64 protein-coding genes are annotated in these 57,671 nt (G+C 41.1%); all 64 read right to left on the bottom strand.

Annotated elements, in window-relative coordinates; genetic code table 11:
• Positions 1-80: 80 nt before the first annotated feature.
• The 64 genes from rseP to ftsY all read right to left on the bottom strand — a co-directional run bounded on the left by rseP (position 81) and on the right by ftsY (position 57,442).
• Positions 81-1,340: an RIP metalloprotease RseP gene (rseP, locus tag WFH04_RS02630; protein WP_336822503.1), complete on the bottom strand. Its 1,260-nt coding sequence runs from the start codon at positions 1,338-1,340 to the stop codon at positions 81-83.
• A gap of 45 nt (positions 1,341-1,385) precedes the next feature.
• A complete protein-coding gene (locus WFH04_RS02625; protein WP_336822502.1) occupies positions 1,386-2,534 on the bottom strand; it encodes a 1-deoxy-D-xylulose-5-phosphate reductoisomerase in 1,149 nt (382 codons plus the stop codon).
• 172 nt (positions 2,535-2,706) lie between these two features.
• On the bottom strand, positions 2,707-3,501 hold the full coding sequence (locus tag WFH04_RS02620) for a phosphatidate cytidylyltransferase (protein WP_336822501.1): 795 nt from the start codon (positions 3,499-3,501) through the stop codon (positions 2,707-2,709).
• Entirely contained in the window at positions 3,501-4,292 is a 792-nt protein-coding gene (gene uppS, locus WFH04_RS02615; RefSeq protein WP_336822500.1) for an undecaprenyl pyrophosphate synthase, read from the bottom strand. The genes WFH04_RS02620 and uppS overlap by 1 nt, the downstream gene beginning before the upstream one ends.
• Positions 4,293-4,557: 265 nt before the next feature.
• Positions 4,558-5,115: a ribosome recycling factor gene (gene frr, locus WFH04_RS02610; protein WP_336822499.1), complete on the bottom strand. Its 558-nt coding sequence runs from the start codon at positions 5,113-5,115 to the stop codon at positions 4,558-4,560.
• Positions 5,116-5,841 carry a UMP kinase gene (gene pyrH / locus WFH04_RS02605; RefSeq protein ID WP_336822498.1) on the bottom strand — a complete coding sequence of 242 codons (726 nt, stop codon included), beginning with the start codon at positions 5,839-5,841 and terminating at the stop codon, positions 5,116-5,118. It lies immediately after the preceding gene.
• Between the two features lie 85 nt (positions 5,842-5,926).
• Positions 5,927-6,811, bottom strand: a complete 885-nt coding sequence (gene tsf, locus WFH04_RS02600) for a translation elongation factor Ts (RefSeq protein WP_336822497.1) — start codon at positions 6,809-6,811, stop codon at positions 5,927-5,929.
• A 90-nt stretch (positions 6,812-6,901) separates the two neighbouring features.
• Positions 6,902-7,633, bottom strand: coding sequence for a 30S ribosomal protein S2 (gene rpsB, locus WFH04_RS02595; protein WP_336822496.1), 732 nt, complete (start codon positions 7,631-7,633; stop codon positions 6,902-6,904).
• A 142-nt stretch (positions 7,634-7,775) separates the two neighbouring features.
• Positions 7,776-8,330, bottom strand: coding sequence for a hypothetical protein (locus tag WFH04_RS02590; protein WP_336822495.1), 555 nt, complete (start codon positions 8,328-8,330; stop codon positions 7,776-7,778).
• Between the two features lie 4 nt (positions 8,331-8,334).
• Complete coding sequence (locus WFH04_RS02585; RefSeq protein WP_336822494.1) at positions 8,335-8,637, bottom strand: RNA polymerase subunit sigma; 303 nt, start codon at positions 8,635-8,637, stop codon at positions 8,335-8,337.
• Positions 8,634-9,416 carry a FliA/WhiG family RNA polymerase sigma factor gene (locus WFH04_RS02580; protein WP_336822493.1) on the bottom strand — a complete coding sequence of 261 codons (783 nt, stop codon included), beginning with the start codon at positions 9,414-9,416 and terminating at the stop codon, positions 8,634-8,636. Before WFH04_RS02580 ends, WFH04_RS02585 begins: the two co-directional genes overlap by 4 nt.
• Before the next feature lie 202 nt (positions 9,417-9,618).
• Entirely contained in the window at positions 9,619-10,113 is a 495-nt protein-coding gene (locus tag WFH04_RS02575) for a chemotaxis protein CheD (protein WP_336822492.1), read from the bottom strand.
• Between the two features lies 1 nt (position 10,114).
• Complete coding sequence (locus tag WFH04_RS02570; RefSeq protein ID WP_336822491.1) at positions 10,115-10,747, bottom strand: chemotaxis protein CheC; 633 nt, start codon at positions 10,745-10,747, stop codon at positions 10,115-10,117.
• Entirely contained in the window at positions 10,737-11,213 is a 477-nt protein-coding gene (locus tag WFH04_RS02565; RefSeq protein ID WP_336822490.1) for a chemotaxis protein CheW, read from the bottom strand. The genes WFH04_RS02570 and WFH04_RS02565 overlap by 11 nt, the downstream gene beginning before the upstream one ends.
• A 15-nt stretch (positions 11,214-11,228) precedes the next feature.
• Positions 11,229-13,301 carry a chemotaxis protein CheW gene (locus WFH04_RS02560; protein ID WP_336822489.1) on the bottom strand — a complete coding sequence of 691 codons (2,073 nt, stop codon included), beginning with the start codon at positions 13,299-13,301 and terminating at the stop codon, positions 11,229-11,231.
• 15 nt (positions 13,302-13,316) lie between these two features.
• Positions 13,317-14,396: a protein-glutamate methylesterase/protein-glutamine glutaminase gene (locus WFH04_RS02555; RefSeq protein ID WP_381479822.1), complete on the bottom strand. Its 1,080-nt coding sequence runs from the start codon at positions 14,394-14,396 to the stop codon at positions 13,317-13,319.
• A gap of 52 nt (positions 14,397-14,448) precedes the next feature.
• Complete coding sequence (locus WFH04_RS02550) at positions 14,449-15,315, bottom strand: MinD/ParA family protein (RefSeq protein ID WP_336822487.1); 867 nt, start codon at positions 15,313-15,315, stop codon at positions 14,449-14,451.
• A complete protein-coding gene (flhF, locus tag WFH04_RS02545) occupies positions 15,308-16,432 on the bottom strand; it encodes a flagellar biosynthesis GTPase FlhF (RefSeq protein WP_336822486.1) in 1,125 nt (374 codons plus the stop codon). Before flhF ends, WFH04_RS02550 begins: the two co-directional genes overlap by 8 nt.
• On the bottom strand, positions 16,432-18,462 hold the full coding sequence (gene flhA, locus WFH04_RS02540) for a flagellar biosynthesis protein FlhA (RefSeq protein WP_336822485.1): 2,031 nt from the start codon (positions 18,460-18,462) through the stop codon (positions 16,432-16,434). Before flhA ends, flhF begins: the two co-directional genes overlap by 1 nt.
• A gap of 26 nt (positions 18,463-18,488) precedes the next feature.
• Entirely contained in the window at positions 18,489-19,568 is a 1,080-nt protein-coding gene (flhB, locus tag WFH04_RS02535) for a flagellar biosynthesis protein FlhB (protein ID WP_336822484.1), read from the bottom strand.
• Positions 19,569-19,571: 3 nt separating this feature from the next.
• Positions 19,572-20,348, bottom strand: a complete 777-nt coding sequence (gene fliR, locus WFH04_RS02530) for a flagellar biosynthetic protein FliR (protein ID WP_336822483.1) — start codon at positions 20,346-20,348, stop codon at positions 19,572-19,574.
• 4 nt (positions 20,349-20,352) lie between these two features.
• Positions 20,353-20,622 (bottom strand): flagellar biosynthesis protein FliQ, encoded by a 270-nt coding sequence (gene fliQ, locus WFH04_RS02525; protein ID WP_336822482.1) that lies wholly within the window; start codon positions 20,620-20,622, stop codon positions 20,353-20,355.
• Positions 20,623-20,666: 44 nt separating this feature from the next.
• Complete coding sequence (gene fliP, locus WFH04_RS02520; RefSeq protein WP_336822481.1) at positions 20,667-21,332, bottom strand: flagellar type III secretion system pore protein FliP; 666 nt, start codon at positions 21,330-21,332, stop codon at positions 20,667-20,669.
• A complete protein-coding gene (gene fliO, locus WFH04_RS02515) occupies positions 21,325-22,017 on the bottom strand; it encodes a flagellar biosynthetic protein FliO (protein WP_336822480.1) in 693 nt (230 codons plus the stop codon). The genes fliP and fliO overlap by 8 nt, the downstream gene beginning before the upstream one ends.
• A gap of 3 nt (positions 22,018-22,020) precedes the next feature.
• On the bottom strand, positions 22,021-22,383 hold the full coding sequence (locus tag WFH04_RS02510; RefSeq protein WP_336822479.1) for a response regulator: 363 nt from the start codon (positions 22,381-22,383) through the stop codon (positions 22,021-22,023).
• A gap of 20 nt (positions 22,384-22,403) precedes the next feature.
• Positions 22,404-23,606, bottom strand: coding sequence for a flagellar motor switch phosphatase FliY (gene fliY, locus WFH04_RS02505; protein ID WP_336822478.1), 1,203 nt, complete (start codon positions 23,604-23,606; stop codon positions 22,404-22,406).
• A complete protein-coding gene (gene fliM / locus WFH04_RS02500) occupies positions 23,599-24,597 on the bottom strand; it encodes a flagellar motor switch protein FliM (RefSeq protein ID WP_336822477.1) in 999 nt (332 codons plus the stop codon). The genes fliY and fliM overlap by 8 nt, the downstream gene beginning before the upstream one ends.
• A gap of 33 nt (positions 24,598-24,630) precedes the next feature.
• Complete coding sequence (gene fliL / locus WFH04_RS02495; RefSeq protein ID WP_336822476.1) at positions 24,631-25,056, bottom strand: flagellar basal body-associated protein FliL; 426 nt, start codon at positions 25,054-25,056, stop codon at positions 24,631-24,633.
• Positions 25,046-25,267, bottom strand: a complete 222-nt coding sequence (locus WFH04_RS02490) for a flagellar FlbD family protein (protein WP_336822475.1) — start codon at positions 25,265-25,267, stop codon at positions 25,046-25,048. Before WFH04_RS02490 ends, fliL begins: the two co-directional genes overlap by 11 nt.
• Positions 25,268-25,522: 255 nt before the next feature.
• Complete coding sequence (locus tag WFH04_RS02485; protein WP_336822474.1) at positions 25,523-26,599, bottom strand: flagellar hook-basal body complex protein; 1,077 nt, start codon at positions 26,597-26,599, stop codon at positions 25,523-25,525.
• An 87-nt stretch (positions 26,600-26,686) separates the two neighbouring features.
• Entirely contained in the window at positions 26,687-27,067 is a 381-nt protein-coding gene (locus WFH04_RS02480) for a TIGR02530 family flagellar biosynthesis protein (RefSeq protein ID WP_336822473.1), read from the bottom strand.
• Positions 27,068-27,087: 20 nt separating this feature from the next.
• Positions 27,088-27,732, bottom strand: coding sequence for a flagellar hook assembly protein FlgD (gene flgD / locus WFH04_RS02475; protein ID WP_336822472.1), 645 nt, complete (start codon positions 27,730-27,732; stop codon positions 27,088-27,090).
• Between the two features lie 5 nt (positions 27,733-27,737).
• A complete protein-coding gene (locus WFH04_RS02470) occupies positions 27,738-29,045 on the bottom strand; it encodes a flagellar hook-length control protein FliK (protein WP_336822471.1) in 1,308 nt (435 codons plus the stop codon).
• Between the two features lie 42 nt (positions 29,046-29,087).
• Entirely contained in the window at positions 29,088-29,690 is a 603-nt protein-coding gene (locus WFH04_RS02465; protein WP_336822470.1) for a MotE family protein, read from the bottom strand.
• Between the two features lies 1 nt (position 29,691).
• Positions 29,692-30,144 carry a flagellar export protein FliJ gene (fliJ, locus tag WFH04_RS02460; protein ID WP_336822469.1) on the bottom strand — a complete coding sequence of 151 codons (453 nt, stop codon included), beginning with the start codon at positions 30,142-30,144 and terminating at the stop codon, positions 29,692-29,694.
• A complete protein-coding gene (gene fliI / locus WFH04_RS02455; protein WP_336822468.1) occupies positions 30,144-31,475 on the bottom strand; it encodes a flagellar protein export ATPase FliI in 1,332 nt (443 codons plus the stop codon). The genes fliJ and fliI overlap by 1 nt, the downstream gene beginning before the upstream one ends.
• 3 nt (positions 31,476-31,478) lie before the next feature.
• Entirely contained in the window at positions 31,479-32,249 is a 771-nt protein-coding gene (fliH, locus tag WFH04_RS02450) for a flagellar assembly protein FliH (protein WP_336822467.1), read from the bottom strand.
• Complete coding sequence (gene fliG / locus WFH04_RS02445) at positions 32,242-33,255, bottom strand: flagellar motor switch protein FliG (protein ID WP_336822466.1); 1,014 nt, start codon at positions 33,253-33,255, stop codon at positions 32,242-32,244. The genes fliH and fliG overlap by 8 nt, the downstream gene beginning before the upstream one ends.
• Before the next feature lie 13 nt (positions 33,256-33,268).
• Positions 33,269-34,849 carry a flagellar basal-body MS-ring/collar protein FliF gene (gene fliF, locus WFH04_RS02440; protein WP_336822465.1) on the bottom strand — a complete coding sequence of 527 codons (1,581 nt, stop codon included), beginning with the start codon at positions 34,847-34,849 and terminating at the stop codon, positions 33,269-33,271.
• A 134-nt stretch (positions 34,850-34,983) separates the two neighbouring features.
• Positions 34,984-35,274: a flagellar hook-basal body complex protein FliE gene (fliE, locus tag WFH04_RS02435; RefSeq protein ID WP_336822577.1), complete on the bottom strand. Its 291-nt coding sequence runs from the start codon at positions 35,272-35,274 to the stop codon at positions 34,984-34,986.
• 49 nt (positions 35,275-35,323) lie between these two features.
• Positions 35,324-35,785 carry a flagellar basal body rod protein FlgC gene (flgC, locus tag WFH04_RS02430; RefSeq protein WP_336822464.1) on the bottom strand — a complete coding sequence of 154 codons (462 nt, stop codon included), beginning with the start codon at positions 35,783-35,785 and terminating at the stop codon, positions 35,324-35,326.
• A gap of 2 nt (positions 35,786-35,787) precedes the next feature.
• Positions 35,788-36,180 carry a flagellar basal body rod protein FlgB gene (gene flgB / locus WFH04_RS02425; RefSeq protein WP_336822463.1) on the bottom strand — a complete coding sequence of 131 codons (393 nt, stop codon included), beginning with the start codon at positions 36,178-36,180 and terminating at the stop codon, positions 35,788-35,790.
• A gap of 290 nt (positions 36,181-36,470) precedes the next feature.
• On the bottom strand, positions 36,471-37,247 hold the full coding sequence (gene codY / locus WFH04_RS02420) for a GTP-sensing pleiotropic transcriptional regulator CodY (RefSeq protein WP_336822462.1): 777 nt from the start codon (positions 37,245-37,247) through the stop codon (positions 36,471-36,473).
• Between the two features lie 85 nt (positions 37,248-37,332).
• Positions 37,333-38,739 (bottom strand): ATP-dependent protease ATPase subunit HslU, encoded by a 1,407-nt coding sequence (gene hslU, locus WFH04_RS02415; protein ID WP_336822461.1) that lies wholly within the window; start codon positions 38,737-38,739, stop codon positions 37,333-37,335.
• Positions 38,736-39,281: an ATP-dependent protease subunit HslV gene (hslV, locus tag WFH04_RS02410; protein WP_336822576.1), complete on the bottom strand. Its 546-nt coding sequence runs from the start codon at positions 39,279-39,281 to the stop codon at positions 38,736-38,738. Before hslV ends, hslU begins: the two co-directional genes overlap by 4 nt.
• Positions 39,282-39,290: 9 nt before the next feature.
• Entirely contained in the window at positions 39,291-40,181 is an 891-nt protein-coding gene (gene xerC / locus WFH04_RS02405) for a tyrosine recombinase XerC (protein WP_336822575.1), read from the bottom strand.
• A gap of 315 nt (positions 40,182-40,496) precedes the next feature.
• Positions 40,497-41,816 (bottom strand): FADH(2)-oxidizing methylenetetrahydrofolate--tRNA-(uracil(54)-C(5))-methyltransferase TrmFO, encoded by a 1,320-nt coding sequence (gene trmFO / locus WFH04_RS02400; RefSeq protein WP_336822460.1) that lies wholly within the window; start codon positions 41,814-41,816, stop codon positions 40,497-40,499.
• Positions 41,817-41,839: 23 nt separating this feature from the next.
• Positions 41,840-43,915, bottom strand: a complete 2,076-nt coding sequence (gene topA, locus WFH04_RS02395) for a type I DNA topoisomerase (RefSeq protein ID WP_336822459.1) — start codon at positions 43,913-43,915, stop codon at positions 41,840-41,842.
• A 164-nt stretch (positions 43,916-44,079) separates the two neighbouring features.
• Positions 44,080-44,958, bottom strand: coding sequence for a DNA-processing protein DprA (gene dprA / locus WFH04_RS02390; protein WP_336822458.1), 879 nt, complete (start codon positions 44,956-44,958; stop codon positions 44,080-44,082).
• A gap of 91 nt (positions 44,959-45,049) precedes the next feature.
• On the bottom strand, positions 45,050-45,952 hold the full coding sequence (sucD, locus tag WFH04_RS02385) for a succinate--CoA ligase subunit alpha (protein ID WP_336822457.1): 903 nt from the start codon (positions 45,950-45,952) through the stop codon (positions 45,050-45,052).
• Between the two features lie 18 nt (positions 45,953-45,970).
• On the bottom strand, positions 45,971-47,131 hold the full coding sequence (gene sucC / locus WFH04_RS02380; RefSeq protein WP_336822456.1) for an ADP-forming succinate--CoA ligase subunit beta: 1,161 nt from the start codon (positions 47,129-47,131) through the stop codon (positions 45,971-45,973).
• A gap of 108 nt (positions 47,132-47,239) precedes the next feature.
• Positions 47,240-47,548, bottom strand: coding sequence for an EscU/YscU/HrcU family type III secretion system export apparatus switch protein (locus tag WFH04_RS02375; protein ID WP_336822455.1), 309 nt, complete (start codon positions 47,546-47,548; stop codon positions 47,240-47,242).
• Positions 47,545-49,512: a hypothetical protein gene (locus WFH04_RS02370; RefSeq protein WP_336822454.1), complete on the bottom strand. Its 1,968-nt coding sequence runs from the start codon at positions 49,510-49,512 to the stop codon at positions 47,545-47,547. Before WFH04_RS02370 ends, WFH04_RS02375 begins: the two co-directional genes overlap by 4 nt.
• Positions 49,463-50,293: a ribonuclease HII gene (locus WFH04_RS02365; protein WP_408020158.1), complete on the bottom strand. Its 831-nt coding sequence runs from the start codon at positions 50,291-50,293 to the stop codon at positions 49,463-49,465. The genes WFH04_RS02370 and WFH04_RS02365 overlap by 50 nt, the downstream gene beginning before the upstream one ends.
• 112 nt (positions 50,294-50,405) lie before the next feature.
• On the bottom strand, positions 50,406-51,284 hold the full coding sequence (gene ylqF, locus WFH04_RS02360) for a ribosome biogenesis GTPase YlqF (protein WP_336822452.1): 879 nt from the start codon (positions 51,282-51,284) through the stop codon (positions 50,406-50,408).
• Between the two features lie 18 nt (positions 51,285-51,302).
• On the bottom strand, positions 51,303-51,860 hold the full coding sequence (gene lepB, locus WFH04_RS02355; protein ID WP_336822451.1) for a signal peptidase I: 558 nt from the start codon (positions 51,858-51,860) through the stop codon (positions 51,303-51,305).
• Between the two features lie 155 nt (positions 51,861-52,015).
• Positions 52,016-52,360 carry a 50S ribosomal protein L19 gene (gene rplS / locus WFH04_RS02350; protein ID WP_336822450.1) on the bottom strand — a complete coding sequence of 115 codons (345 nt, stop codon included), beginning with the start codon at positions 52,358-52,360 and terminating at the stop codon, positions 52,016-52,018.
• Between the two features lie 128 nt (positions 52,361-52,488).
• Positions 52,489-53,226, bottom strand: a complete 738-nt coding sequence (gene trmD, locus WFH04_RS02345; RefSeq protein ID WP_336822574.1) for a tRNA (guanosine(37)-N1)-methyltransferase TrmD — start codon at positions 53,224-53,226, stop codon at positions 52,489-52,491.
• Positions 53,226-53,741 (bottom strand): ribosome maturation factor RimM, encoded by a 516-nt coding sequence (rimM, locus tag WFH04_RS02340; protein ID WP_336822449.1) that lies wholly within the window; start codon positions 53,739-53,741, stop codon positions 53,226-53,228. Before rimM ends, trmD begins: the two co-directional genes overlap by 1 nt.
• Positions 53,742-53,826: 85 nt before the next feature.
• Entirely contained in the window at positions 53,827-54,060 is a 234-nt protein-coding gene (locus WFH04_RS02335) for a KH domain-containing protein (protein ID WP_336822448.1), read from the bottom strand.
• 115 nt (positions 54,061-54,175) lie between these two features.
• Positions 54,176-54,448 (bottom strand): 30S ribosomal protein S16, encoded by a 273-nt coding sequence (rpsP, locus tag WFH04_RS02330; protein ID WP_060209070.1) that lies wholly within the window; start codon positions 54,446-54,448, stop codon positions 54,176-54,178.
• Between the two features lie 197 nt (positions 54,449-54,645).
• On the bottom strand, positions 54,646-56,001 hold the full coding sequence (gene ffh / locus WFH04_RS02325; protein WP_336822447.1) for a signal recognition particle protein: 1,356 nt from the start codon (positions 55,999-56,001) through the stop codon (positions 54,646-54,648).
• 13 nt (positions 56,002-56,014) lie between these two features.
• Positions 56,015-56,350 carry a putative DNA-binding protein gene (locus tag WFH04_RS02320; protein WP_336822446.1) on the bottom strand — a complete coding sequence of 112 codons (336 nt, stop codon included), beginning with the start codon at positions 56,348-56,350 and terminating at the stop codon, positions 56,015-56,017.
• 96 nt (positions 56,351-56,446) lie between these two features.
• Entirely contained in the window at positions 56,447-57,442 is a 996-nt protein-coding gene (ftsY, locus tag WFH04_RS02315; RefSeq protein ID WP_336822445.1) for a signal recognition particle-docking protein FtsY, read from the bottom strand.
• Positions 57,443-57,671 lie beyond the last annotated feature (229 nt).

Raw genomic sequence — 57,671 nt, 5'->3', positions numbered from 1 at the left:
CACATTTTCTCTACTGAAAATGAGAATGGCACCATGAATCTTTTCGTCCGATAAGAAGTCAGGTGCCATTCCATATTGTGCTAAAAGAAAAATCTTTGGATGTCATTCCAAGTTACAACAACCATTAGCACCATTAATAACATAATGCCGACAAAGTGAATCATGCCTTCTTTCTGCTTATCGACCGGTTTCCCTCGGATTGCTTCAAAGAGGAAGAAGAGTAACCTACCGCCGTCTAATGCAGGCAAAGGAAGTAAATTCATAATCCCTAAGTTGATGCTAAGCATTGCTGCCCAATTCATTAGTGTAAAGATGCCAAATTGTGCAACTTCCTCAGTTGCTTTGTAAATACCGACCGGTCCACTTAATGCATCGATTGTAAATTGACCGGTTACAAGCATTCCCAATAATTCGAAGATCCTCTTGATCCACGTATACGTCTCTTGTGCCCCGAATACGACAGCTTTCAACGCATTTTTTTCCACCGGGCTCGTATATTCTACTCCAATTTGACCATACTTGTGCCCCGCTTCTTTAAGCGTGTCGGGTGTGACAAGCAATGTTACAAGCTCTCCGTCACGCTCCACTTTCATTTGAAGCTGTTCACCGGGGTGATCTTTAATTATGTCAGAGAACTCGGTCCAAGACTCGATTGACTCGCCATCCACTTCCTTAACAAAATCGCCGTTTTCCATTCCAGCCTCATAAGCCGGCCGATCATCCAATACCTTAGTAATGATTGGCTCGTTTGTAGGCACTCCATGTAACAGGCCGATCGCCAGGAAAATGAAAAATGCTAAGATGAAGTTGAATAAAGGTCCCGCAAAAATCGTCATCGCACGGCTGCCCAACGGTTTCGAATCAAATTGCCGGTCATAAGGAGCAATTAATGTTTCCTGCCCCTTCTCATTGACGATCGCATCCCTAGCGATATTGAAGCGAACGATCTTTCCTTCTTCATCATAGCCTTCAATAAAGAGCTTTCTGCTCAAATCCGCTTTCTCCACTTCCAAGAATAAGACATTCGGATTGTTCACATTGCGGTTTAAGTAGATTTTCTCCACTTCATCTTCCTCGTTCAGTATGATACCGACGCGATAGCCAGGTTGCAGCTCAACTGTATCAAAATCCTCTCCTGCCATTCGGACGTAACCGCCTAAAGGCAAAATACGGATTGTGTATAAAGTTTCCCCTTTTCGGAGAGATAAAATTTTCGGTCCGAATCCAATTGCGAATTCCCTCACTAAGATACCAGCCTTTTTCGCGAATAAGAAATGCCCTAATTCATGAAAAAAGACAAGAGAACCGAAAATGATAATAAACGCGATAACGGTTTCCATCAAAAACCACCTCAACTGGCCAACTTAGCCGTTTTATCAAATAATTTATTTTACCATATCATATACCTTTTGACGAGTATTCGAATCCGCTTCCAAAACCGCTTCCAAAGTCGGCGCATTAATCGACTGGTGTTCATTCATCATTCGCTCGACAATTTCTTCGATTTGCAGAAACGGGATGGCACCTTTCATAAACAAATGCACGGCTATTTCATTTGCCGCATTCATCACTGCAGGCATCGTTCCGCCCTCTTTTCCTGCTTCATAAGCTAATGATAACGCTTTATAACGATCAAAATCCATCTTTTCAAAATGCAATGCCCCTATTTCCTCCAAGCGAAGAGGCTTCGGTTGCTGCATTGGAATTCTATCTGGATAAGTCATTGCATATTGAATTGGCACTCGCATATCGGGTGAGCCTAATTGAGCCATTACACTCGTGTCCTCAAACTCAACCATCGAATGAATAATGCTTTCCTTATGAAGGACACAGTCAATTTTATCAAAAGGCATTTGAAATAGATGATGCGCTTCAATCACTTCAAGCCCTTTGTTCATCATTGTTGCAGAATCGATGGTCAATTTATTGCCCATCGACCAATTCGGATGAGCCAATGCCTGTTCGACCGTTACATTGTTTAATTCACTCCTCGTTAAATGACGGAAACTTCCGCCTGAAGCAGTGAGTAGCAAGCGCGAAATTCTTTTCGGGTTTTCCCCGTTCAACGCCTGAAACAAAGCGGAGTGTTCACTATCGACAGGTACTATTGGCACTTCATGGTGTCGGGCTTCCTGCATAACAATTTCACCTGCCGCCACCAACGTTTCCTTATTGGCAATTGCGATCGGAATACCTGCTCGGATAGCATGCAATGTCGGCTCTAGTCCAACGCTGCCAATAACAGCATTAATGAGTAGATCAGCACCTGCATGGGCAGCTACTTCAATTAGCCCTTCCTTGCCATAATAAAATTGAGTGGCTGGAAATTCAGTCGACAATACTTGAGCATCAGATTGGTTCATTACCGATACGATTAATGGATGATGATGAGTGATAATTTTTCTGATAGCATCAATATTTGTACCTGCAGAGCAAGCGATCAATTTGAATCGTTCTGGATTTGATTGAAGTATATCCAATGTCTGGGTGCCAATCGAGCCTGTGGCACCTAACAGACTTATTTTCTTTGTCATATATCCATTGACTTCCTTTCAACCTTTCCTATACTTCGTAAGGCTTGGCCAATTGTCATCCTACTTGTACAGGAGGCTTTAAATAAATTCTGCAAGGATTTAACCCCCGGTTTGATCCGAGAATTTTTTTGCATTCATACTACAGCATATCAAAGAGTGGACAAAAGTTACATCATCCTACAAATTGCAGAAAATGAAGGAGTGGCAACACAAATAGAAGGCTATCAAAGCGGTCTAAAATGCCGCCATGTCCTGGCAGTAATGTTCCGGAGTCTTTTACGTCAAAATGCCTTTTTAGAGCCGATTCAACTAAGTCTCCAAGCTGCCCGACAATCGATGCGATGATTGTTACGACAAATAGCAGCCAAATGGACGAAGCAACCGGATAAAAGAGTTGGAACACAATCGCAAATACGACAGCATAAAGAATTCCCCCGACAAAACCTTCAACCGTTTTGTTCGGAGAAATTTCAGGCCATAATTTCCTCTTTCCGATCTTTCTGCCTGTAAAATAGGCTCCAGAATCAGTTGCCCATATGACAAGCAATGCATAAAACACATATTCAAAACCATAAATACGGGTCTCTATGAAGTAATAGAAGCCGATGCCGACATATAATGCGCTAAGTGCCATGAAGGCAGCATGCTCAAATGTAAATTGATTTTTAGAGATGACAGTATAAATTAATAAGATCAATATAAGTGCAAACGCCATTTCAATTTTCGAAAAATGAATCGCTTCCTCAACTGTCGTTGCCCATTTGGCAGGCAAGAGCAATACGATTAGTGCAATCCAAGTGATGATCCCTTCTACAGAAAAGAGGGATATGTTTTTCATTCGTAATAATTCATATAATCCTACTGATGCAATTGCATAAATAGCTATTGTGAACGGCAATCCGCCAATGATGACTAACGGGAAAAAGATTGCCAATGCTACGACTGCTGTAATGATTCTCTGTTTCACTATAGTTTTTCTCCTTCTACATTACCGAAGCGCCGGCTACGCATCTGAAACTCTTCAATCGCCCCTACCATGCAATCTTCATCGAAATCTGGCCATAATACATCAACAAACGAAAACTCTGTATAGGCGAGCTGCCAAAGCATAAAGTTCGACAATCGCACTTCTCCGCTCGTTCGTATGAGTAAGTCTGGTTCTGGTAAATGAGCAGTCATCAAATGTGCTTCAATCATAGACTCATCAATATCTTCTATCGAAATTTTCTTCTCAACCGCTAATTTAGCAATTTCTTTTACAGTGTTGACGATTTCGAGGCGGCTGCCGTAATTCATGGCGAAGTTCAAAATGAGGCCGTCATTTCGGGATGTCGCTTCTACAGCTTTTTGTATTGATTCCTTCGTGTGTTCCGGTAACGCATCATAATTTCCGATCATTTCCACTTTTACATTCCGCTCGATCAATTCGGGCAAATACGTGCTTAGAAATTCTCCGGGCAGTTTCATGAGGAAATCGATTTCCATTTTTGGTCTTTTCCAATTTTCCGTTGAGAACGCGTATAGTGTCAGTACTTTTATGCCAAGATCGTTTGCAATCCTCGTTATTTTCCGGACTGTTTTCATGCCTTCATGATGTCCCGCAATTCGTGGCAAGCTTCTCTGCCTTGCCCATCTACCATTCCCATCCATAATAATGGCGACGTGTGAAGGTACTTGTTTGCTTTTGACAGATTGTACTCTGTCAGAAAGTGATGTTTCTGTCTCTGCAGTTTTTTTCCTTAACAGTTTTTCTAACATTCGGTTTCCTCCACTCGCCTGCTTTTTTGAGCAAGTACCTAATCTATCGTATCAAATCGTTCAATAAATTTCATTCAAAATAACTGTGCTTTTGCATGTTCTCTTCTAAACTATGCTGTGGCAAAATAAATATTATCCATTTATCCGTTTGAATTCATTAGCCTCAACGGATTATATCGTGTTCATGCCTATTTATTACCGTTTTTTATTCGATAAAAAAAGCGTCCTGAAAGTAGGACGCTCGCTCATATGAAAAGTTCTTCAATCAGATTTCCATAATTTCATTTTCTTTTTCTTTTGCGACTTCATCAATTTTTTCAATGAAAGAATCCGTTAATTTTTGGATTTCTTCTCCTCCACGACGCAATTCATCTTCTGTGATTTCACTGTTTTTTTCAAGTTTCTTCAATTCATCATTTGCATCACGGCGTATGTTGCGGATAGCGACCTTTGAATCTTCAGCTTCCTTTTTCACTTGTTTCACAAGCTCTTTACGACGCTCTTCTGTCAACGCAGGAACTGCCAGACGAATGACAGACCCATCATTTGAAGGTGTAATTCCGATATCTGATTTCAATATCGCTTTTTCGATATCGCCTAATGTTGTTTTGTCATAAGGTTGCACAACTAACAACCGTGGTTCAGGAACCGAAATTCCTGCCATTTGGTTTAACGGCGTAGGCGCTCCGTAATAAAGGACGGAAATTCTATCCAACAAAGAAGCATTCGCACGTCCTGCGCGAATTGAAGCCAACTCTCTCGTTAACGCTCCAACCGCTTTCTCCATTTTGTCTTTTGTTTGATCCAATACTGCTTTCGGCATTTACCCATTCCTCCTGACAACCGTACCAATCGGTTCTCCTAATACGGCTTTCTTAATATTTCCTTTATCCATAATCGAGAATACTACGAGAGGGATGTCATTGTCCATACATAGGGTTGAAGCAGTTGAATCCATAACCTCAAGTCCTTGGCTGATCACATCGATATAAGTGAGTTCAGTATATTTCACTGCAGATTCATCTTTCATTGGATCTGCTGAATATACACCATCAACGTTGTTTTTCGCCATTAAGATGACGTCTGCCTCAATTTCAGCTGCACGTAAAGCGGCAGTCGTATCTGTAGAGAAGTACGGATTCCCCGTTCCAGCAGCAAAAATGACAACGCGTTTCTTTTCAAGATGCCTGATCGCCTTACGACGGATATAAGGTTCTGCAACTTGACGCATATCAATTGAAGAGGAAACCCGCGTTTCGACTTCCAATTTTTCAAGTGCGTCTTGCAGTGCCAATGAATTCATAACAGTGGCAAGCATACCCATATAATCCGCAGTTGTTCGATCCATGCCCATCTCACTACCGATTTTTCCTCGCCAAATGTTACCGCCACCGACAACGACAGCGACTTCTACACCTAAATCTGTCACTTCTTTAATTTGAGCTGCCACAGATTTAATAATTTCTGGTGATAAGCCAAATCCTTTATCGCCGGCAAGTGCTTCACCACTAAGTTTCAAAACGATTCTTTCATATTTTGGGACGCTCATATGTACCCTCCATCCACTATTTTCTCGAAAAATAGGGAACACAATGCTGTGTCCCCTACTTTTTTATTATCTCTTATAGTTGAAATTAGTTGCCTTTAACTTGGCTCATAACTTCATCCGCAAAGTTATCTTCGCGCTTTTCAATTCCTTCTCCGACTTCGTAGCGCACAAAATCTTTCAAAGTGCCGCCAGTTGATTTAACGAAATCACGAACTTTTTGATCGGAGTTTTTAACGAATGCTTGGTCAAGTACACAGATTTCCTCAAAATATTTTCCAAGGCGTCCTTCAACCATTTTCGCAACGATATTTTCTGGCTTGCCTTCATTTAAAGCTTGCTCAGTCAATACGCGGCGCTCATGTTCTACTTCTTCAGCTGAAACTTGGTCGCGTGAAATGTATTTAGGGTTCAAAGCTGCGATGTGCATTGCCACGTCTTTAGCAGCGTCTGCATCTGTTGTTCCTTCAAGGACAGTTAACACTGCGATGCGTCCGCCCATATGAAGATAAGGACCGAATGCATCGTTATCCGTTTTAGTTTTCACTTCAAAACGGCGAAGTGTAATCTTTTCTCCGATTTTAGCTACTGCGTTTGAAATATGGTCAGCAACTGTTAAACCGTTGGACATTTTGGACTCGTTTGCTTCTTCAATCGTCGCAGGTTTAACTGCTAGAAGATGTTCACCAAGTTCTTTAACAAGTGTTTGGAAGCCTTCGTTTTTCGCAACGAAGTCTGTTTCTGCATTCACTTCGAAGATTACAGCATTGTTGCCGTCAACGATGATGCTTGTAGTTCCTTCTGCTGCAATGCGGTCGGCTTTTTTAGCAGCGCTTGAAAGTCCTTTTTCACGTAGGAAGTCAATTGCCGCTTCCATGTCTCCATTTACTTCAGTAAGTGCTTTTTTGCAGTCCATCATGCCTGCACCTGTTTTTTCACGCAATTCTTTTACCATTTGTGCTGTAATTGCCATTTACTATTCCTCCTGTTTGAGTATCATTTACGACAATTCTTTAAAAAAGACGATAAGGGGGTTGGCCGCTTATCGTCTGTTCATTTGCTCTTACTCTGCAGTTACCGTTTCAGCTTCTTCTTCAGAAACCTCTTCGTCAGCGCCTTGTCTAGATTCGATTAAAGCATCAGCCATTTTGCTAGTCAATAGACGGACTGCACGGATTGCATCGTCGTTAGCAGGGATTACATAGTCGATTTCGTCAGGATCACAGTTTGTGTCAACAATTCCAACGAGTGGAATGTTCAATTTGATTGCTTCTGCAACTGCGATACGCTCTTTGCGTGGGTCAACAACGAAAATGACATCCGGCAATGATTTCATATCACGGATACCGCCAAGGAATTTAACGAGGCGTTCGTGTTCTTTTCTTAGTTCAGAAACTTCTTTTTTAGGAAGTACGTCAAATGTACCGTCCTCTTCCATCGTTTCGATTTGTTTCATACGTGCAACACGTTTTTGAATTGTACCGAAGTTTGTAAGTGTACCACCAAGCCAACGTTGGTTGATGTAGTACATACCAGCGCGTTCAGCTTCTTCTTTGATCGCTTCTTGCGCTTGCTTTTTAGTACCAACAAATAGTACTTTTCCGCCTTCCGCACCAACTTGGCGCATGAAGTCGTATGCTTCTTCAAGTTTTTTCACCGTCTTTTGAAGATCGATGATATAGATGCCGTTACGCTCCACGAAAATATATTTTTTCATTTTCGGGTTCCAACGACGTGTTTGGTGACCGAAATGTACACCTGCTTCAAGCAGCTGTTTCATTGAGATTACTGACATTTTTCTTCCTCCTATTTGGTTAGATTCCTCCGCATGCTTCATCCGATAAAGCGACCTGACGGCACCTTCTCCATCGTCCGCATACGTGTGTATTAACACCATTTGATAATATAACATAAGTAATTATTGAATGCAACTGACTTTACCGAAACTTTAACAACAGCTCAACGTATGTCTTGCCTTTCCCTAATTGCTTTGCAATCTCTTCAACAGACATTCCTTGTTGTTGCATTGAAAACGCTAGAGATCGGTCGTCCATCTCGATCGGTTCGGCTGCAGTTTCCTGAACCGGATCCTCCACAGCCTTATCAGTTTCCGTCTTTTTTGCGGAAATAGGCATACTTTGATAGGATTTCAAAGCCATTTTCACAGGGATTTTCGGAGACTTCAACACAAAATCACTTTCCGCTTGTGCCACTATTTTATCAGTATTGCTTTCTTTCATAGTATCCCCTTGACTGCCTGCATGATAAACATCGTCTTTTTGTTGGCGTTCTTCAATAATTTTTATAAGGCGCTCATTTTCATCTTTCATTTCCGTCAAATAAGCTCCGATGGCATTATCCATCTCTTCCATAAGCTTCTGCTGCTTCATCTCCAAATTGTTGAACTTCGACACTTTCACATAAAGCAATGCGATAATGTAAAAAGCGATCATATTCAATAAAAATAGAAACACTAAAAAAATGGTTTGCATGTCATTACCCCGTAAAATCGACGAACGAACCTTTGTAAGGGTGGATCGTCTTCATTTCCTCTTCTTGTTTTCGCTTTTCATTTTGCTTTTGCTCATTTTGTTGCTGATCATTTTTACGATCCGGATTTGTTTTCGCGTACTCTTCCGTTTCCATGACACTTTCCTTCATTTTTTCCGCACGCTTTTCTGTCAATGCATTCGCTAAATCTTGATTCAACTGTGATTGTTGCTGTTTTTGCTCAGCTACCTTGCCAGCTTCGAACGTTTTTGGTATTGCAATTTGCAGTTCTATACTTTTTAAGCTCATAGAATCCCTCCATCGACGATTTCAGGCAATAGCAGTTTACGAAGTTTAAAAAGCGCTTTCGAATGAATTTGTGAAATCCGTGAAGTTGACAACTCCAATATTTCACCGATTTCTGTTAATGTCATTTCATCCGTATAAAAAAGATTCAGTACAAGTTGCTCGTTTTCGTTCAGGGTTTTAATTTTTTCGGATAATTCTCCGACTAACTCACCCATCATCATTTGCTGTTCAGGCGTCCGCTCGTTTTCATCTTTAATGAGAAAAGATTTATGTCCATCCTCTTCATCATCATGCATGCGCTCATCCATCGACAAAACATTGGAGAAATATTGCTCATGGACGGTTTGATAAACGTCATCTACCGTCATTCCAACGTGTTCTGCAATTTCCTCAGGGGTTGCATGGCGCAGCAAAGTTTGTTCTAATTTATTAATTTCCTCTTCAAGCTTTTTTGTTCTCTCGCGTGAAGAGCGCGGGAGCCAATCTTCCCTTCTTAAACCATCAATAATTGAACCTCTAATACGGAAAGAGGCATATGTATCAAACTTCAAATCCCTTTTCGGATCGAATTTTGTCAACGCATCAAATAAGCCTTGCAGCCCTAAACTCATAATGTCATCTCTTGACACATTGCGGGGTAAGCCTGAGCTGATTCGTTGTACATGGTAATTGACGAGAGGAGTATATTTTCGGACGAGCATATCGCCGGCATCGGAATCTCTATCCTTCAGCCAAAGTTCCCAACATGCTTCTTCTTCCGTCAAATCCTGTTTGGACATCGAATCCCTCACTTTCCATATGAATATAGTTCAATCTTTTACTTTTCATTGATTACTATTATAGCAAAAAATTATGAAAAAAAGCGACTGAATCGGTCAGCCGCTTCCTTATTTTATCGTATTCATAGCCGCAAGCCTACAAGTATGGAATTCATAGGTTATTGGCAATAAATCCGGATTTTAAGTGCAGAGATTTACTTTTTTATATATCTTTCGTTCCGGCATTGACAGTTCGGATATTCAATTTGCTTGTTTCCGGATCAAATTCAATTGTTCTTCCACTCGATCCGCCGGTATCTTCCGCAACAATCGGAATCGACAGCCTTTTCAATTCGTTTTTCACTGCTTCCACATTTCTAGGTCCAATTCGAATTGTATCATTTGAACCAAACTGGAACATTTGAGCGCCGCCAGCAATTTTCGCTTTTAAAGACATTGGCCTGGCGCCTTCTGCCTTCAATGCCTCCATAAGCGCATAAATTCCGGTGTCAGCAAACTTGGCTACGTTCAATTGATCCGATTTTCCTAATTTGGAATCAGGCAACATTACATGCAATAACCCGGCAATTTTTCTAACTTCATCATATAGCACTACCCCTACGCACGAACCAAGCCCAGATGTTCGAATGCAGTCAGGAGATTTAACTACGTTCATGTCTGCGATGCCTACCCTAACAACCGTTTTAAGCGCTGTCATACTACATAACACCTAATGATCGGAAAATAGTTATATAGGAAGGCGGGTCAGGCAGTAGGAAGAAGTGGCCGTCAACACTTGAAGAACCATCTTCATTGTCCTCATTAATGCGCGTATCAATTACGATCACTTCATCACTGTAATGGGACACTTCAATCAGTCCAAAACTGACGATCGCGCCTACCATATCAACACTCAAAGATGGGACAGTCGGGTAGATATTCAGTTTTGTAAAATCTGAAAGAGACGACAAATAAGAACCCGATAAAATATTGCCTAATTCTTGCATAGCCGAAACACCCATTTCAGGGATCGGGTTTGCACCGAAATCGAACGAAGGATCCCCAATCATGCGTTGAATGAATTCATTTGCAGACTCGATTGGCAAGACAAAAAACATGCTGCCTGATAAATCACCTTCAATGCGGAGAAAAATTCCAGCGACAATTTTTTCAGGCCCCCCTGCCAATTCAAACATTTCATCGAATGAAACAAGGCGGACATTCGGTACTAACATTTCGATTTTTCGATCCAATAATTGAGATAGGGAGGTAGCCGCATGGGCAGCCCCAATATTCCCTATCTCTTTTAGCACATCTAAATGCATGTCCGTAATCTGGTTATCAGAACTCATCTGCAATCACTCGTTTTACTGGCTGCAATACTTTATCTAAATTGAGCATAACTAATAATCGTTTATCAACTTTCGCAACGCCAGCAATGAATTCAGACTCAATCGAATCAACGACTTCAGGTTGAGGTTCGATCGCGGATACGGGTATGTCAATGACATCATTGGCTGCATCAACGATTAAGCCTACTTCGAACTCTAAGAGTGACACTATAATAATTCGGCTGCTATCATCCATTTGTTTTGGTTCCATGCCGAAGCGATCGCGAAGGTCGACAATCGGTGTGACGACCCCCCGTAAATTGATGACGCCTTTCACATAGGATGGTGTTTTCGGAACTCTTGTAACTGAAATCAGCTTCTCAATCGATTCAACCACATCGACTTCAATCGCATATTCTTTTTCCATCAGCTGGAATATGATTACTTTCATTTCTTCACGTCCAACTAATTCTTTCAACTCAGCCATGTTTTCTCCTCCTACCTATTTGATTAGTGAATTGCAATCTACGATGAGTGCAACTTGGCCGTTCCCAAGAATTGTGGCGCCGGAAATCGCGAATACACTTTGCAAGTAATTTCCTAATGATTTTAAGACAATTTCCTGCTGTCCGATAAATGAATCGACAACGAGTCCCGCCAACTTATCTCCTTTACGGACGATGACGACAGATTGGAATTCATCGTTTTCGTCTTCTCCCTGCTCTTCCATTTCGAAAATATCTTTCAAATATACGAGCGGCACAATGCTACCCCTGAAATCGATCACTTTTTGGTTATGCGCATTTAAAATATCCGTCTTTTGAATAATTGCTGTTTCAATAATGGACGATAAAGGAATTGCGTAAATATCTTTTTCCAAATTGACAAGCATAACAGAAATAATAGAAAGCGTTAATGGCAGCTGAACTTGGAATAGAGAACCTTGCCCTTCTTTTGAGTCAATCGTAATATATCCACCGAGCGATTCGATCGTGCTTTTTACGACATCCAGTCCAACACCGCGCCCTGAAACGTCTGTAATTTTTTCGGCAGTAGAGAATCCGGATGCTAAAATGAGTTCAGCGACTTGCTTATCAGTTAATGTATCGGCAATTTCTTCCGTCACAATTCCTCTTTCAATCGCCTTTTTCAATACCCGTTCACGGTTGACTCCTGCCCCATCATCTTCCAATTCAATGAAAACGTGGTTACCCGAATGGTAAGCGCGAAGTGAAACGGTACCCTCTTCCGGCTTCCCTTTTGCCAACCTTTCCTCTGGGCTTTCAATACCATGATCAAGTGCATTTCGGATCAAATGAACGAGTGGATCGCCGATCTCATCAATAACTGTACGATCCAACTCTGTTTCAGCACCGATTATTTCAAGATTAATTTTCTTATTTAGATCCCTCGCAAGTTGGCGAACCATTTTCGGAAATCTATTGAACACCGTCTCTACAGGAATCATGCGCATGTTTAAAATGATATTTTGCAAATCTCCGGATACGCGTGTCATTCTTTCTACTGTTTCATTTAAATCTGGGTTATGTAACTCACTTGCTATCGATTGCAATCTACCTCTATCAATTACTAGCTCTTCGAATAGATTCATAAGAACATCAAGGCGATCGATATTAACGCGAATCGTTTTATTGCCGCTTGAAGCAACTGACGTACGCTTGCCTTTTTGAGGAACGCTATCTTTTTTTCCTTTGTCCTCCTCAAGAGGTTTATGACTTGCAGGAACTTTCGAAAGTTCATCCTCTTTCGCACGTTTGTTTTTTAGCAACGTTGCTCCTGTAATTGCCTTCACATCCACCTTTGCAACTTCAGAAACTTTCATCACTTTTGCTTGTAAAGTGTCCGCTTCCTCTTTCGTCAATAATACGACAGTGAATTTTTCGTCAAACTCTTCGTTTTCAAGCTGTTCGACTTTCGGTGCCGTTTTAATGATTTCTCCGGACTTTTCCAAGATTTCGAACACCATAAATACACGTGCAGCTTTTAAAAGACAGTCTTCTCGTAATTCAACATTAATTTCATAAGCATTGAAGCCCGACTCTTGTGATTGACTAATTACCGTCATTTCATAATCGTCATAGTCAAGAGAAGAAGCAGAGGATTCTTCTGTATTTTGCTCCCCTTCTGCTGCAATTGTGGCAGCTGTTTCTTGTTGCGGTAAACTGATTGAAGTGTTACCAGCTTCTATTTCATTTAACGTTTGAACTAAAGCTTGTACATCTTTTTTTCCAGTTCCGCCTGCTTCAATGTCCATCACCATTTCTTCCAAGTAATCGACAGCTTTGAATACAACATCCAAAATTTCTGTCGTGACCCGTATTTTCGCATTTCGAATCGCGTCTAAAACGTTTTCCATTTTATGTGTCAAATCGGCGATATCTTCATAGCCCATCGTTGCAGACATACCTTTTAACGTATGTGCGGATCTGAAGATTTCATTGACGATCGCTAAATCATCGGGGTTATTTTCCAATTCCAATAAATGCTCATTGCAAGATTGGAGATGTTCTTTACTTTCATCCAAAAACATTTCCAAATACTGATTCGTTTCCATCCTGCGGTGCCCCCTTTACCCTAATAAGATTTCCATAATAGTTGGTGCTATATTTTGTAAATCGACGACTTCATCAGCAAGGCCTGCATCCTTGATCGCTTTCGGCATACCGTAAACGACTGAAGTCTGTTCTGACTCGGCAATCGTTACTGTTGTACAGGAAGCTTGTAATTTACGCATCCCATCTCTCCCGTCATGACCCATGCCTGTCATTATAGCTGTAACATACTGTAAGTCTTGTTTTAATGCGGCTGATTCCAAAAGCACATCGACAGAAGGCCTATGTCCCATCCTCGGCGGTTCAGATGGATCTAAACGAACCTTATAACCAATCCCACTTTTTTCAAATTTTAAATGTATGCCACCTGGTGCTATATAAGCGACGCCATTCAAAAGCTCTTCTCCATCTTCAGCTTCTTTAATGCGCAGAGCACTCATGCCATTGAGCCGTTCCGCTAAAGACTTCGTAAAGTTAGGCGGCATATGCTGAACAATTAAGATCGGTGCGGGAATATTAGCAGGTAAGCTCGTAAGCACTTCTTGTAGTGCTCGAGGCCCCCCTGTCGATGTACCTATTATAACAAAAGAACGCTGTGATTTGGAAATCTTTTTGTGAACAGCTCGAGGAGATGGCAAGTCTTTATTCAACGGCTGAATAGAAGATTGTTCAGGTGCTGTTGTAGTTGATTGAAGGATAGGTTTCCTTACAATGTCTCTTCTTATCAATCGATCTACCCGGACTTTAGAAGCAGCATAAACTTTTTCTACGATCTCTTTTTCAACTTCCCCTAAATTTAATGAAATGGGACCACCAGGTTTAGCAACAAAATCGACTGCGCCATATTCGATAGCAGTAATCGTGTTTGCTGCTCCAATTTCAGTCGTGCTTGATAGCATGACAATTGGTGTCGGATAATGATCCATAATTTCCTTTAAAGCCTCAAGACCGTTCATTAATGGCATCTCTATATCCATTGTAATAACGTCAGGCTTCATCGTTTGCACTTTTGAAAGCGCATCTTTCCCATTGCGGGCAGTTCCGATTACAGTTAGATTCGGATGTTTTGACAACATATCCGAAATCAGTTTACGCATAAATGCCGAATCATCGACTACTAAAACTTTCTTTTCACTGTTTTCGTTCAATTCACCCACGTCCTTTCGAGAAAATGCTTTTCAATTTACTTAAGAATCCTATAGGTCGATCATCCACACCATTTGGGTCTGATTGGACAAATTTATCCGCTATTACGACCATTTTTTTTGAAATCGGAGCGTTAGGATATTGGAGCAAAAATGGCTTTTGGGATAAAACTGCCTGATGTACGGCATCATCTTCTGGCAGAAATCCTAAAACGTTCGTTTCTTTATCTAAAAATTTCCGCATTGCAAATTGCAGTCGATTAACTGCGTCACTTCCATCGTCTGACCTAAATACCCGATTGCTGACAAGATGGAATTTTTTGTCTGGGTCTTTTAGGTAAATAAATTTCATCATCGAATATGCATCGGTAATGGAAGTCGGCTCTGTTGTCGAAATGACAATCACTTCATCCACCGCAATGATCAATTCAATTGAGCGTTGGGTAGCTCCGGCGCCCATATCAAAAAGAATGAAATCATATTCCGTTTGCAATTGCTCAAATGCTGTGATCAACCGTTCGAACATCGCTTCAGACCAATCTAATACCGTATCAAGTCCAGATCCTCCTGCAATGAAGGTCAGCCCTTCGTCTTCTTTATTGATCACTGATTCCAACGGTTGCTGTCCCATTAAATAATCTTTCATGCTATAACGAGGAGCGACCCCTAAAAGAATATGGATATTGCCCATTCCAATATCCATATCGATGACAATCACTTTTTTTCCCTTCAAACGAAGCGAATGGGCAAAATTTGTCGTGAAATTCGATTTCCCGACCCCACCTTTGCCACTGACAATAGCAATTGATCTTGCCAAACTGCCTTGCGCCTTTAACACTTTCAATCGGAGTGCTTCTGCCTGATCACGCATGAGCAACACCTGCCAATAGAAGGTCTATCATTTTTTCAAGCTCCGCTTCCGCAATATCCTCGGGAACCTCTTGACCATCCGTGTAATAGGCTGTTCCCATTTTATACTGTTGCATTAGGTTGAACATCGGTCCAACGGATCCCGTTTCATCAATTTTTGTAAATATGAATTTTTCAATCGGGAACGACTGAAATTGTTCTATGATCATTTTCATATCTTCTTCCTTCGACGTAACAGAAAGTACAAGGAACGACTCCATTTCCAAATCAAAATTAATGAGTTGTTTTAAGTCGTTTACAAACTTTTCTTCTTTATAATTCCTGCCTGCTGTGTCGATGAAAATCATATCCCGATCGCCTAAATTTTCAATCGCCGCAAGAAAATCCTCATGACTATATGCCACTTCGACAGGAGCTTGCAATAAGTTTGCATACGTCTTCAATTGCTCAATTGCAGCAATTCGATACGTATCAGTCGTTATAAAACCGATTTTCTTTTTATGCTCCAAAACCGATCTTGCAGCAATTTTAGCAATCGTTGTCGTTTTACCTACTCCTGTTGGCCCTAATACATTTATATATTTTTTAGTGAATGAAATGCCGCCAAAAGGAATATTTGTAAATTCCTTCAACAATAGTTCTTTAGCAATTTCTGCTTGTTCCTTCACTGTAAAATCCCTTTTTTCTTCCTTCATTTTCGTAAAAATCCCATCACCGATAGATAGCATCAGTGATTGGGATAGCTCTTGACGTTCCAATAGAGTAAGAAGTGGATTCATACTATCTGGATATTGACTAAAAGAAACGGATTGTTTCATTTCTTGAAGCATTTTTTTCATTTCTTCCATTTCATTTTTCAAATCAACAGAAGGCTTTACATTGTGTTCAACGACTTGTTGAATCGGCGCATAATGATCTTCTTTTTTGAATGGAGCAGGCTTCTCAACTGGTTCATCGTATCCAGCTAACACTTCAACTGATTGCTTTTTGAAAAAACCTAAAAAGCCTTTCGTCTTCACGACAGATGAGTTGAGGATGACCGCGTCATCCCCGAAATCCGCCCTCACCTTTTTCATTGCTTCCACCATCGTAGCTGCAGAGTATTTTTTCATTTTCATTAAATATCCACCACCCCGACACTTTGTACTTCGATAGAAGCCTCAAGTTCATTGTAAGAAAGAATAGGAATTTGAGGGAAATACCTTTCCGTAATTTGCCTTAAATACATTCGGATAGCAGGAGAACATAGAATGACAGGTGATTGTTCCATTAATGCTACCCTTTCAACTTCCCTTGCAATCGATTCAAGAATTTCTTGCGAATTGGCAGGATCGATCGATAAAAAATTTCCTTGTTCAGTCTGTTGGATATTGTCCGCAATCAATTTTTCGATTTTACCTGAAACAGTTAACACCTTTAGCGATTCACCGTTAGACGCGTAATGATTCGTAATTTGCCGAGCTAATGACTGGCGGACATATTCAGTTAACAGATCTACATCAGATGTATATTTTGAGTAATCGGCTAACGTTTCAAAAATAATAGGCAAATTTCGAATCGAAACATTTTCACTCAGCAATTTCGCCAATACTTTTTGAATTTCGCCAATAGAAAGAGGCGTAGGAGTCAGCTCGTCTACCAAGATCGGATACGTTTCATGCACATGGTCGATTAGTTGTTTCGTCTCTTGTCTGCCGAGCAATTCCGCAGCGTTGGCACGTATCACTTCAGTTAAATGAGTGGAAACGACACTCGGCGGATCCACTACAGTGTAGCCTAAGATTTCGGCATCCTCTTTCACGTCTTCCGTTATCCATTTTGCAGGCAGGCCAAAGGATGGCTCAACTGTATCAATGCCAACAATTGTATCATCGTCTGAAGGGCTCATTGCCAAGTAGTGATCTAAAAGCAACTCGCCTCTCGATAATTCATTTCCCTTTATCTTGATGCGATACTCATTCGGCTGCAATTGAATATTATCCCGTATTCTAACAACCGGTATGACTAACCCTAATTCCAGTGCCAACTGACGGCGAATCATGACAACCCGATCAAGCAAATCGCCGCCTTGTTGAGCATCTACTAACGGAATTAAACCGTAGCCGAATTCGAATTCTATCGGATCGACATTCAATAGATTAACGACATTCTCTGGGCTCTTCATTCCTTCTGATTCAACTTCTTCTTCCATTTCAAGCAACTCTTCCGGGTCTTCCACCGGTTTTTTGGACATAACATATGCACCGGCGGCAAGTGCTAGCGCGATTGGAATTGTTAAAATATCATTGATCGGAGTAAATAATCCTAAAAGGAAAACGGTTGCTGCAGCAACATACAATAACTTCGGTTGGCCTAATAGCTGTTTTGTAATATCCGAACCGAGATTGCCCTCTGATGCAGCCCGTGTAACGACAATTCCCGTTGCTGTTGAAATGAGCAATGCAGGAATTTGAGACACAATCCCATCACCGACAGTCAATTGCGAAAATCTAGTCGCAGCTTCAGCGAATGGTAGACCCATTTGAACAACACCGATAATCATACCGACAAGAAGGTTAATAATAACAATGATAATCCCCGCAATTGCATCCCCTTTGACGAACTTCGTCGCACCATCCATTGCTCCATAGAAATCAGCTTCATTGCTTACTTTTTCACGACGCATGCGGGCTTCTGCTTCGGAAATCATACCCGCATTCAAATCAGCATCAATACTCATCTGTTTACCAGGCATCGCATCAAGTGTAAAACGTGCTGCCACTTCAGAAACACGTTCTGAACCTTTTGTAATGACGATGAACTGGATAATGATTAAAATGACGAATACGACGAGACCAACAACAACATTACCACCTGTTACAAATGTACCGAATGTATCTACTACACCACCCGCATCCCCTTGTGAAAGAATAGCTCGTGTAGTTGAAACGTTCAATCCGAGACGGAACAATGTTAGCAATAGCAATAAGGAAGGAAAGATGGAAAATTGCAACGCCTCTTGCATATTCATCGATGTTAAAAGAACCAATAATGCTAACGTAATATTAATAATAATTAAGAAGCTAAGGAGCCACGGCGGCAATGGGATGACGAGCATAGCGACAATCATGATGACCGCTGCCAACACTCCGATATCTTTGAACTGCATGCCATCCCTACTTTCTCGAAATTAACTCAAATTTTTCGTTGAATGCGATATACATACGCTAAAATCTCTGCAACTGTTTTGAAAAACTGCTCCGGAATACGGTCTCCAATCTCCACCTCATCATAAAGCGATCTTGCGAGAGGACGGTTTTCAACCATGACAATGTCATGCTCTTTCGCAATCATTTTGATCTTTTGGGCGATGAAATCTGCACCTTTCGCAATGACAACGGGCGCATCCATTTTTGTGTCATCGTATTTCAATGCGATTGCGAAGTGAGTCGGGTTCGTAATGACAACATCCGCCTGAGGTACTTCCTGCATCATACGCCGCATCGCCATTTCTCTTTGACGTTGTTTAATGCGCGATTTGATGAGTGGGTCCCCTTCCGAATTTTTATATTCATCCTTGATATCTTGTTTAGACATTCGAAGGTTTTTTTCGTAATCATATTTCTGATAAAAATAATCTAAAATTGAGATAAACAACAATACAAATGAAGCTATGATGCCCATTAAAGCGACTAATTGACCAACAGTCACTAAAGTATCTTGAGGGGTTTTAAATGCTAAGCCTAAAACCTTATCAATATTCATCAATAAAAAGATCGTCGTGACTGATCCGATAAACGATATTTTCAATAATGATTTCAACAGCTCAACTAATGCTCTTATGGAAAAAATCCTTTTCAGCCCTTTGACGGGATCGATTTTTTTCAAATCGAACTTTAACGGCTCAGTAGTGAACAGCAAACCGAACTGAAAGAAGTTGCCTCCAATTCCTGCAATGATGGAAATAGCCATAATAGGCAATAAAACGATAGCCATTTGCATGATCATCTCTATGTAAATAAGCATTGTCTGATCAATATCCAAACTTTGTAAAGGTACAAACTTTGTAAAGGTATGTGTGAAAAACGTAAAAACATGGTCCCGCATAAAACCAGCAGCAAAATATAAAAAGAGAAATACGAATAACAGAACGATTGCGCTCGTAACATCTTGACTTTTTAGCACTTGCCCTTTTTTTCGAGAATCTTGACGTTTCTTAGGGGTGGCTTTCTCCGTCTTTTCACCGGCGAAAAACTGTAAATCAAGTTTTAGCATAGATTAGCCACCTCCTAAGATGATCATCAAATCCCTCATCGCAGAAATCATCACTTCAAATAACTTTCGCATCATTGTAACCATAACAGTCGCCATCGTTACTAATACTAAGAAACTGACTCCAATCTTTATTGGGAAGCCAACAACGAATATATTTAGCTGAGGTACTGTCCTCGCGGTGATGCCTAACGCTAAATCTACTAAAAATAAAGTAGCAACGATCGGAACGGACATTTGAAATGCAATTGCGAATACGGCTACAAATGTTTTGACGACAAACTCGATTAAACGCTCTTCACCGAAAGCAGGCCACAGCATATCGATCGGAATGAAACGATAGCTGTAAAAAATCCCGTCTAACAACATATGGTGCGCATTTAACGTCAACATGAGCAGCATAGCTAACATATTGAAAAATTGTCCTAATAAAGGTGACTGTGCACCCGTTTGCGGATCGATGACGTTCGCAATTGCAAAACCCATTTGGAAATCGATAAAACCGCCTGCAATTTGTATTGCGGAAATGACAATATAAGCGATTAAACCAATAAACAACCCGGTCGCAGCCTCTTTCATTACGTACATGAAATAGACTCCGTCGATTTCGATAGCCGGCGCTTCAATCGTATAGACCATCATCCATGACAACAATGCGGCAAACAATATGCGGTGCGTAGTCGGCACTGCCCTATAGGAAAAGAGAGGAACCGTTACGATGAATGCGGTAACTCTAGTTAAAATTAATAAATAGACGGCAACTGACGGTAAAAGATCCTCCATTCAATCACCCAATATACCGAATCAGATTATCAAAAATATCTGCAGCAAAGGTCGTGATTCTTGCCAGCATCCACGGTCCAAAAAAGACGATTGCAACGAGGACAGCGACAATTTTCGGAACGAAAGCTAAGGTCTGTTCCTGTATTTGCGTTGTCGCTTGAAAAATACTGACAGCAAGACCTGTCACCAAGGCAACGATCAATAATGGACCACAAGTTAGTAAGATGACCCAAATTGCTCGCTCCGCTATCGATATGACCAATTCGCCCGACATTCAACACCACTCCTCAAAGCTTCAAATAAAACGAAAGATGTCCGCTAAAAACTTTGCAACAACGACTTAATGATGAGGTACCAGCCATCCACTAAAACAAAAAGCAATATTTTAAATGGCAAAGAAATCATGACAGGCGGCAACATCATCATACCCATGGACATTAGTACACTAGCAACAATCATATCAATAACAAGGAATGGTATAAAAATCATGAACCCCATCTGAAACGCTGTTTTCAGTTCGCTTAGTGCAAAGGCTGGCACTAACATTGTCAAAGGAATTTCTTCTAATGTCTCTGGTCGATCGGCTTCGTTATATCTCAAAAATAATTCCAAATCCTTTTGCCTTGTATGCTTACTCATAAATTCCTTAAATGGCATACTCGCCCGATCATACGCTTCGTCGAGAGATATCTCTTCTGCAAACAGAGGAGTGAGCGCTGTTTCATTCACTTCTTGAAAAGTAGGTGCCATTATGAAAAAGGTTAGAAATAATGCAAGCCCGACAATTACCTGATTGGGCGGCATTTGCTGGGTTGCCAATGCAGTTCTGACGAAAGACAGTACAATGACGATTCTCGCAAATGAAGTCATTAATATGAGAATTGCCGGCGCCAGTGACAGTACAGTTAAAAGAAGCAGCATTTTGATGGATGTCGATACATTCGCCGGGTTACTGTCCGAGAAAAACTGGACGAAATCATTCATCTTTTCTGCGCTCCTTTTCTTCCAATCGTTTTAACTGACGTTTTCGTTCTTCTCTCATTTCATCAATTCTTGTAGTGAATAGTTGATTGAAATCAGGATCAGAACCTTTATCCTCTTGCGGCTCTTCCTTTTGTCCAGTGACTTTCTTAAATAATGTAGTCAATACGGTCGGCGGAGCTTTCATTTCATCATCTTGGAAATACGCTTCTAAGTTCTCAATCTCTTTTTCATCAGTAATTTCCTTTAACAGGCGGACATCTTCTCCAACGCCGATCAAATAATACTTATCGCCAATCATGACAAGCTGAACGGATTTTTGTTGGCCTAATGAAAGACCACCTACAGTTTTCATAAATCGATGTTGTGAAAACATTCTATTTTTACGGTTAATAAACTTCAATAAAACGAATAATAGCCCGATTACAAACAGAAACGCTAAAAATGTCCGAACAAAATCCCCCAATGAATAACCGACAGCCTTCTCTTCTTGTGAGCTGTCGGCAGCCGGTTCTTCTGGGCTATTCAACTGATCAAGCTGTTCATCGCAATCCTTACTGTTTTCAACACAATCGAAAACAGATTTATTTTGATCCGTTTCCGCAAAGGCTGCCGGGTTTGTTCCAGCGAACATGATTGCGACCATCAAAAGCATCGATGCCCATTTAAATACTTTAGGTAAACGCATAGCTTAACCCAATGCTTTTTGGATAGCTTCTACAACGCGGTCCGCTTGGAAAGGCTTAACGATAAAGTCTTTAGCACCCGCTTGAATTGCATCGATCACCATAGCTTGTTGACCCATCGCTGAACACATAATAATCGTAGCAGATGGATCTTTTTCTTTAATTGCCTTCAGAGCAGCAATACCGTCCATTTCCGGCATCGTAATATCCATCGTCACTAAATCCGGTTTCAATTCCATATACTTCTCGACTGCTTGCGCTCCGTCAGCTGCTTCTCCTACAACTTCAAAGTTGTTCTTCGTTAAAATATCTTTAATCATCATGCGCATGAAAGCTGCATCATCTACTATTAAAATTCGTTTACTCATCGTTATTGCCTCCCCAAATCCTATCTTAAATTATTCAGTCTTTCTGTTTGGCTTAAAATATCTGTAATACGAACTCCGAAGTTTTCATCAATGACGACTACTTCACCTCGTGCGATATGCCGGTTGTTGACTAAAATATCGACCGGCTCCCCAGCCAATTTATCCAGTTCAATGATTGATCCACTGGATAGCTCCAATATTTCTTTCACCGATCTCTTCGTACGCCCTAACTCAACTGTCAGCTGCAAAGGAATATCAAGAAGAATATTCAAGTTATTCACTTCACCTTGATTGAGCGAAGGTGTTTCAAAGTTGGCGAATTGTGCTTGTTGAACTTGAACTTGTGGCTGTTGCTGCCTTGGTGGCAATTGCTGCTGCATAGGCTGCTGTTCATATAAATGCGATTGCTGCTGTTGCTCAGCGTGAGCTGGTTGCTCATATAAAGGAGCAGACTGTTGCTGAGGACTACTATTTTGTTCAGTTTGCTGTGAAGACGGGCGGGCAGGAGCTTCCATTGTTACTGCCGCTTCTTCATTTGAACCACTATCCATTAATGACGCAACTAAACTTTTCCCAAATTGAAGCGGGAACAACTGCATAATGTTCGAATCAATCAATGAACCTACTTTTAATTCAAAAGAAATTTTTATGAGTAGATCATCTTCTGGAATTCTTTCCACGCCTTCATCCGTTTGCATATCCATTAAATCGATGGAGGGTGGCGAAATATCGACTTTCTTGTCGAATACAGCCGACATAGAAGTCGCCGCTGATCCCATCATTTGATTCATCGCTTCTTGGACTGCGCTCAAATGAATTTCATTGAGCTCTTCTCCAGGGCTTTGCCCATCTCCGCCCAACATCAGGTCAGCGATAATTGCAGCATCGCTCTGTTTAATAACTAATAGATTCGTGCCGTTAAGCCCTTCTGTATACTCGACTTCGACTGCAACATACGGATGGACAAATTCAGTTTCCAACATGCTGCGATCCACCACAGTAATTTGTGGAGTCGTAATTTCCACTTTTTGACCTAATAATGAAGAAAGTGCTGTTGCCGAACTGCCAAATGAAATATTGCCGACTTCACCTAAGGCATCTTTCTCCATTTCGCTTAATTGGTCTTCAATATTAGAGGATGATGTTGCGGATTCTTCATTTTTGACAGGTTCACCGCGCAGTAACGCTTCGATTTCTTCTTGAGAAAGAACATTATCACTCATCATCTTCATCTCCTCCGTTCAATGGTTCTATAATTTGGACGGCCATGCGATTTCGTAAATGGCCAGGTTGTACGGCGAATTTCGGTATATCTCCGACTTTGACAATTAATGGATCATCAATTTTGCGATCCAATGAAATGACATCGCCGACTTGCAAGTATAGAAAATCTTCTACCGATAAAGATCCTTGTCCCAATTCAGCGACTACTGGCAATTCCGCTTTTTTTAACCGCTTCTCAAGTTTGATACTTTGTTCAGATGTCGGATCTTTTTTATTTGACTGCATCCAATATCGGACTGAAAGATTCGGCACAATTGGCTCCAACACAACATGAGGTATACAAATATTAATCATGCCGCTGGACTCTCCGATAATAATATTGAACGAGATAACGACAACCGTTTCGTTCGGTGAAATCATTTGCAAAAATTGCGGATTTACTTCCATTTCACTGAGGAATGGATCGATTTCTACAAAGCCAGCCCAAGCCTCCCGGTAGTTATCAAATGACCTCTCAAATAGATTTGTTAAAATCTTTGTTTCAATTTCAGTCATATTGTCCACTTTTCCAGGACCTGTGCCAACCCCTCCCATCAGCCTGTCCAACATCGAATACGCGACATTTGGATTCACTTCCATAATGATGTTCCCTTCAAGGGGAGGGACTTCAAAAATATTAATCAACGTCATATTCGGTATCGACCGAATAAATTCTTCAAATGGAATTTGGTCAACTGAAGCGACATTGATTTGGATATATGTCCGCAATTGTGCTGAAAAGTACGTTGTAAGTAATCTTGCATAATTTTCATGGATTCTTGTCAAACTGCGGATCTGGTCTTTGGAAAACCGGAGGGCACGTTTAAAATCGTACACTTTGACCTTCCGGGTTTCTTCTTCTTTTTTCATTTCGTCCGCCGACATTTCGCCAGTCGACAATGCGGATAGTAAGGCATCTATTTCATTTTGCGATAAAATATCTCCCGACATTAGGCCACCTCCCTGCATCGTACTCTCGTACACTTATTGAATAATGTAAGAAACGATGTACACTTTCTCTATTTCGCCTTCTTGCATGAGCGGATTCAACTGTGATTTAATCGATTCCTCAAATGCTTGCTTTCCGGCTTTTCCTTCAAAATCCTTGGAAGTCATTTCAGAAAGCTCTTGAATAACAATGTTTTTCACTTGGAACTCGCGCTTCGCCAATTCCTCAGCTGCTTTCTTGTTTTCCGTTTGGATTTTCAGTGAAATGCGGATAAACTGGCGACCTGATAAGTTCGTCGTTATTTCAGGAACATCGACAGACGCCTCTATGATTTCATCAATCGACGGCTCTTTCTCCTCTACATTCCCTTTTAATTGCAATGCTAAAATAAGTCCTACAATCCCAACAAGCGTAATGCAAACTAAAATGATCAATGTGATCGTCAATGCTTTATTCTTCATCTTCTTCACCCCGGATATGCGGATTCGACAGTAGCTGAACCGACTGATAAAAATCAATGATGCGGCTATTCACTTCCTCAACCGTATCAAGGACGACATATTTTGTACCTGTCGTCAAGGTAATCGTCGTATCGGGAAACGATTCGACTTTTTCTATGTATAAGGCATTCAATGTGAATGCCGCACCATTTAGACGAGTAAGTTTTATCATATGTAAGGGGCCGGGCAAAGAGCCGGCCCGGCCCTCCTTTCTTAGGTGTCAGAACTGACACCCCGCTTGCTAACGTTGATTTCCGTTACAGGCAGACGCTTTCCGCGGTCATGGCTTCAATCTCCTCGTCACTGCGTTCCTGCGGGGCTATCAGCTCATGCTGATCCCGCAGGAGTCGCCGCCTTCCACTTCAATCAACTAACTAATTATTACAGAAATATTATCAATCTATTATACAAAACCAAAGAACCTATATTATCGCTTCAGATTAACAAGTTCTTGTAGAATTTCGTCAGAAGTTGTAATAATACGAGTGTTCGCTTGGAAACCACGTTGTGCAACGATCATTTCTGTGAATTCCTCTGATAAGTCAACGTTGGACATTTCGAGGAAGCCGGATTCGATACTACCAAATCCTTGGTCTAACGCAAACCCAATATTCGGATTTCCGGAGTTAGCAGAAGTTCTGAACAAGTTTCCACCCGTTTTTTCAAGTCCTCCTGGATTGGAGAAAGTTGCTACCTGAATTTTCCCTGCAACTTGCAATGTCGCTTTATATTGTGCCTTTACTTCGTCGACTTTAGCTTTTTCATCATCATAAGCTTTTCTTGCTTGCTCTAAATTATCTTTAGCTGTTTTTATTGCGGCATCATCGTTGTTAGCTTCAGCTTCTCTCAACGCTTTTTCCGCATCTTTTATACCTTGTTTTAATCTTTGCTCTTGTCCGCTAAATACTTCTTCTGCTTCTGCTATTTTTTGTTTACCTTCAGCTGTTGTGTCTACAAAATAAACCGTTCCATCTTGTCCGATCGACATGGAGGATGCTGTAATTGGAATAATAATTTTGCCAACCGTTCTGTCTGCCGGATCAATTGGTATAGACATTTCTCCGTCGTTATTTGTACCGTCAGGTTTACCTTGCAAACCTACGATATATCTTCCGTCTCCATCAACCAATTCACCGTTTTTATCCATATAGAAATTTCCGGCTCTCGTATACATAATTTCATTACCTTCCATCACTTGGAAAAAACCATCACCGGAAATTGCTAAATCTAATGTGTTCCCAGTAAATTGAGTCGAACCACCTGAATGGATCGTATCAATTGTTGCAAGTTGAGAGCCTAATCCGACTTGCTTAGGGTTCACACCACCGCGAGTGTCGGATTCTGCTGAAGCACCAGCAACTGTTTGGGAAATCAAGTCTTTAAAAATAACCCTACCTTTTTTAAATCCGTACGTATTTACGTTCGCAATGTTGTTACCGATAACGTCCAATTTCGTTTGGAAGTTTTTCAAGCCTGAGATTCCTGAGTACATAGATCGTAACATTTTATTTTTCCCCTCTCGGATCGTTAGTGTGACTGCCTCTGTCATTCGGCAGTGCGATGGCATCCTCTATCTGAGGTCCTGCCAAGATTACATGAGTACGATTGTGCCGTCGATGTTCGTAAATAGTTGATCTTTCGCTTCTTTGCGATCCATCGCTGTAATGACTGTTGCGTTTTTAGCACTGACGATCAGCGCTGCTTGATCCATAAGAACAAGCGATTCTTTTATACCCTTCCTCTTCGCTTCGTTCACCTTTTCATTGACACGCGCCCATTCGGCGTCTGTTATGTGGATATTGCGTTCTAACAGTCGTTCGTTTGCATGTTTGCTAATCTTAAGCGTTTCAGGCTCGATTGCCTGCTGTAAATGCTGGACGAATGATTGTTGGGGCTGAATGCCTTTATTGACTTGTGTCCCTTGGCGTATGAGCGGTTGACTAGGAAGGCGATGCGTTTGTATTTTATCCATCCAATCGCTCCTTCTTGTACCTATTGGCTAATTGATGTAAATTGATTTCCTTCGATTCTGCTGCCATCGTCCAATATGTAGTGCAACTTCCCATCTTTATTGGAGACGGATACTACAGTTCCAGTCTTTTCATCTTCGCCATCCATATAGCCTACAGTTTTTCCAATGAGCATGCTTGCTTCGACAAGACTGTTTGCACTGTCTGTTCCCGAAAGAACTTCAGAAATATTGCCAGGCGTCAATTCTTTTCCTTCATCTGTCGTAAATACGACAGACCCATCAACGAATTTAGCGGAAGTAATAACATTTGTCCCTTCATTGACAACCTGTTTTCCATCTTCGTCTTTTTCGTCCGTAATTTCATGCCATTTCACTGTTTTACCGACAAACTGATTGTATTGGATGAGTTGAGTTTGGTTTTGCGCTTCAGCAAATTTCTCAAATGCTTTTGTCAAGTTCATCGTTTGCTCCAATGATGAAAACTGTGCCATTTGCGCGATGAATTCATTGTCTTTCATTGGGTTTGTCGGGTCTTGGTTTTGCAGCTGTGCTATGAGAATTTTCATAAAAGCATCCTTATCCAAAGTGCCCGGCCCAGTTTTTCGCTCATCTCTTTGTTTATTAATTAAATACATTGATTCTGTAATCGGTTTATGAGCATCCATACTGATTACACCTCCAATTCTATCAAGTACTCATCAAAGGACATTTCCTCTTCGGTTGGTTTATTTTTATCATTTTGTTGTTGCTGCTGCTCACGCTTATACTGTTCATTGAAGGCTTGTTCACGCTCGTTACGGGATGGGTCTTGAATGGATTGGGTAATATCGATCCGTTCAACTTGCAAATTTTGCTGATGGAATGCTTGTCTTAGGTGATGAAGCTGGCTTTCCAACATTTCTTTTGCTAATGCTGTAGTCGAAAGAATTCTTGCCGTCATAATGCCATTCGTTTCATGCAGCTCAATACGGATTTGGCCTAAATGCTCTGGGTATAACTTAATAAGCATCCGATTTGAACTACCGACCTGTCCAAAATTCGATCTTTTGAAAAGCGTTTGTAATTCTTGCATTAAATTTTCACTGCGGCTTGCTTGTCGAATTTCCTGTTGATTAAACACTGGTTCTACTTTATTGACAACAGTCTGCACAGTTGTTTGTTGAACATTTTCTGGTGAGGTATTGCTTTTAAAAGCTCCCGTTTGACTTCCATCACTATTCTTTTTCGATAGCTGATTCGTCACAGTTTCAATGATGTTACGAGCATTTTGTTCATTTCGCATAAATGGCAGCTCTACTCTTTTCGCATTCGCTGAACGTATACTTTGTTCCAATCGTTCACCTATATTGCTAAGCAGCGATTGGAAACTAAATAGTTTTTGCTCCATCGTTATTGTCATATCCGTCTTTGGGGCAACAATATCAATCGTTTTTAGAAAGGCTGATAGTTGCAAATCAATTGTTTTATTCGCAGGGATTTCTGCTGACATTGTCTCTTTCATTCCTAATAAATTTTGGAATATTGCCGGCCCAGCCTTATCAATTAAATTGATTAATTGCCATACATCAGATTGTGGAGATAGATTATCTACTTCCTCTTTTGGAATTCCTGCTCCCTCTAACAACTCTTGGAGGCGCTCCACTACTTTTTCAGAATCCAATGCCAACAAATCTGTCAGTTCTCCGATTTGGCCTAATGAAAGCAGTCCGTCCAATTGATCCGAAATTTCTATCGTTTCATTCGAATTAATCATTTTCATGGCGTCTTCTAAATGCTTTAATGTATCAGCATTTAATAATTCAATTGCCAGTGAACTTGGTATGCCTTGTTCTACATTCTCTGTAATAGTAGTCCGACTTCTATTCAATGAAGCAAAAACCGATCCGAAAGAACTACTTCCCCCATCATCATTTTTCATTGGAGCCGTTTCTTGATTGTTCGTTGATCCAATCAAAGCTTGTAAAGAACCGATGTTCACGTATTCACCCCCTTTCATTACGATTATACTATGAACTTTCTATTATTTTGTTAGTAAACTTGTATATTTTGCGGCATCTTCAGCAGGCATTTTTTCCAAAATCGACGCCAAGGTTTCTGGTTTCAAATTAGCCAATAATTGTACTGCTTCCGCATCACTTAGTTTTATAATAACTGGAGCGGCTGATTTGGGAGACATGTTTTCAAATGTCGTTACAATTTCCTTCATCTCGCGTTTAGAATCCATTTGCTGTATCTTTAACTGTTCGATTTCATCTTTTAATCGATCAATTTCAGCTTGAAGGCTTGTCTTTTCCTCTTCTGATTTGGAGAGTTCTTCTTGAACGGATAATAATTGAGCTTCTTTATCTTTGATTTCCGCATTCAAGGAAATGAACTCTTCATCGCTCGTCAGCACAGAATCCTGCTCTTTTTCAGCTTTCTTGCCGACAAGCGGTAATTCCTCGGTCAACTGTTTCGCTTTATCAAATATGTTCACATCTGCTACATTCGCTATAATTAGCAGTACCATTGTGACAAAAAGCAAAGGAATGAGTACCCATATTAATAAACCTTGAAATATGCCTAACGTCCTGCTTTTATTGCCGCTATGATTCTCCACATGTTTTTTAGACTGTTTCGCCACATTACCACCCGTTTTCTCTTCGATGGAACTTTTGCGTAGAAAGCTCATCAAGAAGGTTCGCTTCTACATGTTCCATTTCAGTCCGATAATGTTCTTTATCCTTTTCCTTCATCTTTTCGAACTTCTTAACTTCTATTGTCTTTTCTAACAGCCTTTCTTCATACCAATTCATTTTAGAACGGGCTTTTATGACAACTTGTTGAAGTGAATCAATTCTTTTTTCTAAGCTCTCTATAAAGCGTGCATAATGATGGATATCACTGATTAAAAAGCCCTTGCTCATTCGTTCTTGCTGCTCCATAAGAATGTCTTCCTTCTTTTTCAGCAATTCATAAAGCTCAGTAGCAACTGTTTCAAATTCATCAATCGCCTTTTTGTATTCTGTTTCCGTTTCTGTTTTTTCTTGTTCGCGGTAAGTCAGCACTTTTTCAAATCTATATTCGTACGGTTTCATTATGCTGTGCCTCCTTTTGGAGCGAGTGAAATTAGTTCAGAAATACTATCATCCATCAATACATTTTCTTTATAGCTCTGCTTCAAATAATTTGTTATATGTGGTTCATATTCAATCGCTTCATCAATTTCTTTTGAGGTGCCTTTTTTATAAGCGCCAATATTGATCAAGTCTTCAGATTTATTGTAAGTATAATAGAGCTCTCTAAGCTTTTCGGCTGCTTTCACATGTTCTGGGCTGGCAATATGATTCATTAGCCTGCTGACACTTTTTAGCACATTGATTGCCGGATATTGGCCTTTATTTGCCAACGTTCTGTCAAGTACAATATGTCCATCCAAAATACCACGGACCGCATCAGCAATTGGCTCATTCATATCGTCACCATCGACTAATACTGTATAAAACGCTGTAATGGCGCCTACTTCATTCGTACCTGTCCGTTCAAGCAATTTAGGTAAGATGGAGAAAACAGATGGTGTATAACCTCTTGTTGCCGGTGGTTCCCCTACTGCAAGACCGATTTCCCTTTGGGCCATAGCGACACGCGTTACCGAATCCATCATGAGCATGACGTTCATGCCTTTATCCCTAAAATATTCTGCGATGGCGGTTGCCGTAAATGCACCTTTAATGCGCATGAGTGCAGGTTGATCGGAAGTTGCGGCTACGACAATCGTCTTGCTGAGCCCTTCAGGACCTAAGTCTCTTTCAATGAACTCTAACACTTCCCGCCCACGTTCTCCGATTAGCGCAATAACATTCAAATCAGCGGTTGTGTTGCGGGCGATCATACCTAATAAAGTACTTTTCCCAACACCAGAGCCAGCGAAAATGCCGACCCTTTGTCCATTTCCAACCGTTAACATGCCATCAATTGCTTTGACACCGACAGCTAACTTTTCACGGATTGGAATACGCGTTAACACGTTCGGCGGTTCTTGCTCTGTCCGTACTGTGGAAAGGCCTTTAGGCAAAGGGCTGTTATCAATCGGATTCCCCATAGAATCTAATACTTTTCCTATTAAATTCATGCCTACCTTTACTTCAAGCGGTTTTCCCGTACATTCGACAAGGCACCCGCTTGAAATATCATTAATGGACGTATACGGCATTAGTATGACGATTTCTTCTCGGAATCCAACAACTTCAGCAAGAATGACAGACCCTTTTTTTCCAGCATTATTTATATGAATATGGCAAACATCGCCAACAGAGCTTGCCGGTCCTTGCGATTCAATCATTAGGCCAACAACACGGACGACGCGACCGAATTTCTTGAAAGTATTCATTTTCGGAATAACATCCAATAATTCTTCCGCTTTCTTCATCAGTTAGTCACCACTTTCCATCAGTTCAACCAATTGTTCCTTTAACTCATTCAATTGTTCATCGACACTGACTACAATTCTGCCGTGATTCGTTTCAATGATGCAGTCTTCCGCTTGGAAATCATCATTTGCAAATATTAAAAACGGAATGTCCGGCGGGAAAATGGCAGATAGCTCTGCTCTATTGGATGAAACGATGTCATAATGATCTAAAGAAACATAGAGTTTAATTTCTTTCATTTCACGTGCTTCTTTTAGACCCCTTCTGACAATTGATAAAAAGGATTCTTCATCGTCCGTTAGTACCTTCCCTAAAATACGGCTTGCAGCTTTCATTGCAATTTCCAAGATGACCCTTTCTTGACTTTCCAAATAAGCTTTTGCATTGTCATGCGCACTCTGAATTGCAGCGTTTGCTGTTTGAATCGAGTCATGCATTTCGGAAATCGCCTTATTTCTGCCTTCCTCGTATCCTGCTTGAAATGCTTCTTCATATGCTTGTTGCTGTAAAGCCAATTTTTCCTGTTCCCAAGCTACTTGCATAGCTTCAATATCTTCAAGCGCAGTTTGCCGCATTTTTTCCACATTTGCTTTTTCAATCTCGATCGACCGTTTCGCTTCATTTAAAAGTCGCTCTTTTTCAAAATTTATTGCTTCCATTGAGCAGCCATCATTTTCGTCATTCAAAACTGGTTTCTGCAAGCTGCGAATCGTTATCTCTTTCACTTTGCCTTCTGTCGAAATCGTACGTTCTGAGCGGAATAGCTTAGACAATGATGTCATCCCCTCCACCACGTGCAATGATGATTTCACCCGAATCTTCCAATCTTCTAATGATCGATACAATTCTTGATTGTGCTTCTTCAACATCCCTCAATCGTACAGGACCCATCACTTCCATCTCTTCTTGGAAAGATTCGGCCATACGTTGCGACATGTTTTTGAATAAAATATCTTTCACTTCTTCACTTGATACTTTCATAGACAAAATAAGATCTTCATTTTCGCATTCACGCACAATGCGCTGAATAGAACGATTGTCCAATGTGACAATATCTTCGAAGACAAACATCCGCTTGCGGATTTCTTCCGCCAATTCCGGATCTTGTATTTCCAATGCATCCAAAATGGTCTTCTCTGTTGACCTGTCTACTCCATTCAACACTTGAACAACTGCGTCTACACCGCCAGTTTCGCTGAAATCTTGCGTAACGGTTGATGATAGTTTTCGCTCCAAAACAGCCTCGATTTCACTAATAACTTCAGGTGAAGTAGAGTCCATCGTGGCAATCCTTTTCGCGATATCCGCCTGTACTTCTTGGGGCAACGATGATAAGATCATCCCCGCCTGTTCCGCTTCCAAATAGGAGAGGATGAGCGCAATCGTTTGCGGGTGTTCGTTTTGGATAAAGTTTAAAATTTGCCCAGGATCAGCTCTCCTCGCAAAATCAAACGGACGCACTTGCAAAGATGATGTGAGCCTATTGATAATCGCTTGCGCATGCTCTTTTCCTAACGCTTTTTCAAGGACCGTTTTCGCATATCCGATACCGCCTTGAGAAATGTAGTCTTGGGCTAAGGCGATATTATGAAATTCCTCAATAATTTCCTCTTTTAATGAGGAATCGACTTTTTTCACGCTTGAAATTTCAAGTGTAAGCCTCTCAATCTCCTCTTCTGTCAGATGTTTATAAACAGCAGCAGACACTTCCGGGCCGAGCGAGATGAGAAGGAGTGCTGCTTTTTGCTTACCAGTAATGCCTTTATCCTTATTGACCAATTTTCTCCCTCCATCAATCCTCAGCGATCCAAGTTCTTAATAATTTAGCGAACTCTTCTGGTTTTTCTTTCGCCATTTTTTCCAGCTGTTTTTTCCGTACTGTTGCTTCTGTTTCTTGCTCAGTATTGATATCTTCTACATTGAGAGCCTCACGCTGTTCTTCAAGAATCCGTTCTTCCTCTAACTCTCTTTCCTTTTTCCGTTTTCGGAAGAAAGCAAAGATAAGTATTGCAATGACAACGAGCAATGCGGCGCCAATTACGTAAACCCACCAAGGGATTGTATTGCCTGCTGCACGATCGTCCATAACAATTTTCCCTTTAAATTCTTGAGGAGTTACCATAATTTTGTCATTCCAGAAATCTTCGGTGACGTTTTCCGGTACGTATTCCTTATCAATCGATGTGCGGATGATGGATTTCAAAATATTTTCCACTTCTCCTTGCGCGGAGAATGCAGTGTCATCGGAGTTATCTACCATTACCTGAATACCGATATCGCGAATTTTATAAGGACTTTCAATTATATCTTTCCGGATCCGGTTTATTTCATTGTTAACGGTTTCCTCGATCCGTTCATAATCACCATTGGACATATCCCCTTCACCGTAACCAGTTCGGTTATCAGTAGGATCTTCCGCTTCCGGCGTTCCTCCAGCAACTGCTCCATTGCCCGAGAACGTTTCCGTAATTTTTTGGACACTGATTGCAAGGCTGTCCAAATCTTCATCTACTCGGTCAACTAAGTTTTCTTCACGGTTTTCTTGCTTAAAATCAATATCTGTCGTAACAGATACGACGACATTTTCTTGACCCATCATTGTACCTAACATCATCTGAACTTTACGTTGCAAATCTCTTTCAATCGTCTTTTTCAAGTCCATTTGATCGGCGATATTCGCACCGTTCGTATTATCGGATTTTTTTAGGTCAAAATACTCAAAGTACTGGTTCATGATGACAATATCATCAGTTGATAAATTCGGTATACTTTTGGAAACTAAATTATAGAGTGCATTAATTTGTGATTCAGAGAACTGGTAACCCGGTTCAGTAGTAAGCATGATTGCAGCACTTGCATTTTGTACACTTTCATTCAAAAATACGCTTTGAGTCGGCAATGTGATCATGACTTTGGCGTCTTTGACCCCCCCGACGCCTTTCAACAAATTCGACAGTTCATTTTGCGTTGTTTTCAATTTAGCCATATCGAATTCATTATCCGTCATCCCAAAGCCGGCATTTTCCGTAAAGAACGAATAATCAATCGTCCCTGAGTTCGGAAAGCCTTGTGCGGCTAAAGTGACCAATAATTCATCCACCCGCTTTTCTGGCACAAGGATTGAAGTCCCTCCTGGTGCGATACGGCTTGGTACACCTTGCGCAGTCAATTCTTCTTTAATTCTTCCAATTTCCTCGCGGGAGACATCGCTATAAAGCGGAACATATTCCGTTCTCGACAAAAAGAAAGTCAAGAATGCGGCGATGGCAACTACCGCGGCTGCAGATCCGATATAAGTAATTTTTTGTCGCTTCGTCCGACTTGACCAGAACTCTGCCATATTCGTCCTGATTTTCGTCATTCTTTCATTCATTCTAATCCCCCGGTCAGCATACATAGTCAGGAACCTAAAAAGCATGTTCATAATATAAGTCAATTACATAGTAGTGTAATTGACTTAATCCGTTTTATAACCTCTGCAATCAACATGAGAGGAACTTTCGATCATCATACTGGCATTCTAATGATTTCTTGATAAGCTTCGATCATTTTATTTCGCACTTCGATTGTCGCATTTAATGCGATTGAAGCCTTTTGCGCAGTAATCATAACGTTATGCAAATCAACATCTTCACCTAATATGAGTTTTTGCGTCATATTATCCGATTGAATTTGCTGAGCATTTACGTCTTGTATAGCATTCTTCAAATAATTACCAAAGCTTTTCTGTGATTCAAACGGAGTCGGCTGTAAGTTTCGGCTTTCATCAGCCTTTAATACACCCGTGACATTGCCCATGCCTTGAATGGATTGAATTGGCATAGTTATTCTCTTCCTTCCTTATTTATCATTTTCCTATTTCAAGAGCTTTCATTAACATCGCTTTGTTTGCATTCAACACCGTGACATTCGCCTCATAAGACCTTGTTGCAGACATTAAATCGATCATTTCTCTTAATGGATCAACATTGGGCATTTCTACATACCCTTCGTCGTTCGCATCAGGGTGCGTTGGATCAAACACTAATTTGAAAGGCGTTTCCATATCCTCCTGAATTCTATGAACAACAACCCCATTCATAGCTGCTCCCCTTGTTCGATTTCCCATCGCTACATTCAACATGGAGGAAAACTGTCCCTCTTTCGGTTGTAAACTGACCGTTTTTCTACGATAGGGCTGCCATTCTCCATCGACCATTTTTCCACGTGTCGTATCCACGTTAGCCATATTGGATGAGATGACATCCATTCTAAGGCGTTGAGCGGTCAATGCAGAAGCAGATGTGTTTAAACTATGAAAAATACTCATGCTCAACGTCCTCCTTTAATGACATTTTGAAGTGTGTTGAATTTCCCATTCAATCGATCGACTAAAGCATTATAGTAAATTTGATTCGCAGCTAAGTCAGCCTGTTCCTTATCCATATCAACTCCATTACCGTCTTGGCGATAACGTAAACTCGAGGAGTCGAATACTTTCGACTGTGCAACTTTCGTTCTAAAGTCAAAATGCAGGGCATTCGTCCGATATGCATGGAAAGGTTTTTGTTGTTCATTTTTTAAAATTTCATTGAAAATAACATGCTTTGCTTTGTAGTTAGGAGTGTCAACATTTGCTATATTTTGCGAAATCGCTTTGCCCTTAGCAGATGAGAAATTCAATCCCTGTTCTAAGAGCGAAATCGTTGATCCATAAATATTCATAACTATTAATTCACCTCTCATAAAGGTTTCCATTAATGTGCATTCACTTTTTCTATAAAACTTTCAATTACTTCACTTGTCTTATTGTATCGGATTATAGCGAAGTTTGTCTATCTTTAATAGTAAATTTTCATGGTCCAAAACAACCCTTTTAAACTAAACTTCACATTTAGTGCCCGGTCTTAAGTCCCATTCGGTAGTTGTAGCATTTTAGCATCAATTCCAAAATGAGCATTCAAATAAAAAAACACTCCCGTCAAAATTGACAGGAGTGCATTTGTAACGATTTTTTAGTTCTTTTGTTTTTCAAGCTCTTCAAGGAATTTGCTGTTTAACACTTTAATGTAAGTCCCTTTCATACCTAATGAACGAGATTCAATAACACCAGCACTTTCCAATTTACGTAATGCGTTGACGATGACAGAGCGCGTAATGCCTACACGGTCTGCAATTTTAGATGCAACCAACAAACCTTCGTTACCATCCAATTCCTTGAAAATATGTTCGATTGCTTCATGCTCACTGTATGAAAGCGAATTGATCGCCATTTGTACAACAGCTTTGCTTCTTGCTTCCATTTCGATTTCTTCTGCTTTTTCACGTAGGATTTCCATGCCGACAACAGTTGCGCCATATTCAGCAAGGATTAGATCATCTTCAGTGAATTCTTGTTTTAAGCGTGCAAGTACTAATGTACCTAAACGCTCTCCACCACCAATAATCGGTACAATCGTCGTCAAACCATCTTTGAACAATTCAAGTTCTTCTTCAGGGAATACAGTGTAATCACTGTTCACATCTAAGTTGGAAGATGTTTCGTTCACTTCAAACAATTTATTCGTATATTCTTCAGGGAATTTACGGTCTTCAAACATTTTTTTCATACGTTCATTTTCAATTTGCTGATGAATTTCTAATCCTAACAATTTTCCTTTACGGCTTACGATGAATGCATTACATTCGATAACCGAGCTAAGTTTTTCAGCCATTTCTTTAAAGTTTACCGGTTTTCCTGCTGATTCTTGTAACATTGCATTAATTTGTCTTGTTTTTGCTAATAGTGCCATTTAAATTTCCTCCTTAAATTATGTGAAACAGGGTTTAAGAATATTCTAAAGCTTTTTAATCATTAAATAAACTAAAACGACCTCGTTAAAGGATAAAATGTGACAAATCTTTGTTTTTTACAATATCCTTCAACTTTTCATCGACATAGGCTACGGTGATTTTAATCGTTGCAGGACCTATTTCCGCTGCTTCGTAGGAAAGCTCCTCTAACAACTTCTCTAATATTGTGTGCAATCTTCGCGCACCTATGTTTTCTGTATTGTCGTTTACCTCAAATGCGATTTCCGCTATTCTGTCGATCGCATCATCCGCAAATTCGATGGCAACATCCTCAGTCGCCAGCAGTTTTTCATATTGGGTGATAAGTGAAAAATCAGGCTCTTTCAATATACGCACAAAATCATCTTTTGTCAGCTTTCCGAGCTCGACACGAATCGGGAAACGGCCTTGCAGCTCTGGAATGATGTCGGATGGTTTAGACATATGGAATGCGCCTGCCGCAATAAACAAAATGTAATCCGTCTTTACAGCACCATATTTTGTCGTAACAGTCGAACCCTCTACGATCGGTAAAATGTCTCGCTGGACACCCTCCCTCGATACATCGACCGATGAACCACCACTATTTCCTTTGCTCACAATTTTGTCCATTTCATCAATAAAAATGATACCCGACTGTTCGGTTAACTCAACTGCCCTTCTCGCAATTTCCTCGTGATCGATCAGTTTGTCAGCCTCTTCTGCTTCCAAAACCTTTCTCGCTTCTTTTACTGTCATCTTGCGATTGACCATTTTTTTCGGCATAAAAGACGATAATGCATCCTGCATACTTGCACCCATCTGTTCCATTCCCGAACCTTGCAATGCATCAAACATGGAAGGCTGCTGAGCTGCAATTTCTACCGAAATAATACGCTCTTCCAAATTTCCCGCTTCAAGTTGCGCCTTCACTTCAGAACGTTTCCTGCTCAACTCCACTGCCTCTGCAGAATCTTTTTCAGAATCCTCTTCGGCTTTTTGACCGAATAGCATTTCAAAAGGATTTTGCATATTCCCTTTTCCTTTTTTCTTTGGGACCAGCAGCTCAATTAAGCGTTCTTGCGCATGCTTTTGCGCTTGTTCCTTAACCGATTCACGCATTTCTTCACGGACGATCCGAACGCCGGCCTCAGTCAAATCCCTGACCATCGACTCGACATCTCTTCCTACATATCCGACCTCGGTGAACTTCGTCGCTTCTACTTTTACGAAAGGAGCGTTAACCAATTTCGCAATCCTTCTTGCAATTTCAGTTTTACCTACCCCAGTCGGTCCAATCATCAAAATATTTTTGGGAATGATTTCGTTTCTTTCCTCTGCAGTAAGCAAACTGCGTCTATACCGATTTCTCATCGCTACGGCAACTGCCCGCTTAGCTGCAGTTTGACCTACAATGTAACGGTCAAGATACGCCGTAAATTCACGTGGAGTAAGTTGAGGCTTTTTATTCATCCTAACACCTCCACAATGATATTTTCATTTGTGTAAACACAAATCTCAGCAGCTATTTCAAGAGCTGCACGGGCAATTTCTTCGGCGTTTAACGAATCTCCGCTATATTTCTTTAATGCGCGGCCTGCCGCCAATGCATAGTTGCCTCCAGAACCAATCGCTAAAATGCCATCGTCAGGTTCAATCACTTCACCTGTCCCTGACACGAGCAATAAACGATTTTCATCGGCAACTAATAGCAAAGCTTCTAACTTCCGTAAAATGCGATCTCCGCGCCATTCTTTGGCCAATTCGACCGCAGCACGCTCCAAATTCCCGTTGAACTCGCCCAATTTCCCTTCGAACAACTCAAAGAGTGTGAACGCATCAGCTACCGAGCCGGCAAAACCTGCTAAGATTTTACCGCCAAATAATCTGCGCACTTTTTTGGCCGTATGCTTCATGACGACAGATTCACCCATTGTTACTTGACCATCACCCGACATCGCACAAACTCCATTATGCCGGATGGCAAATATTGTAGTTGCATGAAATTCCATCAGCTCAACCTCCTATGCTCGCGGATGCGTATTCATATAAGTCTTGCGCAAATGCTCTTTCGTAATATGCGTATATACTTGTGTCGAAGATAAATGACTATGACCTAACAGCTCCTGCACTGCTCTCATATCTGCTCCGTTGGACAACAGATGTGTAGCAAATGTATGCCGGATCATATGGGGGTAAATTTTCCCGTGAATTGCCGCGTCTTCCATCATCGAATTTAATATATAGCGGACACCGGATGCAGTGATAGGATCTCCCCTTAAATTCGTGAACAATGTTTGATGTTTTTTTCCCTTCATTAAAATAGGACGGCTTTTTGATAAAAAAGCTTCCAAAGAAGTTTGTGCAAAACTTCCAAAAGGAATATAGCGCTCTTTTCTGCCTTTTCCCATCACCCGGACAATGCCTAAGGACAAATCCACATCGCTGACTTTTATGGAAATGAGTTCGCCGACCCTTATCCCAGTTGCATAAAGACATTCCAAAAGAGCGATGTTCCGCAAAGATTTAGGGTCTTCACCTTTACATGAGTCAAACAGTAAATTTAGTTCTTCCTCATAAAAAAAAGCCGGAAGTCGCTCTTCCTTCTTTGGATGATGCAGCAATCGGAACGCTTGATCGTTCACGTCAAACTTCGCATTGCAAAATTTAAAAAACGAACGAATTGATGATATCTTCCTTGAAATCGTCGTTCTTGAAAGACCTTGATCATATAGCTTTGTTATATACAGCCTCGCTTCGATGTATTCTACGTCGTTCACATCGGAAATCCCTTCCGCCTCCATGAAAGAAAAAAATTCATCGATGTCCTTACTATATTCCATGACAGTGTGGGATGAATAGTTCTTCTCAAGTTGGATATAAGTTATGTATTCCCGAAGTAACTCCGAATTCATATTGCCTTTCAAGTGCTTCACCCCCAACATGAATCACTTTTTCAATTATAACAAAATTACAACGCGTTTGAATAGTGGTTATTTTTTCATTTCCTAAAAAATAATCCATAATGATTGAATAAGGCAACTAATTAAGTAATTCAAAAGTCATCCACGAATTACTATACATCAAGAAACAGCTTAACATCAACATAATTGTCTTGTGATGTCTGACATCTATCTCAATAAGATCTATTAAAAGACACAATTTGTTCAATAATAGCAGCATAAAAGGCTGTCCTTGACAAATTTGTCAGTGCGGACAGCCTTTTCATTTCAATGAAAAACGGTAGACCTGAACTGATCGATCACTCGAAGTGCACGATCAGCATGCTTTTCTGCTCGTTCTACTTTCGATTTAATGCGTTCCCCTAAATCCGGGAATAGCCCAAAATTAATGTTCATCGGCTGAAAATTATTTGAGTCTGCTTCTGTAATGTATCTCGCCATACTGCCTAAAGCCGTTTCGGCAGGAAGTCGGATCGGTTCTTTGCCTAACGCCAATTGTGCCGCATTCATGCCTGCGATTAAACCTGAACCTGCGGATTCTACATAGCCTTCTACACCTGTCATTTGTCCTGCAAAGAATAGGTTGTTGACAGATTTCAATTGATAAGTTGAATCCAAAACGCGTGGAGAGTTAATAAACGTATTTCTATGCATGACTCCATACCGGACAATTTCAACATTTTCAAGGCCGGGTATGAGTCGAAGAACTTCCTTTTGCGCTCCCCACTTCATGTGCGTTTGAAAACCGACGATATTATACAAAGTGCCCGCCGCGTCGTCTTGACGTAGTTGCACAACGGCTTTAGGACGTTTACCTGTTTTCGGATCTTCCAATCCGACTGGCTTCATTGGACCGAACAACAATGTTTTCTCACCGCGTTTAGCCATAACTTCAACAGGCATGCACGCCTCGAAGTACAATTCTTTTTCGAAGTCCTTCAACGGTGCTACTTCAGCGACGAGAAGCGCCTCATAGAACCTGCTGAACTCCTCTTCATCCATCGGACAGTTTAAATATGCTGCTTCACCTTTATCATAGCGGGATTTCAAATAAACCTTATCCATATCAATAGATTCTTTTTCTATTATCGGTGCAGCTGCATCATAGAAATACAAATACTCTTCACCAGTGAGCTTCAGGATTTTTTCTGCAAGTGCAGGTGAAGTCAATGGGCCAGTCGCAATTATTGTAATCCCTTCCAACATTGCGTCTAAGTCCGTCACTTCTTCATTGATCACTTCGATTAATGGATGATTGCGGATTTTGTCTGTTACATTTCCCGCGAACTCATGCCTGTCGACCGCCAAAGCACCGCCAGCAGGGACTGCGCATTTGTCTGCTGCAGCAATTATAAGAGAATCAAGTCTTCTCATCTCTTCTTTTAAGACCCCTACCGCATTCGTAATATTATTTGCACGCAAAGAGTTGCTGCAGACTAGTTCCGCAAATTTATCCGTATGGTGTGCAGGAGTCTGTTTCACCGGTCTCATTTCGTAAAGGCGTACCTTTACTCCACGGGACGCAATTTGCCACGCTGCCTCACTGCCCGCAAGCCCAGCACCAATGACATTGACGATTGCTGCCATACCTTCACTCTCTTTTCTTATCGTTATTCTTGTGCATCTTCTTTATAATCACATTCTGTACATTGAATTTGTACACCTTTTTTAAGCCTTTTTTCAACTAATGTGCTTTGACATTTTGGGCAAGGCCTGCTAATCGGCTTATCCCAAGATACATATTCACATTCTGGGTACCGGTCACAGCCGTAGAAAATCCTTTTTGTTTTACTTTTCCGCTCGACTACTTGACCTTCTTTACAGAGTGGACAAGTGACACCGATCGGTTTTACGATCGCTTTCGTATTTCTGCAATCAGGAAAATTCGAACAAGCCATAAACTTGCCGTATCGACCCATTTTAAACACCATTGGTGAACCGCAAATTTCACAATCTTCACCAGCAGGTTCATCTTTTATTTCAATTTTCTCCATTTCTTCATCTGCAACTTTAACATCTTTTTCAAATTCCTTATAAAACTCATCAATGACTTGAACCCATCCGATATTGCCCTCTTCTACTTCGTCTAAGTTCTTTTCCATTTCAGCTGTAAATTCGATATTAATGATGTCAGGGAAGTATTGGTTAACTGCCTGATGGACAATTTCACCTAATTCAGTAGGTACAAATCGCTTTGCATCCAAAGTTACATATCCCCGCTTTTGTATTGTATCCAATGTCGGAGCATATGTGGATGGTCTGCCAATCCCTAACTCTTCCAAAGTTTTAACGAGCCGGGCTTCAGAATAACGTGGAGGTGGCTGAGTAAAATGCTGTTTCGGATCAATTTGACTGCTCGTTACCTTCTCCCCTTGCTCAAGCGGAGGTAAAATGCCTTCTTTCTCCTCTTCCTTATCGTCCTCTCCCTCAATATACACTTTCATGAAACCAGGGAATTTCACTTCGGAACCTGTTGCTCTGAATCTCACTTCGCCACTCATCAAATCAGCAGTGACTGTATCCAAAATAGCAGGCGCCATTTGACTCGCAACAAACCTTTCCCAGATCAATTTGTATAATCGGAGCTGATCTCTCGATAAATACGGTTTCATTGATTCTGGAGGCCTCATTACTGAAGTCGGTCTCACTGCCTCATGGGCATCCTGTGTATTTGAAGATTCCTTCGCTTTCACTTTTGATGTGGCAATGAATTCCTTGCCATACATTGTGCCGATGAACGACATCGCTTCTTCCTTTGCACCTTCTGAAATTCTCGTTGAATCGGTACGCATATAGGTGATTAAACCGACAATTCCTTCTTTGCCGATATTAATCCCTTCATAGAGTTGTTGCGCAAGCATCATCGTCTTTCTTGCACGGAAATTCAACTTACGTGCAGCTTCTTGTTGCAAAGACGAAGTTGTAAATGGGGGTGCAGGATTCCGTTTTCTTTCTTTCTTGACGAGGTTTACAATTTCGAATTGGTCTCCTGCCATTTTAGACAATACTTCATCGACTTGTTTTTTGTTTTCAAGTTTGAGCTTTTTTTTCGCATCGCCATAATAAGACGCTTCAAACTTTTTGCCATCCTTTGTAAACTGGCCCGTTATACTCCAATACTCCTCAGGCACAAACACTTTAATTTCATTTTCCCGATCGATGATGAGCCGCAATGCGACTGATTGGACCCGGCCGGCAGATAAACCTTTCTTTACTTTTTTCCATAAAATCGGGCTTATATTGTAGCCGACAAGCCGGTCCAATATCCTTCTCGCTTGTTGGGCATCGACCCGGTTCATATCAATCGGTCTTGGATGCTTGAACGACTCCTTAATAGCATCCTTCGTAATTTCATTGAACACGACTCGGCAATCTGATTCGATGTCGATGGATAGCTGATTAGCCAAATGCCAAGCAATCGCTTCTCCTTCTCTATCGGGGTCAGCCGCTAAAAAGATTTTTTTAGCCTTTTTAGCTTCTTTCTTCAACTCTTGCAATATTGGTCCTTTTCCTCGGATGGTAATGTACTTCGGTTCATAATTATTTTCCGTATCCACGCCCATCTGGCTTCTTGGAAGGTCACGCAAATGCCCGATGGAGGCACGCACTTTATACTTTTTTCCTAAGTAGCGCTCAATTGTTTTCGCTTTTGCAGGCGATTCCACTATTACTAAATAATCTGCCATTAACTTTGTTCCTCCTCATAGAGGTTCCCTATTTATTCACAATGCGCCTTATTTTTATCACGCTACTTGTGAACTCGAACTCAAAAGAATATCTGTTGCAAAATGTATAACAGATTTGAATTAAAATCAACCTTTTCAACATAAGGAGGTTTTTCGGCATCATTCTACAACGTATGCTCAAACAGTTGAAACCCATTCCAAATCGGCTTTGCCCCTTCTTCGATCAACTTATTCGGACCAAAGGACAGAGACGATGTAATCGGTCCCGGAACGGCGTATATATCCTTTCCGTGATCGAGTGCATGCTCAACTGTGCTCATTGTGCCGCTCTTTTCTTCCGATTCTGTTATGATGACAGCATCTGAGAAACCGCTAATGAGCCGATTGCGCATCGGAAATGTCCAACGGGCAGGTGATAGATAAGGTGGATATTCTGTGAGAAGCAAATGCTCTTTAGATAATGTTTTCGCTATCTTTTCGTTTTCTTTCGGGTATAAATGAAAAAATCCATGACCTAAGATGGCAATCGTTTTCCCTCCATATAAAAGCGCTGCTTCATGCGCCATCGTATCAGCTCCTTTCGCAAGCCCGGATACGATGGCAATGCCATTTTGAACGAGCGGCGGAACAATGTATGACATTGCTTTCCTTGAATAATCGGTCGCTTTACGCGAACCAATAATCGCGATTTTCGTCCTTATTTGCAACAATGAAATGTCGCCCTTTATATATAAAACAGCTGGGGGATCAATAAGTTTTCGCAACGCTTCTGGATAGTTTGAGTGAGAGTAAGGTAGAGGGATAATCAGTTGTTGTTCGTACAATTGTGCAAAGGGGGTGTTTGCACATTTCGAAAGTTTTTCATGCAGTAGTTTTGCTTGTTGAAAGGAAATATTTAATAGCTCCGACAACTGGAACGGATTGTATGCAAAAAGTTGGTCGAGCCGGGGGTCTGCATCCACCAATTTTTTTAAACGATTGTATGGTACAGGATGAGCATAGTGCAATGCCATTAACTTCCTGTCGAAGTTTGTATAGTTCATTTTCAGCCTCCTATCAATGTGAATAAAGATGCAACATGAACATGCTGCATCTTTATCGACACGGTCATTTTGTAAAAAATGATCCTATTAATTAATGTGTTTTACATTTTTCGTATAAGCCTTTTTCTTTCAACACTTTAATAAGTGTTTCGCCGATTACGGAAGGTGTATCTGCTACTTCAATGCCTGCAGCGTTCATAGCTTTGATTTTTTCAGAAGCTGTACCTTTCCCGCCTGAAATGATCGCACCCGCATGGCCCATACGTTTTCCTGGAGGTGCAGTTTGTCCACCGATGAAGCCAACAACAGGTTTTGTCATGTTCGCTTTCACCCATTCAGCTGCTTCCTCTTCTGCAGTACCACCGATTTCACCGATCATGACGACCGCGTACGTTTCAGGGTCTTCATTGAATTCTTTAAGAACATCAATGAAGTTTGTACCATTTACAGGGTCTCCGCCGATTCCGACAGCTGTCGTTTGGCCGATTCCAGCTTGGCTCAATTGGTGTGTTGCTTCATAAGTTAAAGTTCCAGAACGTGAAACAACGCCTACATGGCCTTTCGTATGAATATATCCTGGCATAATACCAATTTTACATTCATCAGCTGTAATGACGCCTGGGCAGTTCGGACCGACAAGTCGAGTCTTTTTGCCTTCCATATAACGCTTCACTTTAATCATATCAAGAACAGGAATATGCTCTGTAATACAGATTGTCATATCCAATTCAGCATCTACAGCTTCCATAATAGCATCTGCTGCAAACGGAGCTGGCACATAGATGACAGAAACGTTTGCTCCTGTAGCTTTTACAGCTTCCTCGACTGTATTGAAAACAGGTACTCCTTCAACTTCAGTACCACCTTTTCCAGGTGTAACACCGCCGACAATTTTTGTGCCGTATTCAAGCATTTGCTTTGTATGGAAAAGTGCTGTTGAGCCTGTAATACCTTGTACAATCACTTTTGTATCTTTATTAATATAAATTGACATCGTTTGTCCCTGCCTTTCTTAGCCTACGAGTTCAACAATCTTTTGTGCACCGTCCGCCATTGTGTCAGCAGCGATGATATTTAAACCGGATTCGTTCAATAGCGCTTTACCTCTGTCTACGTTTGTTCCTTCCAAACGGACAACAAGTGGAACTTCAAGGCCTACTTCTTTCGCAGCTGCAATAACACCTTCTGCGATTACGTCACATTTCATAATTCCACCGAAAATATTTACAAAAATGCCTTTTACATGTTCATCGGAAAGGATGATTTTGAACGCTTCTGTAACTTTCTCAGCTGTAGCGCCGCCCCCAACGTCAAGGAAGTTGGCCGGTGATCCGCCGTAGTAGTTGATTGTATCCATCGTAGCCATCGCAAGTCCAGCACCATTGACCATGCAGCCGATATTTCCATCAAGAGAGATATAGCTCAGGTCATACTTGGACGCTTCGATTTCCTTTGGATCTTCTTCATCGTAATCGCGTAATTCGACAATGTCTTTATGGCGATACAATGCATTATCATCAAAATTGAATTTCGCATCAAGCGCTAAAACATTATCGTCACCTGTAACGACCAACGGGTTGATTTCTACGATTGAAGCGTCTTTTTCAGAGAACACTTGGTAAAGACCAGTCATGAATTTCGCCGCTTTGTTTACAAGATGTGACGGGATGTTCATGTTGAATGCCATGCGTCGCGCTTGGAAGCCAGTCAAACCGACTACTGGATCGATTACTTCTTTGAAAATCTTTTCAGGCGTTTTTTCCGCAACTTCTTCGATGTCCATTCCGCCTTCTTCTGATCCCATTAAAGTTACGCGATCTGTCGCACGGTCTACAACAAGGCCAATATAGTATTCTTTTTTAATATCTGACCCTTCTTCGATAAGAAGACGTTTTACTTCTTTTCCTTCAGGACCTGTTTGGTGGGTAACAAGTGTTTTGCCAAGAAGCTCTTTTGCATATTCGCGGACTTCGTCAAGATTTTTTGCGATTTTGACGCCGCCAGCTTTCCCGCGGCCACCCGCGTGGATTTGCGCTTTAACGACAATTACGTCTGTTCCGAGCTCTTTTGCTGCACTTACAGCTTCGTCGGGAGAGAATGCGACCCGACCGTTTGAAACAGCAACGCCATATTCTCTAAGCAGCTGTTTTCCTTGATATTCATGGATATTCATCTTACATCCTCCAATCGAACTTGTAGCTCATAATTTACTGCCGTATCTATTGTAGTAAAGATGTCAAATTATGTCCACATTTGTATGTCGAGAATCCTATAAAAAATGTCAAACTTCGTCATGTTTCTCTTTATTTTTTCTTAATCTATGCTCGCGGTCCACTTGGTAAATAAATGCGAATACTTCAGCTACAGCTTGGTATAGCTGCTCTGGTATCGTTTCGTCAATATTCAGCTGCCCTAATAATTCTACCAAAGTTGGGTCTTCCTGAATGGGTACATCGTGTTCTTCTGCTTTCTTTAATATATTTTCAGCAATTTTCCCTTTTCCTTTTGCGATTACTTTCGGAGATTCCCCGGAAGTTGGATCATATGATAGCGCTACTGCCTCTTTTCTGACATTTTTTCTTTCGATCATATGCGAAAATCAACCCCTTCACGTTCGGGAATCCTTTTATTGGAACGTTCACTCGCTTTTTTTCCATGCTCCTCAAAATTCTTGAAAAAGATGCCCGAAAATTGATAATCAATTTCTGACAGTCCTTTTTTAAGCCTTTCTACGATCGGCATTCCAATCTGTTTAATCGATTCATCCGCATTAAAAACTGTGATAGAGATGATCCGGTTTTGCACTACCATATCGACAATTGTCTTCTCAAGTGATTGAAGATCTAAATAGAATAATATTCTTGCATAATCTGCATCGATTTTTCCATCTTCTTTCATTCTGCCATTCCATTGCAATGTAGCGTCAATCCGTTTTCCTAAAAATTCTAACGGCAATTGCATGACAATTTGCTGGTTATGACCGACTTCTCCAGATTGCATCATCGGTCCATTCATCCGAAAGAGTAGCTGTTCGGCAACTTCCCTTAACTGCGGTGAAACCGACTGATCTTGCGAAAGAAGGATTAACTGAGGTTTTAAGGCCGCAGACAATCGATCAAAATCCGCTTCTTTTCCAGCTAATGACGCTTCATAGTTGAAGCCCATAGAAGTAATAATTGATCGCATAGCTTCTCTTATAATTTTGCCATCAATTGCAGTATCTACAGCAGCTTGAGCACTTTGCATGATGTCTTTTACGATTGGTGATGAAGACTGTTGGGCCAATTGCCGAATCGATGCAGCTTGGTCTGCAGCTTCTCTGCTTAAAAAATGCAAGTGATCCTGTGTTTTTCTTTCCGAAAGGAAGACAGATGATTGGAATGGCTTCAAAACTGCATCTACTGCACTTAACTTAGCTATAAGCACACTGATTTGCCTAACTTCCGGACTCTCCTTTAAAGAGGCTGTCGAGGCATTTGAGAGCTTATGAAGTGCATTTAGTAATTCTGTTTTTTGCTTAGCCGGAATATCATTGGCATTTTCAATCGTTTGTCGGATCGAAGCTAAAATACGGGCTGCCTGCTCAGCAATATTGGCTTTTCCATTGAACGCCGCCCAATCTTGAATCACTTTGTGCACAGTCGGCGAAGCGTTTTCAAATATATTTCTTAGCAAAGCGTTGTTTCGAGAAGGGAGTTGCTGTTCATTCGATTGTTTATCGCGCTGTGTTGGTATGTCTCCCATCATTTCATGAATAACTGACGGCAAGTTTGCAAGCGATGTTCTTATTGGCAATACGCCTGCCTGCTTAAGCAACTGCAAAACTGCAAATCGCTCTTCTCTTCCCACAGAAGTTTCTAACAACTTGTTTAACGCATTTGCAATAATCGAACGTTCAACTGCTTGATCAGTTTGTTTCCCCATCCCATTCAGGAGGGAAGAAAGATGCGATTTCGCTTGTTCTGACAAAGCATTCTCATTATTTAGCGCTTTAGATAAAGCCGCAATGAGATGATGCAAGCCTTCCCTCGTCTCAACACCAATTAAAGAGTTGAAATGGTTGATCGTCAATGGCAATCTCATGTCCAATAACTTGTGTATCGCTGACAATGCTTCGTTGCGAAGTGCAGCTGGAACTGTTTTCAGCAATTTCTCTGCTTCTAATAAATTGTCTCGCGAAATTGGCAGTTTCTGCTTTAAGACGTAGTTTAATAAACTTTGCATTTCCGATGTCTTTGGCAATTGCATTGATTCCAATAAGGATGACAGCTGCCGTGATAAACTTTCATCTGTCCGGAGTGGTCCTGAAATCATTTTCAGTTGCAGTTCGGGTTCTGTTGACTTTACTTGAAAGTAATAAGAATCACCCGCTTTCATCGGCACTTCTAATTTGGCAATCAACCGCTGTCCGCCAATTTGCACTTCTGCCATCTGGCCTGGGAATAGCTGCTTAATTTGACCATGGAACATTTGCCCTTCCCGCAATACGAGCGGAGATGAACTGCTATTTGTTGATTGGATAGTTGTCAAATTCGGAATTAAAGGATGGCTCATCGGCCTCCCTCCTTTTCAGCATAGATTTGATCGGTTCGAACGTTTTCCTATGATGTTCACAAGGGCCGTGCATGTATAACGCTTCAAGGTGATCCGCTGTTCCGTAGCCCGCATTGTTTTTAAACTTGTACATTGGATATTCATTATCCAACTCGTCCATTAAATGATCACGGGTTGTTTTCGCTAAAATCGATGCAGCAGCAATTGCCAAGCTTTGTGCATCTCCTTTAATAATCGCTTCGGATGGACAGCTAACAGTTAATTGCATCGCATCCGCTATGACAATGTCTGGTTTTATTGGCAGTTGTTCAACAGTTCTTTCCATCGACTCCCTCGTCGCAGCGTAAATGTTGAGTTCATCTATGCGCCGTGCCGATTGAATATGTACCGCGTAGCTGACCGCTATGTCACGAATAATAGCTGCATAACGTTCTCTTTCACTTTTCGATATTTTTTTAGAATCGTCTAAACCGATAAGTTCCTGTGCATCTTCAGGTAATATAACCGCCGCACATACAACCGGTCCTGCCAACGGTCCTCTTCCTGCCTCATCAATTCCCGCAACCAAATCTCCTGCAAAGCGTTTAAATTGCTTATCAAACGATTTCTTTTCTTCATAAGCAATTAATTTTCGCTTTCTTTTTTCATTCTCGCGGTGCCACCTCTTTAGTGCAGTCTGAACACCCGCTCTTTCATCAGCTGCCAACTCTTCTATCCATGGCGTCATTTCCAATGTTTTTTTTAATGCATTCGATATTTCTTTCACTGTTTTCACTGCCATCACCTATGTATGATCTATTTTTAATATGTAAGTACTATCACGTTACACTTTATATCGGTCAGATTATGGAGATTTTGCCTTTTCATAAATAGAAAAGGCCGATTGTCATGGATTATTCCACGACCCCATCGACCTGTTCTTCTATTTCGTTTGTAAAATCAAATGTTAATTTGCCAAGGTGCTCATTGCGGATATCTTGGATGATCAACTCCGCAACTTTGTCGTAGTCAATCTCTCCTCCTTGGGTGTACGCTTTACGATCTTCACCGATTTTATTGAAAACCGACAAAATGTCCTCCCCAATTTCACGAATGCCATATCTTTCTAAAAGCCGTTCTGGATAATGTTTTTCTAAGAAACGCAAGCCGTAAACAGACAAATTTTCCATGTTGACGACCGTGTCTTTTATTGCACCAGTTAAAGCCAATTTGTATCCGACCGCCTGATCTTCAAATTTCGGCCATAAAATTCCCGGTGTATCCAACAGTTCTAATTCTTTCCCAAATTTAATCCACTGTTGCGCCTTCGTTACACCTGGCTTATTTCCTGTTTTAGCGATATTTTTCTTCGCCAACCGGTTAATGAGCGTTGACTTCCCGACATTTGGTATGCCGACAATCATTGCCCGAATCGCTCCAGGGCGAATGCCTCGCTTTTTCATTCTTTCTATTTTAGGTGTTAGGATTTCCTTCGCTGCTTTCGTTACTGCTGCAAGCCCTTTTCCTTCAAACGAATTGATGGCAACTGCAGGAATGCCCTCTTTTTCAAAGTAATGAATCCATCGTTCTGTTTCTTTACTATCTGCTAAATCCATTTTATTTAATATTAGCAGTCTAGGTTTTTGTTGTATTACTTCATCAATCATCGGATTGCGCGACGATAAAGGGAGCCTGGCATCAATCAATTCAAAAACGATGTCAACTAATTTCAGTTGCTCAGTCACTTCACGTCTCGCTTTGGCCATATGGCCTGGAAACCATTGGATAGTCATCACTATCCCGTCCTTTCTTTACTTGACAATACCGAAGTCTTTAATCGGCCAAAACACGAATTTTGTACTACCGATAATTTCATCGATCGCTACTGCTCCGATATGTCTTGAGTCTTTACTTTTTCGTCGATTATCGCCCATGACGAATACATGTCCTTCCGGCACTGTATCACTGTCTATTTTATCCTCTAACACGAAGTCTTCAGTCAAAGGGCCATCGTTCACGGTTTTCTTATATTGTTCCAAATACGGTTCGTCGTATGGCTTACCGTTAATATACAAAACATCATCTTTATATTCGACTGTATCGCCCGGAAGCCCGATCACCCGTTTAATATAATCCTTCTGTTCTGGAGCATGGAACACAACGATATCAAACCGTTCAGGCTTACCTAACGTATAACCGATCTTATTGACAATCATCTTATCTCCATGTTCTAATGTCGGCATCATTGAAATGCCATCGACGACGATCGGAGTAAATAAAAAGATGCGAATGACCGCAGCAAGCCCAAACGCGATCAATAAAGCTTTAATCCATTCATAAGTTTCATTCTTTTTCTTTTTTTCGTCCATTCACTGAAGCCTCCCGCCAAACTACTATCCCTATTGTACAGTCTATTCATATTTGAGGCAAAAAGAAAGGAGACCAAAAATAGGCCCCCATTTTTATGTATAATCGGATTCAGTAAAAAGACAAACAGCGAGGATTGCTCCCCGCTGTTTGGATATTATCGGATTTCTTTGATACGAGCGGCTTTTCCGCGTAGGCTGCGAAGGTAGTACAATTTCGCACGGCGTACTTTACCACGGCGTGTCACTTCGATTTTAGCGATTTTTGGTGTGTGTACAGGGAATGTACGTTCAACGCCTACACCGTTAGAGATTTTACGGACTGTGAATGTTTCACTGATTCCGCCTCCACGACGTTTAATGACGACACCTTCGAAAATTTGGATACGCTCACGTGTACCCTCGATGATTTTCACGTGCAAGCGGACAGTGTCCCCAGGACGGAAATCTGGATGATCAGTACGAAGCTGATCTTTTGTAATTTCTGCAATAATGTTTTGCATGATTTTCTCTCCTTCTCCACAGATGCTCTTGCATCTCTTGCCTTTGCAGCGGAACATCAGTCATATGTACTCCATAGAAGCACATAGTAGATCATACCATAAACGACAAGCCTTCGCAAGATAATCTGTTAATTTTTTTCTGCTTTCAACTGCTCCAACAACCTTTTCTGATGATCAGTTAAAGGTGCAACGTCTAACAAGTCTTTGCGCCGATGAAATGTACGAAGTAAAGATTGCTCCTGTCGCCATTTTTCAATTTCGGCATGGTTGCCCGATAAAAGTACATCCGGAACTTTCATCCCATTGAAATCCGCCGGCCTCGTATATTGCGGATGCTCTAAAAGCCCTGTCGAAAATGAATCTAACACGGGAGAATCTGAATTTCCTAATACATTCGGTAATAACCGGACAATGCTGTCGATCATCGCCATTGCAGCAATCTCTCCACCTGTCAATACAAAATCGCCGATTGAAAGTTCGTCGGTAACTAAGTATTCGCGGATTCTCTCGTCATACCCTTCATAATGGCCACATAGGAAAACGATATGGTCCTCACCTGAGAGCTCTTCCGCTTTTTTCTGGTCGAAGCGTTCCCCTTGGGGACACATAAGTAAAATACGAGGCTTTTTCTCCGTCCCTTTCGTCAAATCTTCAACTGCCGCAAAAAGCGGTTCTGGTTTTAGAACCATTCCCGCACCGCCGCCATACGGATAATCATCTACTTTCTTATGCTTATTCCCGGAGTACTCCCGGAAATCCACGACATGAAAGGAGACCGCATCGTTTTCCTGTGCTTTTTTCATAATGGAAGAATGCAACACACCTTCAAACATTTCCGGGAATAGGGATAGTACGTCAATTTTCATCATGAAAGAAGCCCTTCCAACGGATCGATGACAATTTTTTTATTTTCAATATCAATTGCCTTTACGACGTCATCAATATACGGTATATAATGCGGCTTTCCCGTTTGAGGTGTAACTGTCCAAACGTCGTTCGACCCTGTTTCAAGAATTTCAGTCACTTTCCCAATCAATTCGCCCGCTTCTGTATAAACCTCACAGCCGATAATTTCGTAGTAATAAAATTCCCCTTCTTCCAACTCGCCCAATTGCTCTTCAGACACTTTCAATATGCCATCTCTATATTTTTCAACATCATTAATATTCGGGTGTCCTTCGAATGTAAGCAAGTCAAAGTTTTTATGCTTACGATGACTTGCAACAATTAAACGGATCGGCTTTTTCCCATCCGGGAGAAAGAGCGTCAATTCATTGCCAACCGCGTATCTTTCTTCTGGAAAGTCAGTCCTCGAAATCACCCGGACTTCCCCCCGGATACCGTGCGTATTTACAATCTTTCCTACATTGAACCATTGCATATTGCACACCATCCTTTCTAAGCAGAATATAGGATTGTTCCACACATGTAAACAAAAAAGGAAGGACTTAGGTGGGCCCTCCCTTTCAATCGACTATATCTAAGTAAACTCTTTTGCCGTGGTGACTGCCTGCCGCTGAATAAACAATGGTGCGAATCGCTTTTGCTACACGCCCTTGTTTTCCGATCACTTTCCCCATATCTACAGGATTGACGGAAAGTTTGTAAGTGATACGATGATTTTGTTCATCTTTATCGACCCGAACATCTTCCGGATGATCGACTAATGGTTTTACAATCGTTTCGATCAGCTGCCTCATGTACACCCCTCCTGATTATCCCGTATCTACGGGCAGTAAGACTTTACGTATAACATGCGTTCATTTGCAATCAATCGAGCATCCGTTATGTCTTTGAATGCCCGATTGGTTCAACTTACTTACCGTATTTTGCGTTATGGAATTTCTCCATGATGCCTTGCTCTGAGAACAGGTTACGAACTGTATCAGATGGTTTCGCACCATTTTGAAGCCATTTAAGAGCCAATTCTTCATCGATTTTCACTTCTGCAGGTTTTGTAAGTGGGTTATACGTACCTACTGTTTCGATTTGACGGCCATCACGTGGTGAACGTGAATCTGCTACAACAATACGATAAAAAGGAGTTTTCTTTGCTCCCATACGTTTAAGACGAATTTTTACTGACATTTTTACTTGCACCTCCGAATAGTTTCACACAAGATAGTATATTATCAAGGTTTCTTATGTTTGTAAAGTGTTTTTTCTTAACACCTACTATAAAATGAATTCGCCATAGAAAATGGCCAATTTCACTTTACCTTTCATCGCTATAAGCCGATTTGCTTTTCAAAATTCAACTAGGGATAAATAAAAGCGTACGCTGCTTATTTGAAAAATGAATCGAAGCCTGGCATTTTCATTTTCTTTTTCCCTTTTGTTTGCATATTGGTCATTTGCTTAACCATTTTCTTCATTTCATCAAATTGCTTTAAAAGCCTGTTCACTTCTTGAATCGACGTGCCTGAACCTTTGGCAATCCTTTTTTTACGATTCGCATTAATGATTTCAGGTGTTGTGCGCTCTTCAATCGTCATAGAATAAATGACCGCTTCTACCCGGCCCATTTGACTTTCATCGACTTGAGCATTTTCAAGACCTTTGATCTTATTGAAACCAGGCATCATTTTCAATAATTCATCAAGCGGACCCATTTTTTTCACTTGCTGCAGTTGATCCAAAAAGTCATCCAATGTGAAGGTTTGCGTGCGGAATTTCTTTTCAAGTTCCTTCGCCTTCTCCTCATCAACATTCGCCTGCGCTTTTTCAATGAGAGACATAACGTCGCCCATACCTAAAATCCTTGAAGCCATACGTTCAGGGTGGAACGGTTCCAAGGCATCCATTTTCTCGCCCATACCGACAAATTTAATCGGTTTTTGCGTTACAGAACGGATGGACAATGCAGCCCCGCCTCGAGTATCCCCGTCGAGCTTCGTCAAAACGACTCCTGTAATGCCGATTGCATCATCAAAAGACTTAGCAACATTGACAGCATCTTGGCCGGTCATCGCATCAACTACAAGGAAAACTTCATCCGGTTTGCTCAATTCCCTAATGTCTTTCAGTTCTTGCATTAACTCTTCATCGACATGCAAACGGCCAGCCGTATCAATGATGACAACATCATGATGTTCCTTTTCAGCTTCTGATAGCGCTTGACGGGTGATTTCGACAGGCGAAACATCCGTACCGAGTGAAAATACCGGCATCGTAAGTTGTTTGCCAAGAGTTTGCAATTGCTGAATAGCAGCTGGTCGATAGACGTCCGCAGCAACTAATAGCGGTTTTTTATTATGCCGTTTACGCAGCACTGTTGCTAACTTTCCTGTCGTCGTCGTTTTACCGGCCCCCTGAAGACCTACCATCATAATGACGGTAGGTGACTTTCTCGCAAACTGTATCGGATTTTGCTCTCCGCCCATTAAGTTCGTCAATTCATCTTGGACAATTTTGACCACTTGCTGGCCAGGCGTCAAGCTTTTCATGACATCTTGCCCGACAGCGCGCTCACTAACGGTTTTGACGAATTCTTTTACAACTTTCAAGTTGACGTCCGCTTCGATCAGCGCAAAACGGACTTCACGCATCATCTCTTTTACATCTGCTTCGCTAATTTTTCCTTTGCCCGTAATTTTTTGAAGCGTCCCTTGCAGGCGCTGGGCTAAACCTTCAAATGCCATGCATAGACCCCCCCTACTCATGATCTTTTAATGCGGTAAGCAATGCCCGCACTTCTTTGGATTGATCGTCATCGCCAGTTACAATTTGTTCGAGCTGCTCAACGATTTCCACCCTTTTTTGAAATTTCGAAAAGAGTTTCAATTTCGCTTCATAATCTTCTAACATCGCTTCTGTTCTCCGGACATTGTCATAGACAGCTTGTCTTGAAACGCCATATTCCTCAGCAATTTCTCCGAGGGACAGGTCATCCAAGTAGTACAACTGCATATATATTCTTTGCTTGTCAGTCAACAGCGTCTGATAAAAGTCATAGAGGAAGTTTATGCGCGTCGTTTTTTCAAGCATCATAACCTCGCCTCCCCATGTCATCTTATAATGCCGCACATTAAGTGTCAAGTAATTTTACTTGTCTTTATTAGAACCGCAAAGATGTTAAAAGAAGCATCATTCCTCTTCCTTCATTTCCAATTCCAAGCCTTCTGCAAACAATCCGTAAACATATTTTTCTGGATCGAACGGCTGTAAATCATCCATTCCTTCACCAAGACCGACAAATTTAACTGGGATATTCAATTTATTGCGGATTGCAAGTACGATGCCGCCCTTCGCTGTTCCGTCTAATTTCGTCAATACAATTCCAGTTACGTTCGTCGCTTCTTTAAACGTTTCTGCTTGGATTAACGCGTTTTGACCAGTTGTTGCATCCAATGCCAATAGCACCTCGTGTGGAGCGCCTTCAATTTCTTTTCCGATGACACGATGCACTTTTTCAAGCTCATTCATTAAATTTACTTTATTTTGCAATCTGCCAGCAGTATCACAGATTAAAACATCGACATGTCTATTTTTTGCCGCACGGATCGCATCATACATTACTGCGGCCGGATCAGATCCTTCCGACTGCCTGATCACTTCTACGCCTACCCGTTCACCCCATACAACAAGCTGGTCGATTGCTCCCGCTCTGAACGTATCGCCTGCTGCTAACATAACTGTTTTTCCTTCACTTTTGAAACGAGCCGCCAATTTGCCGATTGTCGTCGTCTTGCCGACTCCATTGACACCAACCATTAAAATTACTGTCAAATCATCTTGCATATTCAATTCAGTATCTAATTCCTCGCCAGCTCTATAAATTTCTACGAGCTTTTCGGAAATGACGGATTGAATGCCGGCAGTATCTTTAATATTTTTCCTTTGAACTTCAAACTTTAATTGGTCGATTAACTCCATTACCGTTTCAACACCAACGTCAGCTTGCAATAGAAGCTCTTCCAATTCCTCGAAAAATTCTTCGTCCACTTCACGGAAACGAGCGACTAAGTCATTCACTTTAGATGTAAAGGAATCACGAGTTTTCGCCAAACCTTCCTTGAATTTTTCCGATACCGCCTCATTTGTTCCCGTAATTTTCTCTTTTAACTTTTTAAAAAAAGACATTTCAATCTCTCCTTTTACTTTTCCAATGAATCTGCATCGATACATCGACATCCATAACGATATGGCTTTTCATTCTATAGAATCCGGCTGCCTGCGCTTTTGTTTCATCCAGACTCCAGCAGCCATCCCCTCGAGGTCGCTTCAATTTTGAATTGGAAGACAAAAAACGTCTTCCAGTTCAAAATCTCCAGCGCTTGTCGGGGATTAGCAGGCTGCCTGCGCTTTTGTT

Source organism: Sporosarcina sp. USHLN248 (assembly GCF_037144575.1).
GTDB classification, from domain to species: domain Bacteria; phylum Bacillota; class Bacilli; order Bacillales_A; family Planococcaceae; genus Sporosarcina; species Sporosarcina contaminans.
This window is presented reverse-complemented; position numbering and strand designations above follow the sequence as displayed.

Coding starts and splice junctions, on each gene's coding strand:
- rseP (WP_336822503.1), bottom strand. CDS start 1,340: ATGGAAACCGTTATCGCGTTTATTATCATTTTCGGTTCTCTTGTCTTT.
- WFH04_RS02625 (WP_336822502.1), bottom strand. CDS start 2,534: ATGACAAAGAAAATAAGTCTGTTAGGTGCCACAGGCTCGATTGGCACC.
- uppS (WP_336822500.1), bottom strand. CDS start 4,292: ATGTTAGAAAAACTGTTAAGGAAAAAAACTGCAGAGACAGAAACATCA.
- frr (WP_336822499.1), bottom strand. CDS start 5,115: ATGCCGAAAGCAGTATTGGATCAAACAAAAGACAAAATGGAGAAAGCG.
- pyrH (WP_336822498.1), bottom strand. CDS start 5,841: ATGAGCGTCCCAAAATATGAAAGAATCGTTTTGAAACTTAGTGGTGAA.
- tsf (WP_336822497.1), bottom strand. CDS start 6,811: ATGGCAATTACAGCACAAATGGTAAAAGAATTGCGTGAAAAAACAGGT.
- rpsB (WP_336822496.1), bottom strand. CDS start 7,633: ATGTCAGTAATCTCAATGAAACAGCTGCTTGAAGCAGGTGTACATTTC.
- WFH04_RS02590 (WP_336822495.1), bottom strand. CDS start 8,330: ATGCAAACCATTTTTTTAGTGTTTCTATTTTTATTGAATATGATCGCT.
- WFH04_RS02585 (WP_336822494.1), bottom strand. CDS start 8,637: ATGAGCTTAAAAAGTATAGAACTGCAAATTGCAATACCAAAAACGTTC.
- WFH04_RS02580 (WP_336822493.1), bottom strand. CDS start 9,416: ATGTCCAAACAGGATTTGACGGAAGAAGAAGCATGTTGGGAACTTTGG.
- WFH04_RS02575 (WP_336822492.1), bottom strand. CDS start 10,113: ATGACAGCGCTTAAAACGGTTGTTAGGGTAGGCATCGCAGACATGAAC.
- WFH04_RS02570 (WP_336822491.1), bottom strand. CDS start 10,747: ATGAGTTCTGATAACCAGATTACGGACATGCATTTAGATGTGCTAAAA.
- WFH04_RS02565 (WP_336822490.1), bottom strand. CDS start 11,213: ATGGCTGAGTTGAAAGAATTAGTTGGACGTGAAGAAATGAAAGTAATC.
- WFH04_RS02560 (WP_336822489.1), bottom strand. CDS start 13,301: ATGGAAACGAATCAGTATTTGGAAATGTTTTTGGATGAAAGTAAAGAA.
- WFH04_RS02555 (WP_381479822.1), bottom strand. CDS start 14,396: ATGCGTAAACTGATTTCGGATATGTTGTCAAAACATCCGAATCTAACT.
- WFH04_RS02550 (WP_336822487.1), bottom strand. CDS start 15,315: ATGCGTGATCAGGCAGAAGCACTCCGATTGAAAGTGTTAAAGGCGCAA.
- flhF (WP_336822486.1), bottom strand. CDS start 16,432: ATGAAAATGAAAAAATACTCTGCAGCTACGATGGTGGAAGCAATGAAA.
- flhA (WP_336822485.1), bottom strand. CDS start 18,462: ATGCAGTTCAAAGATATCGGAGTGTTGGCAGCGGTCATCATGATTGTC.
- flhB (WP_336822484.1), bottom strand. CDS start 19,568: ATGCTAAAACTTGATTTACAGTTTTTCGCCGGTGAAAAGACGGAGAAA.
- fliR (WP_336822483.1), bottom strand. CDS start 20,348: ATGGAGGATCTTTTACCGTCAGTTGCCGTCTATTTATTAATTTTAACT.
- fliQ (WP_336822482.1), bottom strand. CDS start 20,622: ATGTCGGGCGAATTGGTCATATCGATAGCGGAGCGAGCAATTTGGGTC.
- fliP (WP_336822481.1), bottom strand. CDS start 21,332: ATGAATGATTTCGTCCAGTTTTTCTCGGACAGTAACCCGGCGAATGTA.
- fliO (WP_336822480.1), bottom strand. CDS start 22,017: ATGCGTTTACCTAAAGTATTTAAATGGGCATCGATGCTTTTGATGGTC.
- WFH04_RS02510 (WP_336822479.1), bottom strand. CDS start 22,383: ATGAGTAAACGAATTTTAATAGTAGATGATGCAGCTTTCATGCGCATG.
- fliY (WP_336822478.1), bottom strand. CDS start 23,606: ATGAGTGATAATGTTCTTTCTCAAGAAGAAATCGAAGCGTTACTGCGC.
- fliM (WP_336822477.1), bottom strand. CDS start 24,597: ATGTCGGGAGATATTTTATCGCAAAATGAAATAGATGCCTTACTATCC.
- fliL (WP_336822476.1), bottom strand. CDS start 25,056: ATGAAGAATAAAGCATTGACGATCACATTGATCATTTTAGTTTGCATT.
- WFH04_RS02490 (WP_336822475.1), bottom strand. CDS start 25,267: ATGATAAAACTTACTCGTCTAAATGGTGCGGCATTCACATTGAATGCC.
- WFH04_RS02485 (WP_336822474.1), bottom strand. CDS start 26,599: ATGTTACGATCTATGTACTCAGGAATCTCAGGCTTGAAAAACTTCCAA.
- WFH04_RS02480 (WP_336822473.1), bottom strand. CDS start 27,067: ATGGATAAAATACAAACGCATCGCCTTCCTAGTCAACCGCTCATACGC.
- flgD (WP_336822472.1), bottom strand. CDS start 27,732: ATGGATGCTCATAAACCGATTACAGAATCAATGTATTTAATTAATAAA.
- fliJ (WP_336822469.1), bottom strand. CDS start 30,144: ATGAAACCGTACGAATATAGATTTGAAAAAGTGCTGACTTACCGCGAA.
- fliI (WP_336822468.1), bottom strand. CDS start 31,475: ATGAAGAAAGCGGAAGAATTATTGGATGTTATTCCGAAAATGAATACT.
- fliF (WP_336822465.1), bottom strand. CDS start 34,849: ATGAATGAAAGAATGACGAAAATCAGGACGAATATGGCAGAGTTCTGG.
- fliE (WP_336822577.1), bottom strand. CDS start 35,274: ATGGGCAATGTCACGGGTGTATTAAAGGCTGATGAAAGCCGAAACTTA.
- flgC (WP_336822464.1), bottom strand. CDS start 35,785: ATGAGTATTTTTCATAGTTTAAACACATCTGCTTCTGCATTGACCGCT.
- flgB (WP_336822463.1), bottom strand. CDS start 36,180: ATGAATATTTATGGATCAACGATTTCGCTCTTAGAACAGGGATTGAAT.
- codY (WP_336822462.1), bottom strand. CDS start 37,247: ATGGCACTATTAGCAAAAACAAGACAAATTAATGCAATGTTACAAGAA.
- hslU (WP_336822461.1), bottom strand. CDS start 38,739: ATGAATAAAAAGCCTCAACTTACTCCACGTGAATTTACGGCGTATCTT.
- xerC (WP_336822575.1), bottom strand. CDS start 40,181: ATGAATTCGGAGTTACTTCGGGAATACATAACTTATATCCAACTTGAG.
- trmFO (WP_336822460.1), bottom strand. CDS start 41,816: ATGGCAGCAATCGTCAATGTCATTGGTGCTGGGCTTGCGGGCAGTGAG.
- topA (WP_336822459.1), bottom strand. CDS start 43,915: ATGGCAGATTATTTAGTAATAGTGGAATCGCCTGCAAAAGCGAAAACA.
- dprA (WP_336822458.1), bottom strand. CDS start 44,958: ATGAACTATACAAACTTCGACAGGAAGTTAATGGCATTGCACTATGCT.
- sucD (WP_336822457.1), bottom strand. CDS start 45,952: ATGTCAATTTATATTAATAAAGATACAAAAGTGATTGTACAAGGTATT.
- sucC (WP_336822456.1), bottom strand. CDS start 47,131: ATGAATATCCATGAATATCAAGGAAAACAGCTGCTTAGAGAATATGGC.
- WFH04_RS02375 (WP_336822455.1), bottom strand. CDS start 47,548: ATGATCGAAAGAAAAAATGTCAGAAAAGAGGCAGTAGCGCTATCATAT.
- WFH04_RS02370 (WP_336822454.1), bottom strand. CDS start 49,512: ATGAGCCATCCTTTAATTCCGAATTTGACAACTATCCAATCAACAAAT.
- WFH04_RS02365 (WP_408020158.1), bottom strand. CDS start 50,293: ATGGCAGTGAAAACAGTGAAAGAAATATCGAATGCATTAAAAAAAACA.
- ylqF (WP_336822452.1), bottom strand. CDS start 51,284: ATGACTATCCAATGGTTTCCAGGCCATATGGCCAAAGCGAGACGTGAA.
- lepB (WP_336822451.1), bottom strand. CDS start 51,860: ATGGACGAAAAAAAGAAAAAGAATGAAACTTATGAATGGATTAAAGCT.
- rplS (WP_336822450.1), bottom strand. CDS start 52,360: ATGCAAAACATTATTGCAGAAATTACAAAAGATCAGCTTCGTACTGAT.
- trmD (WP_336822574.1), bottom strand. CDS start 53,226: ATGAAAATTGACGTACTATCCCTATTCCCGGAAATGTTTGAAGGTGTG.
- rimM (WP_336822449.1), bottom strand. CDS start 53,741: ATGCAATGGTTCAATGTAGGAAAGATTGTAAATACGCACGGTATCCGG.
- WFH04_RS02335 (WP_336822448.1), bottom strand. CDS start 54,060: ATGAGGCAGCTGATCGAAACGATTGTAAAACCATTAGTCGATCATCCG.
- rpsP (WP_060209070.1), bottom strand. CDS start 54,448: ATGTCAGTAAAAATTCGTCTTAAACGTATGGGAGCAAAGAAAACTCCT.
- ffh (WP_336822447.1), bottom strand. CDS start 56,001: ATGGCATTTGAAGGTTTAGCCCAGCGCCTGCAAGGGACGCTTCAAAAA.
- WFH04_RS02320 (WP_336822446.1), bottom strand. CDS start 56,350: ATGATGCTTGAAAAAACGACGCGCATAAACTTCCTCTATGACTTTTAT.
- ftsY (WP_336822445.1), bottom strand. CDS start 57,442: ATGTCTTTTTTTAAAAAGTTAAAAGAGAAAATTACGGGAACAAATGAG.